Source organism: Acetobacterium malicum subsp. dehalogenans DSM 11527 (genome assembly GCF_000472665.1).
Classification (GTDB): Bacteria; Bacillota; Clostridia; order Eubacteriales; family Eubacteriaceae; genus Acetobacterium; species Acetobacterium malicum.
On record NZ_AXAC01000003.1, the window covers coordinates 1 to 57,671 of the forward strand.

Here is a 57,671-nt window from a genome sequence, read left to right on the forward strand (position 1 = left end):
AACAGCAATTCGAAAACTTGAGCAACTTTTATACCCTGTGCTTTACGGATCCCGGAATCTCTGAGTAATCCTGCCAGTTTCAATGCCTTAAAAGCTTTTAAAAATGCAATTTTTGTCTGTTCAGATGGGTTGTTTTGGTTTATCATAGTGGTATGCACCTTTCCTGTCTGATTTTTGTTAGTTTGCATTTTCATTATATCAGACGTTGGGTGCATTTTTCTGTCAACTTCTGTTTTTCAGAAGCTGCAGAGTGTGTTGTTGTAAAGTCTCAGCTGATTTTTAGAGCTGGGAAAGTTGAGTAACTAATTATAGCCTTAAAAAAATATTTGTCAAGAAAAGCTCAGCTATTAACGGTTTTCTTAGGGCTCATTAAGATTTGCCGGATCAATCAGCAGATCATGTACTTAAATATAATTCTTTGGTTAATTCATTCATTAAGGTTTCGACGGTTGTGATTTCATCGATCTTGTAGGCATTGGCTCCGGAAAAAACATAGCCATTTTCCAGATCACCTTCTTTTCCGGCAATCAGTGCCAGGCCGATACAATAGGGAGCGGTTTTGTACTCGCAGGATTTAATGCAATTAATGGGACAATTTTTGGGATGTCGCAGCCCGGCTTTAACTTCCTCCAGAAAACGGTTATGGATCGCCCGACCCGGCAAACCGGCAGGACTAACAATGATTTCGATATCGGTTTTTTGGGCATTGACGATGGCCTCTTTAAAGGCTTGGGAGGCATCACATTCTTCGGTGGCAACGAATCGGGAACCGATCTGCACCGCATCGGCACCAGCTGCCAGCGTTTCCCGGACATCGGCTGCTGTGGTAATCCCGCCGCCGGCGATTAAGGGAATATGTCGTCCGACCAGATCTTCATAGGGTTTGATTTCTTCCAGGACACCGGAAATCAGCGAGGGCAGCGTTTGTTCAGCCAGCCGTTCGGGGGTGAGATCCTCATTTTTAAAGCCTAAATGACCGCCAGCCAGGGGACCTTCCAGGACAATGGCATCCGGAGCGACTACGTAGTGACGCCACCAATGTTTTAAAATTAGTTTAGCCACCCGTTTAGAAGAAATAATCGGGGCGATCTTGGTTAAGGAATTACGGGTCAGTTCCGGAAGCGTTAAGGGCAGACCAGCGCCGGCAAAAATAATGTCGTAACCGGTTTGCACAGCATCCTTGACCAGTTGCTCATATTGGGTCAAAGCCACCATAATATTAAGCCCAATGGGACGATTGCCAGATATTTCTTTAGCACGTTTAAAGTGATCCGCCATGGCCTGTCGGTTGGCTTCTCGCGGATTTTTCTGGTAGTTCGGGTAATCAGAACCCATTTCTACAGCAGACAAGACCCCGAGGCCGCCAAATTTCGAGACGTTTCCGGCCAGGCGGGAAAGGGAAATGCCAATCCCCATGCCACCTTGGACGATGGGTTTGGAAAATTCCAGATTTCCAATATTAAATTGAGTTTTCAAAAAAAACCTCCTCTGCAATTATTCTTGCGATTGGAGGTTATCATAGCATATTGAGAATAAATCTGTAAAGAAAAAGCTAAATCTCGGTAATTTTTTCAGGATTTTCCGGTTTTGTTTTAAGAAATAACGGTTTAAGAAAAGACCACTTGGTTTCAGCAGTAAGGATCCCCATAAAAATGATCAGACAGCCCAAAAACATCAGGGAAGTAAAGTTATCACCAAGGATAAGAATTGATAATAGGCTTCCGAAAACGGCCTCCAGACTGAGGATAATGGCGGCATGGGTGGAATTGGTGTATCTTTGCGCTACCGTCTGTCCTAAAAATGCCAGGAAGGTGCAGAATATCCCCAGGTATAAGCCATTTAGGAGACCAGGCACCGGGATGGCCAGGGTAAATTCTCCGGAAATAAACACATAGGTCAGGGAGACCGCCGCCGCAAAGCCAAGTTGAATCACTGTCAGGGCAATGGGATCATGCTGTTTTGAGTAGATTCCCACCACCACAATGTGACAGGCATATAAAAAGGCACAAAGAACTGTCAAGGCATCCCCGGGATTAAAGGAAAAACCAACCGAAAAATCGATAGTCAGCAGGGCCAGTCCCAGCAACATAATAAAAGCAGCCACAAAATTATACTGATCCGGCCGCTGTTTTTTGACCGCCCAATAAATAAAGGGGACCATAATGACATTGGTGGCAGTTAAAAAGGCCTGCTTACCGGCCAGCATATATTGCAGGCCAATCATCTGGGCGGCAAAGGCGGTAAACAGAAAAAATCCGATCACACAACCGGCCTTAATGGTTTCTTTAGAGATGTTTGTTAAGCTTCTCCGGAAAATTAATCCGGATAACAGGGCGGCAACCGTAAATCTGACCGCCATCAGCATCATCGGCGACATCGAATCCAGGGCATTTTTTGAAGCAACAAAACCGCTGCCCCAGACAAAGGCCACTGCCACCAGTCCCAGATCAGCTAAAAGTGCTTGTTTTTTTGTTTTTTCCATGGTGACTTCCTTTCTAATGGTACTTTATTAATTATAACTAAAAAGATCAGGGTTGGCAAAAATATTTTGGTTTCCCTGATTAAAATGAGTTATAATAATAGAAAAGTTTAAAATCACATAAGGAAGAATATATGAAACTTGTACTGGTAAGACATGTCGAAACATATGGAAACGTGGAGCATCGCCTCAATGGCCACACCGAATCTGATTACACCCTGCGGGGCAAAGCGATGAAGGAAATACTCGTTAACGAATTGGTTGTTCTAAATGAAAAACTGTCGTTTAACAAAATTTATGCCAGCCCTACCACCCGAGCCTTTAAAATTGCCCAGGCCGTGGGGAATTCAACCGGAATGGAGATCCAGGTAGATCCGCGGCTACGGGAATTTAATTTTGGTATTTTCGAAGGTAAAACCCGGGACGAATGTATTGAAATTTTTGAGACAGAGTGGGATCACTGGATGGCCAACTATATTGATTATCCGGTCCCTGAAGGGCAGAGTCAGCGGGAGTATCATGACCTGTGCGCCGAATTTTTAACTGAATTGAATGATGACGAAACGGTTTTGATCGTTGCCCATGGTGGTACCATTCATGGGATGCTGACCAATATGCTGAATTTGCCCCTTGACTGTAAATGGCATTTTGACATCAAATTGGGGAGTATTACCATTATTGACTATAACCATGGCTTTGGGATGCTCTCGCACATGACAACCCCCCCCTATGATGAATTAATACCTTATGACACGCCTTTAACGGATGCTAAAAAATCGGCCATGCGAGCTGCTGCGCGAGTTGAAGCAAAAACTAAAGCTGCCAACAAAAAAAAGAAATAGAAAACCAGCACCAGAAAGGAAATAATATGCTCGTAGTCGCTTATGATAATCGCAGTGAAGTTGAAATAGCTGACTCCATCCTTGAAGAGCTCGAAGACGCCATGGTGCGGACCCTGCTCCACCAGGAAATTGAAGTGGAGTGTGAGGTGAGTTTTTCATTTGTCAGCGCCACTGAAATAAAAGATCTCAACAGGGCGTATCGGGATAAAGATACCGTTACTGATGTGCTGTCTTTTCCAATGTATGAGGCTTTTATCCTCAATCGGCAAACCATCATTAAAAATAATCCCTTTTTGCCCTTGCTGCTCGGGGATGTTGTCATCTGCATTGAGCAGGCCGAAACCCAGGCCCAAGAATACGGTAATACTCTGACCCGAGAGCTTTCTTATCTGTCGGTGCATAGTATCTTACATTTGTTGGGCTATGACCATATGGAAGACGATGAAAAATCCCGGATGCGACGGATCGAAAAAGAAATTATGGGAGACGACTAGAATTTCGTTAAACCTGAAAACAGACAACGACGCGATCCTAATCAGAACAGAATCAGGAGGTGGGAAAGATCAGACGAAAGTTAAAAAAGAGTTTTTCTTTTGCCATCGAAGGTATTTTATACACCCTTAAAACCCAGCCCAACATGCGGATTCACTTCGGCGTCGGGATCTTAGCTGTGGCTTTCGGTTTTGTTTTTAAAATCGAAAATTATGAATGGTTAGCCCTGGTGATTGTGATTGGCTTTGTTTTTATCCTGGAAATTATTAACACTGCCATCGAAACCCTGGTCGACCTTTATACTGAGGAATACCACCATCTGGCCAAGGTCGCCAAAGACACCGCTGCCGGCGCCGTTATGATAGCTGCGATCATGTCGGTTTGCGTGGGACTGATTATCTTTTTACCGAAAATTATCAATTGGTTTTTTTAACCAGAGAAAGAATGTGAATGATGAACGAAAACTTTAAATCCGGCTTTATCAGCATCGTCGGCCGCCCTAATGTGGGGAAATCGACTCTACTTAATAATATTATGGGGGAAAAACTGGTGATTACCTCAGCCAAACCTCAAACTACCCGCAATGCCATCCGCTGTATTTATACCGATGAGCAGGCGCAAATGGTCTTTATCGATACCCCGGGGATGCATCGCCCCAAAAACCGATTAGGCGACTACATGCAAAAAGCCGCTGAAAACACCGTGTCCGATGTCGATGTGGTCTTATATCTGGTCGAACCGGAAACAAAAATCGGACCGGGGGATCAGTATATTCTGGAAAAACTTAAGGCCAGCAAAACACCGGTTATTCTTGTCATCAATAAAATTGATCTGCTGCCCAAAGAAGATGTTTTAATTACCATTGCGGCCTATCAGAAATATGATTTTCTTAAAGCGATCATTCCTATTTCCGCCGTTCAAGGCGATGGGGTCAAAGAACTGCTGGACCTGATTACCGATCTGCTCAGTCCGGGACCGATGTTTTTCCCTGCCGATATGATCATTGATCAGTCGGAACGCTGGATCGTTTCGGAACTGATCCGGGAAAAACTCCTGAACCTTCTAAATGATGAGGTCCCCCATGGTATTGCCGTAGAAGTAACCGCCATGAAACCCCGTAAAGGGAAGGATATCATTGATATCGAGGCCACTATTTTCTGTGAGCGAAAAACCCACAAGGGCATTCTGATCGGCAAGGGCGGTTCGATGCTGACTAAGATTGGCACCCAGGCCCGGAAAGATATCGAGTTTTTCCTCAAATCCCAGATCAACCTGCAGCTCTGGGTGAAGGTTCGCTCCGATTGGCGGGATAAGAATTTTGATCTGAAAGATTTAGGCTATTTTGAATAAATCCTCTGGTTGGGAGAATTATGGCATTGATTAAAACAAAGGGCCTGGTCATCAAAGAACAGCCCTATAAGGAACAGGATAAAATTCTGACTATCTTTACCGAAGACGAAGGCAAGATTCAATGCATTGCCCGGGGCGTCCGCCGTCAGAAAAGCGGCCTGCTGGCCAGCACCCAGATCTTTGCCTACAGTGAATTTGTTTATTATCCCGGCAAAAACTTTGGCATCATCAATCAGTCCAATTTAATTGAGGCTTTTTATCCGTTGCGGAATGATTTGACCAAAATGGCATTGGCTTCGTATTTACTGGATCTGATGTATAATGCCTACGAATTTTTCCAGAAAAGCCCGGAAATTTTAAAACTACTGCTCCACGTATTATTTTATATGTCTGGCGGAAAAGCAAAAAACGACCTGATCTTAGTGGGTGCCTTTCAGATGAAACTGGTTAGTTATTTAGGCTATCGTCCGGGTCTGGAAAGATGTATGATTTGTCAGGATGATCAGGAGATTAGCCTCTTCAGCATTGAGAACAATGGCATTATCTGCAGCGGCTGTCGGGAACAAACCGAGGGATATCTCTATAAGCTGAACCCCGCGATGCTGGAATTGTTGCAGGATTTTCTAAGACAACCGATCAAACAGCTAAAAGATCGGGAAGTCAGCTCGGCCGAGGCAATAAAAATCAATGATCTGCTGGATCACTATATCGGCTATTGCATCGGAAAATCTTCCAAAGCCTACGCCTTTTACAAAACCATGCTGAATCCGCTGGGTTAACAGCAGGTTATAAACTTATCAAAAGATTGGAGACACTATGAAAATAGCAATGACAATGGATGGCACCGCGCTGGAGTCAGCGGTGTCTTCTGAATTTGATAGCAGCCCGTATTTATTGGTAGTCCGTCGTTCAGAAACCGCCATCGAGGCCATTGAAGAAATCGGGGACTTAACAGCTGAGCAGCTGGCTCAAAAAATAATCGATTTGAACTGTGAAGGCATCATTACCGGAAATTTTAAAAGTCAGCCGGCCTTTGATCTTTTGGCTGATGCCGGATTGACTCGTTTTCAGGGAGTGGGTCATTCCGGTCGGGAAGCGCTTGAATTGATGAAACAAAGAACCTTACCATTAATCAGAAATTTTGCAGGCACTGAAGGATGCTCAGACGACCACCACTAGAATTATTAAAGATTATATACACAAAAAGGAGATTAATATGGGAAATTACAAAATGGCACATACGATGATTCGGGTCCTGGATTTGGAACGGTCCCTGGCGTTTTACAAAGAAGCCTTGGGATTTGAGGAAGTGAAGCGACGGGACGAACCAACCTACGAATTTACCCTGGTATTTTTAGGTGATGGCAATCCCAACGGCCATCAATTGGAACTAACCTATAACTATGGCCAGGAGGTCCCTTATGATTTGGGAACGGCCTACGGTCATTTAGCAGTGCTTGTTGACGATCTTGAAGCATCCTGGGCTGACCATGAAGCTAAGGGGTATCAGCCTACCCAGCCAAAAGGGCTCAGCGGCGATGGCAAACCCCGTTATTATTTTATCACTGATCCTGATGGCTATAAAATTGAGATTATCCGAAATTAGAACAATCACATAAACGTTACGGTTGAAAGAGAGGAAGTTCCTCTCTTTTTTTGCAGGTGAAAATTATTCCGAGACAATTACGTTCGGACTTAACAAGACTTCGTGATTTAGAATGAGCCGATCCTGATCAAAAACTTGTTAGGGCTGACACTGTTGAAAATCGAATATTTTAGGTCCGCCGGGGTAAGAAGTTAATTGATACAATTAATCAAAAGTAGTCATTATTTTAGAAAAATGGAGTTACCATTGGAAAAAAAACAAATTAAACTGGCCATCTTATCAATCGCATCGCTTTTAATGATATCAATGACGGCATCTGCTATTTTAGCAGATATTGAGCTGCATTTTCCTGATCTGGAGGCATCTGTCATTCAAATGGTTTTAACCCTGCCAGCGTTATTGGGGTTGATTTTTGCTTTTGCAGCCGGTCCCTTATCGATGAGGATTTCCAAAAAAGTCTTGTCATTTTCAGCCTTGCCAGCGGTTTAGCCGGTGGGCTGATCGCCTTGATTCTGGGACCACTGGCTATCGGTTTTTTATTCCTTTCGAGCGTTTTAATTGGTGTTGCTCAAGGGATTAACGCAACAATGACGATGGCCTTAATCACCGATTATTTTACCGGCGATGAAAGCGGTGCAATGATGGGACTCCAGTCGGCTTTCCTAAATGGCGGTAGCATGATCCTTCTTTTCACCTCAGGCCTGCTGGCAAATGGCAAATGGAATCATGCCTATCTGGTTTACCTGGCTTTCATACCGGTTCTTTTAATTGTAATTAAAAACCTTCCTCACGATCGCCCGATCCGTCCTAATCGTCAGAATACTCCAGCTGATTCTGGAAAACTCAATGTCAGGGTCTATTTCATTGCCTTTTTCATCTTTTTGTTTGGCAGTTTCTTTTTCGTTTTCCAGACGAATATTGCCCTCCTGGTTGTCAGTAAGGGCTACGGTGATGCCACGCTCAGTGGCATGATCAATACCGCGGTAGCCGCTGCCGGTATGATTACCGGTCTGCAATATGGAAATTTGAAACGGCGATTAAAAACGATGACGATCCCCATTGGAATTGGAGCTGTGGGATTAGGAATGGGAGTAATATACATCCAGGGATCGCTGCCAAGTATTTTTGTGGCGGCTATTTTGGTTGGGTTTGGAATCGGCATTGTGATGCCGACCGGTATTTTTTTAGCTGCCAACGTTGTTCAAAAAGAAATGCAATCAACGGCCATCGCACTTGTTACAGCAGCCGTTAATTTAGGTATGTTTATTTCGCCCTTGCTTTTTAACACGGTAGCTTTCCAGACTGATGGGGAAAACCTCAGTATTAAGTTTATTATATCGTTTATTTGTTTATTGCTGTTGGCGGTATTATTTGTGATCTGTAATCAGATCATTCTAAAAAATTTCAATAGCAAATGAAAGCTCACAAACCTGGTCTTTAGTAAAGTTTTAAAACACGAGGAGAACGACCATGAAGATAAAAAAAAGTCACAAGATATTTCTGGTAATTTGGGGAATCATTGTCACGACGTTGATTTTTATGCTCGATTTTCCATTGGTCAGCCAGGCACTTAATGAAAATAGGCGGGTCTTGTTTATCAGCTCATATAGTGAGAGTTTTCCAACAGTACCGCAGCAAATAAAAGGGATCCAATCTGCCCTTGATAAAAACGTTTCTTTAGAAATAGAATATATGGATACAAAACGACTGGACACACCAGAGAACAAACAACTATTTTACAAAAATCTGGCCTATAAACTAACCAATTTACCACCTTATGATGCTGTGTTGGTGGGAGACGATAATGCCCTGCAATTCATGATGGACTATCACACTGAGCTATTCCCCGGAATACCAGTTGTATTCTTTGGAATCAATGACTTGGAACGGGGAAGGAAAGCGGCTGAGAATCCTTATTTTACCGGGATGATTGAGAAGTTTTCTATGGTAGAAACGATTGAGATCGCAAAAAAGTTTAATCCCCAAGCCACAAAAGTGGTGGGGATTGTCGATTCAACCCTTACTGGGCAAGGCGATCAGGGTCAATTTCTGGCAACACAAAGCGCATTTTCAGATCTGGAATTCAAGGTCCTAAATGTTTCGGATTATTCTTTTGAGGAATTTGGTCAAACCCTGGAAAGTCTTGACAACGATGTGATTCTTTTATTTCTCAGCATGAATCAAGATGATACCGGCATTTTTATGAGTTTAAACGACCAGTATCGATTCCTCAAAGAGCATACTGCAGTGCCAGTTTATCGTACCAGTATTGGAGGTATTGGCGAGGGTATCTTCGGGGGAAAGTTAATCGATTATGAAGCTTTTGGAAGAACGTCCGGGAATTTAGTGATGGAGATTTTAAACGGTAAGTCGGTGGAGACAATGAGTCTCATCGAAGAAACTCCCTACTATTATATTTTTGATTACGACCTTGTTAAGAAATTTAATATTCCAGTCAGTTTAATTCCCCAGAATGCCGTCTTGATTAATAAAGAAGTCTCACCTTTCGAAAAATATCGGGAAATCTTTATTGGTATCGGTGTGATCATGATTTTTCTCTTGATTGTATCAGTAATTCTTATCGTCGATAATATAAAGCGTCGGGCGATTCAAAGGGAACTCAGGGCGAGTTACGAAAAGCTTAAAACGACCAATGAGGATCTGGCTAAAACAGAAGACAAATTAAGAGATCAGTATGAAGTGATTGAAAAAAGTTTAATGGAAGTTGGGATATTAAACCAGAAATATGCCATTGCTACGGAAATAACGAATAGTGCAGTCTGGGAACTGGATTTAGAGACAAAAGATGTTCAGCTTGCTGAAAATTTTTCATTGATTGCCAATCGACTCATCAATAAAAAAGAAAATATCGACGATTTATTAAATCTGTTGACGGATACTGAACATAAAAACCAATTGAAGTCTGAAATAAACGCATATCTGGAAGGCCGCAAACAGGAAATAAACATTCAGATTCCTATTGAAGATGAGCATCATGAGATAAAATGGATCTTAATCAGGGGCAGAGGCCTATCCCGAGGAGACGGAAACATTAATCGAATTTATGGAATCCTGATGGATACAACAAAAATGAAGGAGCAGGAAGACTACATAGAATATTTGGCTACCCACGACTATTTGACGATGCTTCCAAATCGGATGAGCTTTTTAGAAAAGCTTGCTTCAGTAATGGCGGCAGATAAACCCGGTGCTGTTTTATTGTTTGACATTGACAATTTTAAAGGGATTAACGATACCCAGGGACATGTGTATGGCGATGAGATCCTTAAAAAAATAGCGGGTCGGTTAAGCAGAATATCCAATGAAAAGATGTTTGTTTCGCGTTTAGGTGGGGATGAATTCTTAATCCTAATCGAAAATGTAAGTAGTAGGCAAGAAATAGCAGAAATTGCGCAATTAATCAAAACCGCCTTTGACGAATCCTTCATCCTCGATGGTAAAGCTAATTTTATTAATATCAGTATGGGCATTACCTGTTTTCCAGATGATAGCAACGATATCAATCAAATCATTATGAATGCTGATACAGCCATGTACCATGTCAAACACAGTGGCAAAAATAATTATATTTTCTATCAGAATAAAATGAAAGATGTTATGAATACGAAAATTGAAATTGAAGCGATCTTAAGAGAGGCATTAAAAACAGATGGCTTCAAACTGCTTTACCAGCCTCAGGTCGATTTGTGTTCGGCTGAAATTTATGGGTTTGAAGCATTGCTGCGATTGAAAGATCATAATATCCGACCAGATCAATTTATCCCGGTAGCTGAGGATACCGGTTTGATAATTAACATTGGCCGTTGGGTAGCTAAGACAGCTATTGAACAATTTGCCAGATGGCGAGAAAAAGGCCTCGGGGAAAAAACAATCGCCATTAATTATTCCAGCAAACAATTAAGAGATAAAGACTTCATTATTTATCTGACGCAATTGACAAAAGCAAATAAGGTCAAACCCGAACTTATCGAAATAGAAATAACTGAGAGTATTTTACTTGAGAATAACAATGAAACTATGACTTTTCTGGCAGAACTAAAAGAAGTTGGTTTTAAAATAGCTTTGGATGATTTTGGAACCGGGTATTCCTCTTTAAATTATTTGACCTACATTCCAGTCGATAAAGTCAAATTGGATAAATCCATCAATGACAAATTTCTCAATCTTAAAAACAATCGTGTCATGGACAGCCTGATTTTATTGGCACATAGTCTGAACTTGAAAATAACAGCAGAAGGAATTGAAGAGTGGGAACAGTATTTGCAATTAAAACGCGCTGGTTGCGACTATATTCAGGGTTATCTTTTCAGCAAGCCGTTAGAATCGACAGAAGCAGAGGAAATATTCAATCACATTTTTGCGATGGCCGAGGATTAAATAAAACGTTGCAAAGATTAAATCAGGAAAATTCTCTTGGGGGTCATCCGAATATGTATGCAAAAATCGGATGACCTTAAAAATTGACTTGCAATGCACTGTTCACTAAAGAGACTAAATGTCTTCAAAATTAAGCTGCAACTGTTAGTCTGAGAATAGAAGATCCATCGAGCAAACGTTGATAATATGTTTCAGTGCATTTTTTATACTTGTTGAACAGTTTGATTTTTTCATTCTTATCACAATATACTTTCCAGTATCCACAATGTTTACAGTTTTTTCCTTCGTGGCTGATAAAACCCTGAACATCTTCCAGAGGGTAACTCAGGAATAAGCCAACCTCATGAGGAAAGTTACTTGAATTTTCAATACGTTTTGACAAAAAATCCAAGCATGACTCTAGTCGTTTAGTTGGGTAACCTATTTCGGTTAAAAAACTCTCTGCCCTTGGACATGAAAGGTCCCTAAGTAAGCGGTTTTTTCGGTAAACATAAATAAGAACCCGACTGGCATTTGTCTTTAGTATTTTAAAATAAACCCCGCGAGAATTCAGTGAATTATTCCAATCATTAATTTGATCGACTAGTTGATGATAGTCAGAAAAAGGATAGCTGAATAAATTACCAGTTTTGATTCCAGCCAATGTTGGAGAACAATGCCGGATTATTTCTTTTTCAAAAGCATTCATAATTATGCTTTCTGAGTGGCTGGTTTCAGGGTACATCGATCACAATTTTTACATTGAGAACAATGCTCTTCAAGAATATTTCTTAGTGCAGCCAGACTGCTTGTATGTGATCGGGCTAGAGGTAATTTCAGCCTTTTCGCCTCAAATGTTGCGCAATTTACCATTTTGTGAGAAACGGTACCTGTGAATAATACAATTAAATCTGGAACGCCAATTTTCTTTTTCATCGCTCCCTGCATTTGTGTGAAAACCTTCGCCTGGCAATCATACTCTTTACATAGATCTTTATATTGATAAATCATCCGATCATTTCCACCAATGATTACAATACTCATAAATAGCCTCCATTAATTATTATTGTTAGCTTTTGCTAACATAATCAAATTTAGCACAATATGCTTTGTATGTCAATAATTTAATCTTTTATTAAGGATTTTTTTCAGTGCAACTTGAAGACCATATAATAGTGAAATTATATTTATATAATATAATAAAATGCATACGTGCATTTTAGGGATAATCTATTTGATATTTAGATCTCTAAAGGAAAGTAGACAAGAAACGGCTACAATATTAGATTATTATAATACAATGGATAATTGATAATAAAATAACAAATATATACAACATAAGTAATTAATAAGCGATTGAAAAACAGGAAACATCGACGCTTAAAATGAATTCAAGGTTTTGAAGATTATAAAGTACAAAATTAAAATCGAACAAGATATTACTGATAAAATTGATAAAAAAGAAAATATCACAAATATATCACTTGACATTAGTAAAATAATACCTTATCATGATGCCAATAGAATATTTAGCAAACTTATCGAAAGGTAAGGACGCAAAGCTTTAGGGTCTAAGTAATTTTTTATATGACAGCCAGTTGCAAAAAATCATCATCACAAGATGATATTAGTGCAACGTGTCAGAGCGTTGTTTTTTATTCTATATCATTCTCCGGTTGGATAATTTAATATTCGGCAAACTTACCGAAAGGTGAGGACGCAAAGCTATAGGGTCTAAATAATTTTTTATATGACAGCCAGTTGCAGATTTTAGGTGTATTTAATTCGCCTTTAGTGCAACGCGTAAACGTTGCTTTTTTATTACCAAAAATTGATGGAGGTGTGCCAATGAATCAATTTACAACAACAGTACTGATTATGATAATTGGAGCAGTCGTTGGAGTGTTGATGGAGAAATCAGCTGTGTACTTGATCAAGCAGAGAGTTAAGACCCTGACGCACCATCAGTTTTCAGGAAGCCTTGCTAAAACCATGTTTTGGGCCGTAATGAATGCAACCATTTGGCTGATCTTTATAAAAATCAACGGGCTTGAATCAAAAACTTTGGAATGTATGATGCTCTTTTCTATTTGTCTCATCCTTTCAGCGGTAGACATCAGCATAAAGAAAATCCCCAATGAGTTGGTATTGATGACGATCTTCGTTGGCGGGGCATTCATAATTACAGGTCAACCCATTACAAGTATTGGTATGAATGTTTTTGGTTTATTGATTGGTTTTGTTATTTTTTTCTTACCGGCAATGATAGGAAAGGGCGCTGGTTGGGGAGACGTGAAATATGCAGCAGCAGTTGGTTTTTGTTTAGGAGCATATGGCATTATATCAGCAATTATGATCATGACCTTCTTTCTGATGATCTATGCATGTTATTTGATTATCAGAGGAAAAGGCAATTTAAAATCAAAAGTTGCGTTGGGACCGTTTATGGCATCAGGTTTTGTATCAGTTTTAGTTTTAAATCTTATAAATGCAAACTATCATCTATTCGAATTAGGTATGTTATTTTAAAGATTAAAAATATATGTTAACGATTACGAAATTAAATTAACAATGTAAAAGGAGAAGAAAGAGATGAAAAACGTATTTACACGAATGATGAGAGAAGAAGATGGACAGGGTATGGTTGAATATGGATTAATTATCGCTGGGATTGCCTTGGCAGCTATTGCCGCCATCTGGTTGTTAGGTCCGCAAATTGGTCAGATGTTCACAGACATTGGTACTCAGTTAGCAGCATAGCAGCACTGATTAGTTAGACTAATAAACGATATTTAATAATATAAGGAGAAAATGAGATGAAAAACGTATTTACACGGATGATCAGAGAAGAAGATGGACAGGGCATGGTTGAATATGGATTAATTATCGCCGGGATTGCTTTAGCAGCCATTGCTGCCATCTGGTTACTGGGACCACAAATTGGCCAATTCTTTACCGATATCGGAACTCAGTTAGCGGCATAAAACGCAAAGAATATTTACAGATAACATTCAAATCAAAAAATAAATTTCAAAAAAATAAAGGAGAAGAAAGAAATGAAAAACGTATTTACACGAATGATCAGAGAAGAAGATGGACAGGGTATGGTTGAGTATGGATTAATTATTGCCGGAATTGCTTTAGCAGCCATTGCTGCCATCTGGTTACTGGGACCACAAATTGGTCAATTCTTTACCGATATCGGAACCCAATTAGCAGCATAAAAATCCAAGCAATTTACTAATAACACTTAAAGCAACCGAATTAATTATAAAAATAAAGGAGAAGAAAGAAATGAAAAACGTATTTACACGAATGATGAGAGAAGAAGATGGACAGGGTATGGTTGAATATGGATTAATTATTGCCGGGATTGCCTTAGCAGCCATTGCTGCCATCTGGTTACTGGGACCACAAATTGGTCAATTCTTTACCGATATCGGAACCCAATTAGCAGCATAAAGTCTATAGGTAGTTATTGTGTTTACTGTGAAGAAACCAGTGGCATATTGGCAACGTCAGAGTAGAAATTTCTGCCAGACGTAATCAATATGCCTTTTTTAATGGACTGAGCGACGGATACCGAGAGCTTTTATAAGGACAAAATAAGATCTTCAAATGGAACGATCGGGGAGGAAAGATGTTTGCAAACATAATCAAAAGAATAAAAAAAGAAGACGGACAAGCTATTGTTGAGCTTGCATTAACCCTGCCAATTTTGATTATGATTTTGTGTGGAATCATCGATTTTGGTTGGTTGTTCATGAACCAGAATAGTATTGATTATGCCTCCAGAGAAGGCGCACGGTATGCAATCGTTCATTCAACCAGCAAAACAGCAATTGAGGATCATATCCGGGCTATAGCGCCGGAAAATATTTCCGATACGGTAGATATCGATATTACTTTTACAAACGCCTCTAATCCTCGTCTGGGTGATGTAATTATTGTAATCAGTGATGATGTCGATATACTAACACCGATTGTGGATGTTTTTGTTCAGGGTGAAACCATGAATCTTTCTTCATCCTGTACCATGAAGGTGGAATAATGAAAAAGCTGATTAAGTTATTAAAAAAACTACCTATTATATATATAAGACGCGAGGAACATGGTGATGCATTAATTATTGTAGCTGTCTCAATGGTCTTTATAATGGGTATTTTAGCATTGGTCATCGATCTGGGACTGGCTTATTTAAGCACCGGTGAGCAGCAAAAAGCTGCAGATTCAGCCGTGTATTCTGCAGGGCGGTTGCTACCCATTGAAACAGGCAATACGGCAAAGGTCAATCAAATTAAAAATAGTGCGATTAATTATGCTAGCCTGAATGGATTTGAAGATTTAACGCAAGATGATATTATTTTAGGTAAAATCAGCAATGGCCAATACACTGAAATCCGGGTAATTGTCGATAAATCCGTACCCATGAATTTTGCAAAAATTTTTGGGATTGATTATCTCGATTTATCAAGAAGCGCTGTTGCAAAACTTTCGCCAGTTATCCGAACCAGCGGGGTTGCCCCGATTGGCTTAACTAAAGATGAAATGGATGCCCGAATTGCCAGCAACAACCTGACCCATGTCACCTTAAAATATGGGGTACAAGGTGGTTCAACGTCATTCTTTGGGGCCCTGGATCTCGATGGACAGGGCGGTGGAGCTAGCGATTATCGGATTTGGATTACTCAGGGTTATGCCGGCGAAATCAGCGTGGGCGATGTGCTTCTGGAAGAAAGCGGAAATATGGTGGGTCCTACTTATCAGGGTTTTGAAGAACGTTATGCCGCCTGTACCCATTTTGGCGCCCTTAGCGGTGGTGATGGTTGTACCACTGAAAATTTTGAATCGTCCTGCCCGAGAATTGTCAAAGTACCCATCTATTCCTTTGGCGTCGATAAAAAAACAGTGGTGGTAGAAGGCTTTGCTGCATTTCTACTGGAGAACCAGACAAATGATGGATACATCACGGGTTCATTTTTAAATATGGTATCAAATGGAGCATCATCAGGAAGCAATGTTGGCGAAGGTACAGAAGGGGATTTTGGATTATATAATTTGATCCTGTCAGAATAATTAATAATTGATTGAATTCTGGGTAGATATCAAGCATAAACCCATTAATCAGTCGAATGGAGAAATTTATGAAAAAACTCATAATAATCGCATTGATTGTATCATTGATTACCGGATTTGCCATCTTTCAGTTTGCATCATCATTGGAAAAAGGTAAAAATCTAGAAACACAACCGGTTGTATTAGCGGCCCAGGCAATTCCCAAGGGTACGGTTATTGAAAAAGAAATGCTTAAAATGGCAGATATTCCTATTGAAATGGTACACCCGTTGTCAATTGCCAATCAGGATGATGTTCTAGGCCGGATTACGAAAGAAAACATTGAAGCCGATGAACAGATTCTGACAAGTCGATTAAGTGATACCAATCAGGAAAACAATAATTTATCTTATGCCATTGAACCGAATTATCGGGGGGTAACCATCCTTGTTGATGAAGACAGAGGTGTGGGAGGGTTTTTAACAAAGGGTGACCGGGTCGATCTTGTCGCGCAAGTATTGGATAATGGCGTGATCAGTTCTCGGTATGTCGTTGAAGACATTGAAATTTTAGAAATTGGGCCCAAAAGTAGTGGAGACAAAGGTGGAGAATATACCTCGGTGACACTATTAGTTCCTGCTTCACAGGTTGAAAAAGTACATGCGGCAGTTTTGACTGGCATGGAGATGAAATATCGCCTGGTACTCCGTTCACCTGTGGATCACGCCATTTTAGCTACGACACCCAATCCGACTTAGGCTTTCTGATAAACAATAAAGTTCTGCAATCGATAAAAAACGAAATGGGGTGAACCGATGGAAAAGATAAAAGTAATGATCGTCGGAAACAATGACAATCGGATCTATGAAATTAAGAGCTTACTGCGGAATGACAAGGTTGCATTTATCGGATTTTCAAAACATGATGAAAATGTTTTGGATAAGTCGATCAGTTTAAAACCCCATGTGATGATTATCCAATGCGAGGATGAGTACATAGCCGCTATCGATTTGGCTGAAAAGATCTATATTAAGATACCTGGTTGCGCAGTGATCCTTTTATGTGACAGTTTTGATGTAAGCATGATTGAAAAAGTTATGTTGGCCGGGGTGCGAAAAGTTTTGCAGTTCCCGATTGATGCGGAAACATTGACAGAAAATATCGAATTAGCCCATTATATGGAAAAATCCCGGATGGAAAATTCTGATATGGCCGGATCAAATAATATGCAATCCCGAATCGTCACGGTATTTGGCGCAAAAGGCGGGATTGGGAAGACGACCATCACGGTAAATTTAGCCGTGTCACTGGCAAAAATGGGAAAAAAAGTGGCTGTTATCGATGCTGATCTTCAGTTTGGAGATGTCAATGTCTATTTCGACATTGATCCCAAGGATACCATCTCTGAACTATCCCAGGGTAATGACGCTGGCGACATTGATGCCATCAAAAGAATGATGGCTTTGCACTTTTCGGGAGTCAGTATTGTTTGTGCTCCCAAAAGTCCGGAATATGCCGAATATGTTTCGCCCAAAAACATCGAAACGATGATCACTACCATGCGACCTTTTTATGATTATATAATAATCGATACGGCTCCAGTATTTAATGATATTACCATGGCGGCTATCGAAAATTCTAACCTGGTCCTGTTAATTTCAGTTCAAGATATTTCAACTTTGCGTAATACAAAAATAACCCTTAATATTCTCGAGTCCCTGCAGCAGAAAGAGAAAACTGAATTAGTCATTAACCGTTTAACAAAGGGACTTGTCAGTCTAAAAGACATGCAACGGGTTTTAAATGAAGCAGTTAAAAACACGATTACTTTTGACTTTAAGACGGCGACAACCGCTCACAATAAGGGTATTCCCATTGTGTTGGACGCGCCAAAATCGGAAATCGGTAAGGATCTAAAAAAGCTTGCCAATTATGTAGTGAATACAATCGACCATCGGGTCAGTTGAATAGAATCAATAGGTGAGGTATAAAAATGGGACTTCTGGAAAGAATGGAACAACAGCGGCTGGGACAAAAAGACAGTGCCCAGGAGGAAGGGAAAAAAGAAGTTTTTCATGTTGACATCCACCAGGATCTGAAGAACAGAGTCCATCAGGAAGTTATTAATGAAATTAACAGTAACAAGGTTGAAAAGGTCGGCAAAGAAAATACCATTGAAATATTAAGAATATTAGAAAATGTCATGACTGTTGAAGCCGAAAATATCAACCGGTTGGACCGCAGTCGTATTACGGAAGAATTACTCAATGAGATTATCGGTTATGGACCACTTGAAGTTCTTTTGAATGATCCGGATATTTCCGAAATCATGGTAAATGGATATAATCGGGTGTATATTGAAAAAAATGGCAAGATTCAATTATCACCGGTTGTTTTTAAAGATAACCAGCACGTAATGAATGTTATCGATCGGATCGTCTCGTCGGTAGGGCGGCATATTGATGAATCAAGTCCGATGGTGGATGCCCGTCTCCAGGACGGATCCCGGGTGAATGTTGTGATACCGCCACTTTCCCTGGTAGGACCAGTCATTACAATTCGAAAATTCTCAAAAAAACCGATTACGACAGATCAGTTACTGGGTTATGGTTCCATCTCCAAAAAAATGTTGTCTTTTTTGGAAGCCTGCGTCAAAGGTAAACTGAATATCATTGTTTCGGGGGGGACCGGTAGTGGCAAAACGACCATGCTCAACGTTCTTTCCAGTTTTATTCCTGATAACGAGCGGATCATCACCATTGAAGACTCGGCCGAACTGCGGTTACTGCAGGATCATGTCATTACTTTGGAAAGTCGTCCATCCAACCTGGAAGGAAGAGGTAAGGTATCGATTCGGGAACTGGTTGTCAATGCACTCCGAATGCGGCCGGACCGAATCATTGTCGGCGAAGTCCGATCGGCTGAAACCATCGATATGCTTCAGGCTATGAATACCGGCCATGATGGTTCCCTGACCACGATTCATGCGAATACCCCACGAGATTCGCTGTCGCGGATTGAGACCATGGTTTTAATGTCAGGCATGGATTTACCCTTGCGGGCAATCCGGGATCAGACGACTTCTGCTATTGACATCATCATCCAGCAATCCCGGCTCCGGGATGGAACCAGAAAGGTGGTTAATATTACCGAGGTCACTGGACTGGAGGGAGATGTTATCGTTATGCAGGATATTTTCAGCTATGAAATGACGGGACAATTGGATACCGATGGAAAATTCAAGGGGCGGTTTAAAAGTATGGGCATAAAACCCCGGTGTTTAGAAAAAATTGCCCACAATGGGATTATGATCAACGATGATTGGTTTATTGAATAAATAACGTAAATGGGGTAATACAATGAACGCGATAATGGTCACCTTGCTAATGATGATCTCGGTTTTCTTTTTGGTGTTGCTGTTGCTGTATGCTATTTCTGCCGATCAGCGGCAAATGCAAAAACGATTTGACGCAATGACAAATCTGAGAAGTTCGGATTTGGCAACATTGAAAAAGGTCAAAAGCAATCGCGACAAATCCAAGCATAAGGTTCTAAAAAAACTGGAGAATGACTTGTCGATGTCCGGAATTCTGATCAGGCCATCAGAATTTCTGCTTTTCTGGTTTGTCTTGGCCATTGTTCCCTCAACCCTGTTGTTTATGCTGGGTAGCAATATTATCTTTTCAATTATCTTATTGATTTTTGGATTATTAACCCCGCCATTATATGTGAATAAAAAAAGAGCGAAACGGGTTGAATTGTTTGAACAACAGCTGATTGACGCCATCAGCATTATGAGCAGCTGTTTAAAGGCGGGACTCACCTTTCAACAGGCGTTGGTCAGTATTTCAGCGGAAATGCCAAATCCGATTTCAGAAGAATTTGGACGGGTTGTCAAAGAATTAAAATTAGGAAGCTCGATTGAGACCTCCTTAACCCGATTGTCAGAAAAAATAGGTAGCCAAAACTTTATGATGATTGTTTCAGCGATTCTGATTCAGCGTCAAACCGGGGGCAATCTCTCCGAAATTTTGACAAATATTTCAGGAACCATCAAGGAACGCTTTAAAATAAAAAACGAAATAAAAGTACTGACCGCCACTGCCAGAACCTCAGGACTTGTGGTTGGTTTAATGCCCGTGGCAATAATTCTGGTATTTATGCTTTTTAATCCCGATTATGTGACGATTTTCTTTGAATCTAATCTAGGCATTGCGATGATTGTCATTGCCATTGTTATGGAAGTGATTGGATACCTGGTGATTCGAAGAATTGTCAATATAAAATTCTAATTGTGGTGACTATTTTATTCAGTTTGAAACGAGGTGGAGTTCAATGATGTTTTTAGCAATAAGTGTTTCAGCTCTGCTTTTTGTCCTGCTCCTAATTATTTTTTATAATAAGGCAAGAGTCGCTGATACTAAAAAGAAAAGACTTGATTCGATTAAAAAAAGAAATAAAAGCGATCTGGGAGATGAGTTTGAAAAACCGTTTTTTCAAAGGGTTATTCTACCGATCTATCAATCATTAATCAAGAAAATTTCCTCCCTGTTCCCCAAGAATAGTGGCGTGCAAAATAAAAAAACCGAAACCAATCTGAGGCTTGCCGGGTTGCAGCTTGCTGTCAATGAATATAATGCCATTCGGATTGTAGTTTTTGGTGGCTTTTTCATGGGGGCGTTCGTGATGACTTTATTTACACGCTGGAACATTTTAAATGAATTATTATTCATGTTTGTTAGTATGTTATTGGGGGTTGTTTTCCCGGTAATCTTTTTAAAACTTAAGATTAATAAGCGCCAGGGTGCCATTTCAAATGAATTGCCGGATATTATGGATATTTTATGTGTTACCATGGAAGCGGGGTTGGGTTTTGATTCAGCCCTAATTAAAATCGGCGAGCGCTTAAGTGGGGTATTGGTGGCGGAGCTGAATATTGTCCATTCGGAAATCAACTTTGGAAAACCAAGAAAAGATGCGCTAAAGAGTTTGGCTGATCGTAATTCGGTCGAAGAATTAAAAACCTTCGTTGGCTCAATTATTCAGGCTGAACAATTGGGGATCCCCATCAATCATGTGCTCAAAGCGCAGTCGGAAGAATTGCGGATAAAAAGAAGGCAACGGGCCGAAGAAAAAGCAATGAAAGCACCGGTAAAAATGATGATTCCGCTGGTTTTTTTCGTACTCCCGGTGTTATTTATCGTTCTTTTGGGACCGACGATTTTACAGCTTGTTAAACAGTTTGGTTAAGGGGTATAATAAATGAAGAATTGTATCATCCTAAAAAATGACATCGTATTATTCAGTGAGGTAAAAGTAGCTGATCGTTTTGGAACCCGACTGGTTGGTTTATTGAGAACCGCTGGATTGGCTGAGAATCAGGGGCTGCTGCTGAAAAAATGTAACCAGGTCCATACCTTTGGGATGAAATTTTTTATCGATGCGATATTTTTATCAAAAGACGGGGATATATTGTACATAGAACATGAAATGGGACCAGGAAAAGTTAGTCCACATATCAAAAGAGCATACTGGGTATTGGAGCTAAAGTCCGGTTCCGGTCGACAATATCATTTGGAAATCAATCAACGTCTTGTTGTCAGGCAGAACAATTAGAAAGGTATGAGTAATTATGGCAAAAAAATCTGAACAGTTAACCTTAGATGAACTCAGGGATAAGTCTGTCAAGTCAAAAACAAAACTATCTTTTGGAAAAGAAATGGGCGGATACAATAAAAAACAAGTAACGGATTATATCGACAATTTAACTGAGAATTTACGCAGTGCCGAGGAATCCTTTAATAACCGGCTTGAAGAATATGCAGCCATGATAACAATGTTAAAACAGGAGCGGGATCAATATGGGGAAATGTATAATTTGTGTAAAAGTTCAAAAATTGAAATGTCAAATCAAATTGACGAACTGAAAAATGAAAATGAAGAGCTGAGTCAATTAATCAAGGAACTGAGCATCAATCAAAATCCACTGCATTCCGAATCTGTCCATACGGATCCCAGAGAAGATAGTGTTGAATCACAAAAAAAACTCGAGGAATATCTGGGCTTTGAACAGGAAAGCAAGGAAATGAAAGCTCAACTGGATCTGCTTAAGTCAATGGTGCGAGAATTGAACAGTGAACTTGAAACCTATGCCAAAGAAAATATAACCGGGTATGATTCAGGGAACACTTTTGTTGAAAAAAAGCCAGAAGCGAACGACATCTTAAAAAGTCAATACGACGATATCCTTAAAGAAAGAAGTGCGCTATTGGCAGAAAAAAATCGCCTCAACGATGAGAACCATAAACTAACGGGTGAGGTATCGATCTTAAACGAGCAATTAAAAACCATCAATGCAAGATGTAATGAAAGGATTCAGGCGCTACTAACTGATTATGAGACAAATGCCCAGGAGTTCATTAAGAATCATCAGGAAAGAATGGTTCAGCTCGCCGAAAATATGAATAGTTCATTGAATCTGATCAAAACAGAGGAAGACAGGCTGGCGGATTTAAAGATGAAAATGTTCTTAAGTGAGCATAATCAGGAGTGATAAAACCAAAAATGGGAATTCGGCGAATGTGCCGCGATCCCAAATAAAATTAGCCAATTTAAGAATATAAATACTGCTTCTGCTTGATTTGTCAATGATTCTGTATTAGTATGGTATCAACGCTAAAAAAAGGAGTGGAAGTAATGAGCTATGAAATTGTAACGGACTCTTCTGCTAATTTGCCAGATGAATTAATTAATCAATATAACCTGCACATATTATCACTTTTATATCGCATCGGTGAAGAAGAATATGAGAGTTATATCAAGGGACAGCAAACGGATTTAACTGATTTTTATAAACGGATGCGAAATAAAGAAGCTATCACCACCTCTTGTATGAGTTCAGGAACCTGTCGTGATTTGTTTGAGAGTATTCTCAGTCAGGGGAAAGACCTTCTCTATATTGGCTTTTCATCTGCGCTCAGTGCAACTTATCAAACCGGTATTCAGGTGCTGGAGGAAATGAAAGCTGAGTATCCTAATGCTAAAATTATGTCGGTAGATACCCTGGGGGCATCACTTGGTGAAGGTCTTCTGGTAACCCACGCGGCTAAACTTCGAGAAGAGGGGCGGTCCATTGAATCAGTTTATGATTGGTTGATCAAGAATCGATTGCATCTTTGTCACTGGTTTACGGTTGACGATTTATTTTTTTTGATGCGCGGGGGCAGAGTCTCAGCGTCAAGTGCGATCATGGGGACGGTATTTAGCATTAAGCCGGTCATGCATATGGATGATTCCGGTCGTCTGATTCCGGTATCTAAGGTACGGGGGCGAAAAAATTCGCTCCGTGTTCTTTTGGAACAAATGGAACAAACAGCCGTTGATCCCAAAAACCAGACCATTTACATTTCTCATGGTGATTGTTTGGAAGATGCTCTTTATCTGGCTGATAAAATAAAACAGAAATTCGGTACTACGGATATTCTCGTTCATCTGATTGAACCAGTCATAGGTGCTCATTGTGGCCCGGGAACAGTGGCATTGTTCTTTATTGGCACCGAAAGATAAGATTATTTACCAGTTAAAATAAACGCCTGATGATTTCGTCAGGTTTTTTTATTTTTTAATTTAATAAGCTTTGATTAATTTGACTTAGCGCTTAACAAAGGTGGAAGTCGAAGTAGAATACATAACTCTAGTTTAAACAGATTGCGATAACAGCGTTTAATCAACTTCAAAAAGGTTATAAATAAAACAAAGCCATTTATGTGGCAGATTATTCTATACTCATGGAGGATTGAGATGTTTGATAAAATAATTGTTGTTTCTGAGGTTTCAAATGCATCTTCTGAGATGGTGAAATGCGTCAAGAGTCTGAGGTCTCTGGGTGCCGAGGAATGTTTGCTTATCCAATGTTTTAATCCCCAGGATATTGATGCCGGAGTTTCGTCTTATTTAACGTCTGTATTTAATGAGAATTTAAAAAATCAGTCCGCGATGTTGGCTGAGCAGGGGTTTAAAGTCAAAACGCAAATCATTTCTGGTAATATCAAAAATGAAATTAATCGGATTGCCCAGGAGGATCAATACTCATTAATTGTTGTCGGTGCTGAAAACCATTCGATTGTCGGGTCTTTGTTCTTAGGCGGGATTGCTTATGATATTTTATATGGTTCCACAAAGCCAATTTTACTAATCAAAGATACGAATCAGGATCAATCGATCGATGATACAAAGGATTTGATGCGGCATATATTGTTTCCTACAGATTTTTCTGAGAATGCTGATATCGCATTTGAAAAAGTTAAGGAGATGGTGAAAAATGGCGTGAAGAAGGTGACGATTTTTCATATTCAGGATGAATCCAAAATTAATCCCTACCTCTTGCATCGATTGGTAGAGTTTAATGAAGTTGACAATGGCCGGCTTCAAAAACTTAAGGACGAATTGATATCACTAAATGAGGTCGAAGTTGAAATCCAGATACGTTACGGAGCCCCAACCGCAGAGATCATTAAACTCGTTGATAAAGAAAAAATTCCTTTGATTGTGATGGGAACCCAGGGGCGCGGTTTTATCAAAGAGATTTTTTTAGGTAGTGTCAGCCATAATATTGTCCGTCATGCTTCGGCATCCGTTCTGTTGATACCGGGAAACCGCGAATGATAAAAAGAAAATATCACGAAAACTAATAAACAGTTGGAATCCGCTGATAAATGGAATTCCAGCTGTTTATTCTATTCAGGCAAATAAAACTTGAATTTTTATGCATTGCAAAATATAATGAAAGACAAAGTTTATATTACAGGAGGAAGAAATGAAAAGAAAAAGTTATCTACTGATTACAATTGTATTGGGAATGGCCTTGTTTTTAACAGGGTGCGGCAGTAAAACTGCAAACAGCGAAGATCCTCTGGCTGATGGTGTCTTAACCGCCGGAACTAATGATATGTATCTGCCGCTGGAATTCCGGGATGAAAACAATGAGCTTGTCGGTTTTGATATTGATCTGGGGCAGGCTCTGGCAGATGAACTCGGTGTCGAAATCAAATGGGTACCGACTGCTTGGGACGGTATCTTTAATGGGCTTAATGCCAACCAGTATGACATTGTCTTATCTGGAACAAGCATTACTGAAGAACGGTTAACTGGATTTAATATGACGGATCCATATCTTGCCAATGGGATCGTAATCGTGTCTCGTAAAGATGCAACTCCAGCTAAAACACCAAAGGATCTGGCTGGAAAAACGGTTGGTGTACAAATTGAAACCACCGCAGATTATGCGGCAGAAGCTTTGAAAACTCAGGAAAATGTAGAGTACACCGTGAATAAATATGATGCGATGTTGGACGCCTTTGCTGCTCTGGAAGGAAAACAGATCGATAATATCATGACCGACATCAGTGTTGCTCAGTTTTATACAACTTTAAAACCAGACGTCTATGCTGTTTCTTCAGACGTATTATCAAACGAACCAATCGGTATCACCGTTCGAAAAGCTGATACGGCCTTCAACGAACAATTAAATACAGCCTTGGACGCTTTGCGCGAAAATGGAAAATTAACAGAATTGTCAATGAAGTGGTTTGGCCAGGATGTTACCCAGAACATTGATACGAATTTAAAAGTCATTGAATAGTCAGAATAATTAAACTTCCCGACCCGGTGCTGAGATTTCATTCTCGGTCGGGTCTTTTTTTATAGTGAAAGGCTTTTAATTGCCAATATGATTGTGATATTATAAAGAATATGGATAAGAAGGGAAAACAAAGCGGTGAAAGATTTAATTTATTGGATATGGTTTATGCGTCTTGAAAAAATATCAATCAAGCATAAAAACATATTACTTGAACAATTTGTATCCCCTGAAGTGATTTTTTCACTAAGTTCTGAAGATCTTGTAAAAACAAAAATATTCGATCAAAATGCAGCGGATTATATTTGCCAGACCAAATCAATCGACCAGGCCAAACATGATTTGTCTTATATGGAGAAAAATAATATCCGGCTGATCCCTCGCTGTGATCCTGAATTTCCGGAATCGCTTACTAATCTTTACACGCCACCGCTGGGCTTGTATGCAAAAGGCAATTTATCACTACTGCATGCTCCGCTCGCCATCGGGATTATTGGTTCCCGTAATCCCACTGTAGCAGGAGAAAAACATGCCAGACTATTTTCTCAGTCACTTTCATCCATCGGGGTTACAATCGTCAGTGGTTTGGCTGATGGCATTGATGGTAAAAGTCATTGGGCCAGTGTGAATGAACTGGGCAGCACCATCGGTGTTTTAGGTACTGGGATTGATATTTGCTATCCCCGGGTTAATAAAAAACTGTTTGATTTGATGTCAGAAAAGGCTCTAATTATTACCGAATTCAATTTGGGTGAGAAGCCGCTGCCCTACCACTTTCCTCAGCGAAATCGAATTATTAGCGGACTTTCCCAGGGTGTTCTGGTTATCGAAGCCCGGAAAAAAAGCGGCTCACTAATTACTGTCAATCATGCCTTAGAACAAGGTAAGAATATTTACGTGATTCCTGGCGATATCAGCAGTTCTAACTGGGCCGGTGGAAACCAGCTGCTCAAGGAGGGTGCCAAACTTGTTACGGATCCCAGAGATATTTTAGAGGATTATGTCATTTTTGATCAGACCGCGAAAAGCGGCGACGCAAGTAATAAGCAATCCATCATAAAGATGGCAACGGTTGAAGAACAGCTGCTGTTTGATCTGATCAAGAAAGGTTATCGTTCCATCGATGAGCTGGTTGCCTGTTCAGGTTTACCGATCAGTCGGATTAACAGTTTGCTGACGATGTTGGAAATAGAAGAAATTATTATGATTAAATACGGAAACATTGTTTTAATTTAAGGACAATGGGTTATATTCGACGGCATAAGTTTGTATTTTGTGGAAATGTTTGCTATAATGTGGCTATTTTAAGAGAGAAAACGTCATTACTATTAAGAAAGAAGGAGGTATTCAATGAGTAAAACCTTGGTTATCGTTGAATCACCGGCAAAAGCAAAAACAATAAAAAAGTATTTACCAAAAGGCTATGAAGTTGAAGCAACTATGGGACATGTGATTGATCTGCCCAAAAGTCGGATTGGTATTAATATAGAAGAAGATTTTAAACCGGATTATATTAAAATTCGTGGTAAGGCTGAGTTGCTTAAAAAATTGAAAAATGCCGCCAAAAAAGCCGATCAAGTTTATCTCGCCACTGACCCTGACCGCGAAGGGGAAGCCATATCCTGGCATATGGCAAATTTTCTGGAGATTGATTTAGCGACAAAATGCCGGATTGAATTTCATGAAATTACAAAAAAAGCGGTAAATGCCGCCATAGAAAACAAAAGAATGATTGATATTGACTTAGTCAATTCACAGCAGGCGCGACGTATTCTGGATCGACTGGTTGGGTATTCGCTGAGTCCTTTTTTGTGGAAGAAAGTCAAGAAGGGTCTCAGTGGCGGCCGGGTCCAATCGGTTGTGACACGCATTATTGTCGATCGGGAAGAGGAGATTGCTGCATTTATTCCAGAAGAATATTGGAATTTGGAACTGCTCTTAAAAAAACATGATGATGATAAATCATTTGTATCAAAGTTCTATTCTGAGGATGGCAAGAAAAAAACCATCACCAATGCTGAAGAGGCCGTCCGGTTGGAAAAAGTAGTGGAAGCAAATACGATTGTGGTCGAAAATGTCAAAAAGCGAACGCGATATCAGAAACCGCCCTTGCCATTTACGACCAGTACTCTCCAACAGGAAGCCTATAAATCACTTGGCTTCACGACTCAACGGACCATGCGTCTGGCCCAGCAACTATATGAAGGGGTGGATATTAAAGGTGTTGGCTTGACTGGCTTAATTACTTATTTGAGAACCGATTCAACCCGGATTGCCGACGAAGCAGTACAAGAGAGTAAAGAATATATCAAGCAGCATTTTGGTGAAGATTATCTGGGCACCGAAAAAAAAGTCGGCAAAAAGAAAAATGTTCAGGATGCCCATGAAGCCATTCGTCCTTCGTCGGTTATGCTGACTCCAGATGAAGCCCGAAATTCGTTGGAACCGGATCAGTATCGCTTGTATAAACTCATTTGGGAAAGACTGCTCTGCAGTCAGATGGCTGACGCCCAGTATTACGTTACCGATGTTGATATCGCCTGCAGTAATCTGATTTTTAAAACCAAGGGTGAAACCCAAAAATTTGATGGATTTACCCGGGTAGGTAAAAGTGCCGGAAAAAATGATGATAGTATCCTGCCTGAATTAGCCATTGGAGACGACCTGGTCCGGCTTAAAACGACGAAAGAACAAAAATTTACCAAGCCCCCGGCTCGTTATACTGAAGCATCACTGGTTAAAATCCTGGAAGAAAAAGGTATTGGCCGACCCAGTACCTATGCGCCAACCATCGCGACTATCAAGAATCGCGACTATGTTGAAGTGGAGGATAAACATTTTAAACCCACCGAGCTCGGCGTCACGGTTACCCATTTGATGAAGGAGTACTTTAGCGATGTGGTTAATATTTCGTTCACTGCCGAAATGGAAGATCGTTTGGATTCAGTTTCAGAGGGCGAAACAGATTGGATTGAACTGCTGAAGAATTTTTATAAGGGCTTTGAAAAGGAACTGACCAATGCCCAAGAAAAGGCGGAATCAGTGACAATTGCCGATCCTGAATCTGATGTGGATTGTGAATTGTGTGGCCGGCGGATGGTCATAAAAAAAGGGAAGTTCGGTCGTTTCCTGGCCTGTCCAGGCTTTCCGGAATGCAAAAACACGAAGCCTTTTTTTGAAAAAACCGGGGGAATCTGCTCCGTTTGCGGCGGAGACATCGTCAAACGAACCTCCAAAACGGGTCGGACCTTTTATTCGTGCAGTAATTACCCGGCCTGTGACTATATGAACTGGGATTTGCCAATCCCTGACCAATGCCCGGTCTGTGGTTCAACACTCTTTCAAAAAGGTCTAGGCAAACGAAAATCAATCTATTGCGATAAAAAAGATTGTGGTTATAAAGCCCCAACGGCAGAATAAATCACAGTACATTTTGATAAGAAAGCGAGAAAAAATATGTTTCATGCAACAACCATTGTAGGAATACGCCATAACGGTCAGGTCGCCATTGCCGGAGATGGGCAGGTAACCATGGGCGAAAAGACGATCATGAAAAATAAGGCCACAAAAATCAGAAGAATCTATCATGATAAAATTTTAGTGGGTTTTGCGGGTTCGGTTGCCGATGCCTTTACCCTCTGCGAAAAGTTCGAACACAAGGTCGAACAGTACAATGGCAATTTAAAACGTTCGGCAGTGGAACTGGCCAAAGAATGGCGTTCAGACAAAATCCTCAGAAAGCTTGAAGCACTGCTGATAGTTATGGATGAATCGGAAACCCTGGTTTTATCGGGAAATGGTGAAGTCATCGAACCCGATGACGATGTGGCCGCCATCGGTTCCGGTGGATCCTATGCCTTGGCGGCAGCCAGAGCGCTAAAAAGTCACTCAACCCTCAGTGCTGAAGAAATGGTCTATGAATCGTTGAAAATTGCCTCAGAAATATGCGTGTTTACAAACAATAATATTTCTGTAGAAGTATTATAGAAACGGAAGTATGGTTATGAAAGAATTAACACCCAAAAAAATCGTTACTGAATTAAACCGTTATATTATTGGTCAGGAGTCGGCTAAGAAAGCCGTTGCCGTCGCCATTAGAAACCGCTATCGCCGATCACTGTTGCCGGCTGATTTAATTGATGAGTTTACACCTAAGAACATCATTTTAATCGGACCAACCGGGGTGGGTAAAACAGAAATTGCCAGAAGAATAGCAAAACTGGTAAAAGCACCATTTATAAAAGTAGAAGCGACAAAATTTACCGAAGTCGGTTATGTTGGCAGAGATGTGGAATCGATGGTTCGTGATCTGGTCAACACATCGATTCGTAATGTCCAGCAGGAAAAAATGAAAGAGGTTTATGCCGAAGCCGAAAAGAATGCCAATAAAATCATTCTGGACACCTTGGTGCCCTCAAAAAAAGTGAAAGAAACCCTAAAAACGCCCTTTGATATCTTTATGAAACCGACTCCGCCGACAACTCCAACCCAATATGAATTGGAAGGGGATGCTGAAAAGGAAAAATCAAAAAAAGAAAAAAGGGAAGCTTTATCAAAGGAACTGGAAGCTGGTCTGCTGGAAGACACGATTATCGAAATTGAAGTCGATGATGATGGCTCGAAGACCATTGGCGTTATGCAAGGCATGAACAATGACAGCATGTCCTTTAATATGAATGACATCCTGGGCGATTTTCTGCCACAAAAGAAAAAAAAGAAGAGTGTTAAAATTTCCGAGGCCAGGAAAATCCTGATCAATCAGGAAGCCCAAAAACTGATTGATCAGGATCAGGTAAACGAGCAGGGCGTCAAAGATGCCGAGCAAAACGGCATTATCTTTATTGATGAAATCGACAAAATTATTGGAAATGGTAACAATCACGGCCCGGATGTTTCACGGGAAGGTGTCCAGCGGGATATCTTACCAATCGTCGAGGGTAGTACCGTTAATACAAAATATGGCCCGATCAAAACGGATTTTATTTTATTTATAGGTGCCGGAGCCTTCCATGTTTCGAAAATATCAGACATGATTCCTGAGCTGCAGGGACGTTTTCCGATCAGTGTTCATTTGGATAGTTTAACGGAGGAAGACTTTATTCAGATTTTGACCCATACGGAAAATTCGGTGATCAAACAATACCAGGAGCTGATTCGAACTGAGGATGTCAATCTCATTTTTGCGGAGGACGCTGTTAAGTACATTGCTAAAATTGCCTATCTCCAGAATGAAGAAGATGAAAATATCGGCGCTCGGCGGCTGCACACGGTGATGGAAAAACTACTGGAAGAAATATCCTTTTATGCTTCGGATTATGAACAGGATGATTTTACAATTGATATGAATTATGTCGAGCGAGTCTTCAATATATCTGATAAACGGGATAATTATCAAAAATATTTGCTGTAATTAAAAAAATGCTTGTACAAATGAAGTGACTATGCTAGTATATGAAGGTATGTATTACACACATTCTCTGAGAGGCATCAGGTGCCTGTTTTCAGGTCGATGTTCTTGATTGATGAGAGTGGAGGAAAAACCAAGGAGGAACGAATTATGGCATGTGTTTCAATGAAACAATTATTAGAAGCAGGGGTGCATTTTGGGCACCAGACTCGACGATGGAATCCGAAAATGGCTCCATATATTTTCACAGAAAGAAATGGTATTTACATCATTGATTTACAACAAACTGTGAAGAGAATTGAAAAAGCTTATAGTTTTGTCAAAGAACTGGCAGAAAACGGCGAAGAAATTCTTTTTGTCGGGACAAAAAAACAAGCTCAAACAAGCATCGAGAGAGAAGCAAAACGTAGTGGTAGCTACTGCGTCAATCATCGTTGGTTAGGTGGAACCTTAACAAACTTCGGGACCATTAGCAAACGAATTGACCGATTAAATGAACTGGAACAAATGGAAGAAGACGGAACCTTTGCGCTTCTGCCTAAAAAAGAAGTTATTAAACTGAAACGTCAACGAGAAAAACTACAAAAATTCCTGGGCGGCATCAAAGATATGAAGGGTGTTCCCGGCGCAATTTTTGTTATTGATACTAAAAAAGAACGAATTGCCATTGCCGAAGCTAAAAAACTGGGTATTCCAATTATCGGTATTGTTGATACTAACTGTGACCCAGACGAAATTGACTATATCATTCCTGGTAATGATGATGCGATTCGTGCTGTTGCTTTAATCCTTTCTGTTATTTCAGATGCTATCATTGAAGGACGTCAGGGCGAGCAAGTTGAAGAAGAAATTGAAGTAGCTCCTGTAGTAGCACCAGCCGTCGAAGAAGTTATTGTCGAAGTTGAAGTTGTTGAAGAAACTGCAGAAGTTACTGAAGCAGAATAATTTATAATTACTATCAGGAGGAGAAAAGTGGACGCAAAATTAGTAAAAGAATTAAGAGCTAAAAGTGGTGCCGGTATGATGGACTGCAAAAAAGCCTTAGTCGAAACAGATGGAAATATCGAAGATGCAATGATCTTTTTAAGAGAAAAAGGATTGGCTGCAACCAACAAAAAAGCTGGTCGTGTTGCTGCTGAAGGCATCGTTGAATCATATATTCACATGGGTGGAAAAATTGGTGTTCTTGTCGAAGTCAACTGCGAAACTGATTTCGTAGCAAAAAATGAAGGATTTAAAAACTTTGTTAAAGACGTAGCTATGCATATTGCAGCAGCAAACCCTTTATATGTGACTAAAGAAGAAGTGCCGATGGACGAAATTGAAAAAGAAAAAGAAATTCTTCGGGCTCAAGCAATTAATGAAGGCAAACCTGAAAAAATCATCGATAAAATGGTTGAAGGCCGGGTTAGTAAGTTCTATAAAGAAATCTGTTTACTGGAACAGCCTTTTGTAAAAAATCCAGATCTGACAATTGAGGATCTGGTCAAAGAACAAATCATGACCATTGGCGAAAATGTCAAAATCAGACGATTTGCACGATTCCAAATGGGCGAAGGATTAGAGAAAAAAGAAGAAAACTTTGCCGAAGAAGTAGCGAAGCAATTAAACGCATAAACGCTGAAAAAGAACACATTCGTGTTCTTTTTTTACCGTTGATAAGATTGTAAATTGTTTCTGCTTACGATATAATATAGAAAATGAAAGGGGGAATCTTTTTGGAACCGAAATATAAACGTGTCATCATAAAATTAAGCGGTGAAGCATTATCCGGCAGTGCCGGTCATGGCATCGATACCCCAACGGTGCAATCAATCTGCAGCCAGATCAAAGAAGTTTTTGAATTGGGTGTTGAAATTGCCATTGTTGTGGGTGGCGGTAATTTTTGGCGGGGACGAAGTGGCGAAGGAATGGATAAATCCACAGCCGACTATATGGGAATGCTCGCTACCTGCATTAACGCTCTTGGTTTACAGGATGTTCTGGAAGAAATGGATGTACCAGTGCGGGTTCAAACAGCAATCGAAATGAAACAAATTGCCGAGCCTTATATCCGCAGAAAAGCAATTCGCCATCTCGAAAAAAGAAGAGTTGTCATTTTTGCCTGTGGTACCGGAAATCCCTTTTTCACAACCGATACAACGGCAGCACTGCGAGCTGCTGAAATTGATGCTGAAATTATTCTTTTAGCAAAAAGTATTGATGCGGTATATGATTCAGATCCGCTGGTTAACCCAGATGCAATACGCTATTCCGAATTATCATACATCGATGTATTGAATCAAGGCCTAAAGGTCATGGATTCAACGGCAACGTCGCTATGTATGGATAATCACATTCCAATTCTAGTGTTTGGCTTAAATGAACCGGAGAATATTTTACGTGCGATCATGGGCGAAAAAATCGGAACAATTATTCAGGAGGTATAGAAGATGGTAAATGAGATTAAAGCGACAGCTAATGAAAAAATGGAAAAAGCACTCAGAAATCTAAATGAGAGTTTGGGCAGCTTACGGGCAGGAAGAGCTAATCCACGCATTCTCGATAAGGTAATGGTTGATTATTACGGGTCACCGACAAGCTTGAATCAGTTGGCAAACATCAGCACTCCTGAAGCAAGAATGATTGTCGTGCAACCTTATGATGCTACGGCTATCCCCGCCATTGAAAAAGGTATTTTGAAATCAGACCTGGGTTTTAATCCTTCTAACGACGGAAAAATCATTCGTTTATTAATCCCTCAATTAACCGAGGAACGACGAAAAGAACTGGTTAAACTCGTTAAGAAATATGGCGAAGAGTGTAAGGTCGCAATGCGTAATATTCGTCGACATGCCATTCAGGAACTGAAAGACGGTCAAAAAGAAGGACTGATCACCGAAGATGATTTGAAACAAGGTGAAAAAGAAATTCAGAAAGTTACGGACGAAGAGATTAAAAACATTGAAACGATTCTAAAAGAAAAAGAAGCTGAAATTTTAGAAGTTTAATTGTTTTTTCGGGATATGATTTCTTTAATTGTTCATTCAATTATATAGTATTTCATTAAGAGTGGGGAGACCCACTCTTAACTATTTTTCGAGTAGGTATCAAGATGATAACTGCTGTGAAAAAGTCCCCGCGATTTTAGATAAATAATGAATTAAAAAAGGAAAAAGTATGAAAAAAGTATCGAAAGAATTCTTTTTAGAAGAATTAACTGCGCCAGTGGTGGAATCACTTGGCTATGAATTAACCGATTTGACCTTTGAAAAACAGGGCAAAGATTGGTGCCTGACCCTGTTTATCGATTCGGAAAGTGGGATTTCATTGGACGATTGTGAAATCGTCAGCCGACAGATCAGCGAATTGCTTGACGAAAAGGATCCCATCGAACAGAGCTATTTTTTAGAAGTCTCTTCACCTGGTATGGATCGGCCACTAAAAAAAGAAAAGCATTTTCTCTCAAATATTGATAAGAAAATTGCTGTTCATCTTTTCGCACCGTTAGATGGGAAAAAGGATATTGAAGGGGTATTAAAATCATATACCGCAGCAGAATTAACCCTTGAGTTAGAAACAGGTGAAATGCTGACACTGGAAAATAGTAAAATCGCAAAAGCAAATCGGTTGGATGAGTTGAATTTCAAACCTCTTCCATCAGCTGAATAAAACGGAAGGCGGAGAAAACGAATATGAATCAGGAGTTTATACGCGCTCTGGATGTAATTCAAGAAGAAAAATCAATTGATAAAGAAGAATTGATTCAAGCAATTGAAGCGGCCATTACTACAGCATATAAAAAGAATTATGGCAACTCTCATAATGTTGAGATTAACATTGATCGGGAAAATGGCGATATTCAAGTATTTGCATTAAAAGAAATTGTCGAAGTTCCCGAAAATGATCACAGTCAGATTTCGCTGGAAAAAGCCCGGGAAGTCGATAGCAACTATGCTGTTGGCGATTTCTTCAGAAAAGAAGTCCGCCCCAGAGATTTCGGACGAATTGCGGCACAAAATGCCAAACAACTGATCATCCAGCGGATTAAAGAAGCGGAACGCAATATCATCTACGATGATTACCTCAAGCGCCAGGATGAAGTATTAACGGGTATTATCAAGCGGATTGAAAAAGGTGTTGTCTATGTTGAGGTTGGAAAACTTGAGGCGGTAATGTTGCCTTCGGAACAAACAACAGGTGAGTCTTATACATTGAATCAGCGATTAAAAGTTTATCTGTTGATGGTTAAAAAAACAACCAAAGGACCACAGGTTAATGTATCGCGAACACATCCAGGGCTGGTAAAACGCTTATTCGAGTCTGAAGTGCCTGAAATCTTTGACGGGATAGTAGACATCGTCTCCATTTCCAGAGAAGCCGGTTCGCGGACCAAGGTAGCTGTAAAAGCCAATGATCCAAGCATTGATCCAGTAGGTGCTTGTGTCGGCCAAAAAGGCGTTCGGGTGCAAAACATCATCAATGAACTGCAAGGCGAAAAAATCGATGTGATTAAGTGGAGTGATAATATTGAAGAATACTTATCCAATGCTTTGAGTCCGGCGAAGGTGGTTGAAATTATCCCAAATAAAGATGATAAAACTGCGATTGCCATTGTCGATGATTACCAGTTATCTCTGGCTATTGGAAAAGAAGGTCAGAATGTCCGATTGGCGGCAAAATTAACCGGTTGGAAGATTGATATTAAGAGTAAAATTGATTATGTAAATCAGCATCGAATCACCGATGAAAGCACAAGTGTTTTTACCGACGATATTTTACTGGAACTAAAAGAAGAACTGGAATCAGCGGAAGCATTGGAAATTCTGGATGCGTCAATACCTGATGATGATTCGGTATTTGAAGACATTTCAGATCTTGAAAATTAAAGGTTTAATCAATAATATAGCTTTTTATGCTATAATACTTAGATAAAACAATGTCAGGGAGGTACAATGAAAAAAATTCCACAGAGAACCTGTGTTATATGCCATTCGAAATTTGATAAGCGCGACTTATTTAGGATTGTATCAGATAAATCTGGTGAAATTTTTTTTGATCCCACTGGAAAAGCAAATGGACGCGGTGCCTATGTATGCACGTCTGATGCCTGTGTGGATCAATTCCTGAGTAAAAATTACCTGGAACGGGCATTTAAAAGAAAAGTAGAAAGTGATGTTGTCGAAATTGTTCGTCAGCAACTGTCAGAGAAAAAACAAATGAAATAATAAATATTGAAGGGAGGAATAATATGTCAAAATTAAGAGTTTACGATTTAGCTAAAAAATATAATATTCCCAGTAAAGAATTCGTAGCCATTCTAAATAAGTACAATATTCCTGTAAAAAACCATATGAGCGCCCTGACTGATCAACAAATTGCGGAGTTTGAAGAAAAATTCGATAAAGATAAGTATCAAGCAGAGCTGGTAGCAGAAAAGAAAAAAGAACCGGTCAAGGAAAGTGTCAAAATCAGTTCTAATAATGTTGCCCCGAAAGTGAGTTCAGATACAAAAAAAACAACCAGACCACCACAAAAAAATCAACAAAATACAGGGGGCAATGTGCCGAAAAAAGCAGATGATAAAAAACGACCCGTTTCCAGCAATCAGGGTCAGCAACCAAAGGTTAGAGATCATAGTAAAAAAGAAAAAACAGCACGAAGTGTTTATAAACGAATAAAAGATGAAAAAAAGAAATCTGTTCAATTAAACCAGATATTTGAAATTCCCGAGTTTTTAACCGTTGGCGAGTTAGCTGACATTCTTGAAATAAGTGCCACCGAAGTTATTAAAACCCTGATGCTTTCAGGTACTATGGTGAGTATTAACCAGGAGATCGATTTCGAAACGGCAGCCATCGTTGCAGCTGAGTTAGGTTTTGAAGTCGAAGCGATTAAAATTGAAGATGTTGTTTCAAAAATTCTCGAAGAATATGATGAAGAAGAAAGCGAAAACGAAATTCCCCGCCCTCCGGTTGTTACGGTTATGGGACATGTCGATCATGGTAAAACGTCACTTCTGGATCGAATTCGTAAAGCAAATGTTATTGCCGGCGAAGCTGGTGGTATCACCCAACATATTGGTGCCTATACCGTTAATATCAAAAACCATGCGATTACAGTGATCGATACTCCAGGCCATGAGGCGTTTACAGCGATGCGTTCCCGGGGTGCTCAAATCACCGATATTGCGGTCCTGGTTGTGGCCGCGGATGATGGTGTTATGCCACAAACCGTCGAAGCCATTAATCATGCCAAAGCGGCCGGTGTTCCAATTCTGGTTGCCATCAATAAAATTGATAAGCCAGGAGCAGATCCGGAACGGGTTAAACAGGAATTGACTAAATATAACCTGGTTGTTGAAGAATGGGGCGGCGAAACGATTGCTGTTAACGTCTCAGCAAAAACCGGTGAGGGGATCGAATCGCTGCTGGAAATGATCATCATGATGTCTGAAATGGAAGAATTGACTGCAGATCCAAGCCGTGAAGCCCGAGGAAGTGTCATTGAATCGCAAATTAAACGTGGTAAAGGATCGGTTGCAACCTTATTGGTTCAGCAGGGTACCTTGCATGTTGGGGATTCTATTATTTCAGGAACGACCTACGGTAAGATCCGGACAATGATTGACGATAAAGGCAAGCGACTGAAGAAGGCTGGCCCATCGACCCCGGTAGAAATTTCAGGTCTCTCTGATATTCCCGCGGCAGGGGACGATTTCATCGTGCTTGAAAATGAAAAAGAAGCTCGTCAGTTGGCTGAAAAACGAAAAGAAATGCAAAAAGGCGAACGTCAACGGCGGTCCAACATTTCCCTCGATGATCTATTTAGTCAGATTCAGGATGGTAACATTCAGGATGTCAACATTATCATAAAGGCTGATGTTCAGGGTTCTATTGAGGCAATTAAGCAATCCCTTGAAAAACTGGATAATGAAGCAGTACGGATTAATATTATTCACGGTGCAGTTGGCGCCATCAATGAAACGGATGTAATGCTGGCTGCCACCTCAAATGCCATTGTGATTGGTTTTAATGTCAGACCGGACAAAAATGCTGTCAAGCTGGCTGAAACCGAAGAAGTGGATATTCGACTCTATCGGGTTATTTACGATGCGGTTGAAGATATTAAAAAAGCCATGGAAGGAATGCTGGCACCAGAGTTCCGGGAAAAAGTCATGGGTAATGCAGAAATACGTGAAGTATTTAAAATTCCCAGTATTGGTACTATCGCAGGCTGCTATATTACCGAAGGAAAAATCAACCGAAATGATGATGTTCGTATTATTCGCGATGGCATCGTAATTTTGGAAGGTAAAATCGCCTCTTTACGTCGTTTTAAAGATGACGTCAAAGAAGTAAACACCGGCTATGAATGTGGAATCGGGATCGAAAAATACAATGATTTAAAAGTTGGCGATAACATCGAAGCATTTACCATGGAAAAAATCGAAAGATAAGCGCAAGCCTATCTTTCCGACGAAGGAGATAAACAAAATGGCATCTCATCGAAATGAAAAAATTAACGGCTTAATTCAAAGAGAATTAAGTTTAATCATTATTCACAAAATGAAAGACAGCCGGATTAAAGACAGCAATGTCAGTATTACCAGGGTCAAAGCGGCTCCGGACCTAAAGACAGCGACCGTCTATGTCAGTATTTTTGGTGATGATCATCAGAAAAAAGTTGTTCTTGAATTATTGAATAATGCCAAAAGCTTCTTAAGATCCAGCCTTGGTCAGGTAATTACAGTCCATTCTGTACCAGCGCTGATCTTTGAAATTGATAATTCGATTGAATATGGTATGCACATTGAATCAATTTTAAAAAGTTTAAAGGACGATAAAGAATTGAAGGATCAGAATGAAGAAGATTCCTGATGAAATATTAAATTGTTTTCATAATAATCAACGGTTTTTAATTCTGCTTCATCAAAAACCCGATGGCGACGCAATTGGATCAGCAGTGGCTTTGGGTAAGGGTTTGAAGCAACTGAACAAAACCGTTGATTATTATATTGACCTGCCGCTTGAGGACAAACTGGTTTTCTTTGATGAAATTCAGTACTTTAATCAATCGTTGCAGGACAGCTACGACGTCATCGTTTTTTTAGACTGCTCCAGCAGCAGTTTTGCCTATTCACCGGCCGAAATGCCCGCGGCCAAAACCAAACTGGTTATTGATCATCATAAAAGCAATGCTCATTATGGTGATCTTAACTTTGTCGAAATTACCGGAGCAACTGCTGAAATCGTCTTTCGCATTTTAAAAGGTCTGCAGGTGGAATTTGACGAAGAAATGGCTGATGCTGTTTTCACCGGAATCACCACCGATACCGGTAGTTTTCAATTTTCCAATGTGACGGTTGACACGCATTTAATTGCCAGTGAATTGTATGCCATCAAAACTAACTACGCCCATCTTTCCAAAAGACTGCATACGCAAAAGAATATTGATCAGATGAAAATGACCGGAGCAGCCATCCATTCGCTGGAAATACTCGATAGTATGCCCATTGCGATGATGATCCTGGACCATGAAACGATCATCAAATTTGGCGGTACCATCAACATCACTGACGATGTAGCCAATCTGGGTCAAAATACGATCGGGGTTTCAATCACGGCACTGTTAAAAGAAATCGACGGTGGCGAATACCGGGTCTCTTTGCGGGCAAAATTCCCCTATGATATTCATGAAATTGCTTTAAAATATGGCGGCGGAGGACATGAACGGGCGGCAGGCTTTAATTTCAGTGGTGATATTAATGAACTGAAACGTGACCTGATGGAGGTTTATGAGAGTCAAAATGGAGAAAATTAACAGTTTCAATGGCTATCTCAATGTTTACAAAGAAAAAGGCATGACATCTCACGATGTGGTGTTTAAGGCCCGAAAAATTCTGAAAACAAAAAAAATTGGTCATACCGGAACGCTGGATCCCGATGCCCAGGGCGTTCTTGTTTTATGCGTTGGGCAGGCGACAAAAATGGTTGAATATATCACTGACCACGAAAAGGTTTATCAAGCAGAAGTCATCCTCGGGCGGGAAACCGACACCTGTGATTTATCAGGGACTATTATTAATGAAAGCGATCAGCGGATCAGCCGGGACGCTTTTGAAAGTATCCTCCCCCAGTTTATGGGTGATATCCAGCAGCGACCACCGATCTATTCAGCTATTCGGGTGAAGGGAAAAAAACTGTATCACTACGCCAGGAACGGCGAAACAGTGGAGATACCAGAACGGGACGTTCATGTTGCCGGGATCAGTCTGCTGGAGTTTTGTGAAGCGTCCCAAAAAGCTAAAATCAGGGTAACCTGTTCTAAGGGAACCTATATTCGCTCACTGTGTCGTGATATCGGAAGTGCCCTGGGGACGTTGGGATGCATGGGAAACCTGATCCGACATCGCGTTGGCAGCTTCAGCATTGACGACGCTTTAACCCTGACTGAGATTGATGCAATCGTCAACCACAACCCGAGTACACCGCTTTTTTTCCCATTGGAGTATTCACTTGAACGTTATCCCTGCGTCCGGGCAACCGAGCAGGGTCGTAAGTTTTTACTCAATGGAAATAAGCTGTTTCAATGGAATATCCATGAATCGCTGGAAAATTTTCAGCTGGGAGAAACCCTGCGCTTATACGATGGCGATCAGCTTATCGGGATGGGCAGATATGTCCAGAACGAAGAAGGTAACTATATTAAACCGACAAAACTACTGTGAGGTGAACAATGACAACAAATACTTATCGCGGAGAAAAAATTGTTTTAGCCCTCGGCTTTTTTGATGGGGTTCATCTGGGACACCAGGCATTACTCGAAGAAACAAAAAAAATCGGCCAACGATTAGGCTGTAAAACAGGGGTTATGACCTTTAAAGAACACCCGCTGGAATTGATTTTTCCTAATTATACGCCCTGGCTAATTACCTCCAATGCTGAAAAAGAAGCGATGATTCGGGCGTATGGTGTTGATTTTGTTTTTTTGAATCCGTTCACCGAAAAGCTGATGAAATTAACTCCAGAGAAATTCATCACTGACTATCTTTTAAAAAAATACAATGTCAAAGTAGTTGTTGTCGGTTTCAATTACAATTTTGGTTATAAAGGAGCCGGAACAACAGCCACACTAAAAGAACTGGGAAAAAAGTATGGTTTCGAAGTTGAAATTCTACCGCCATTTATCATTAACACGCACTCGGTCAGCTCAACCTTTATACGCGAACTGATTAGCTGCGGTCAGGTGGATGAGGTTAAGACTTTTCTGGGCCGGGATTATGCCTTAAGCGGCGTTGTTGTTCAAGGGAAGGGACTGGGTCACCAGTTTGGCATTCCCACTGCCAATATAAAACTAGATAAAAAAATCATCCTGCCGAGTACCGGCGTTTACTATACCCACGTTCATTATCAGGGAAAATGTTTAAATGGACTGACGAATTTGGGATTCAACCCAACTTTTGAAAAACATCCTTTCAGTATCGAGACCTATATCTACGATTTTGATGAGGATATTTATAATCAGGAAATCACCATTGAATTTAAGAAAAAAATCAGAGATGAAATAAAATTTGACTCGATCGATGATTTAATTAGTCAAATTAAAATGGATATTGACCAGATCAGAAAAGATTTTATTGAATAATACATTTACAACGATAAATGTTTATGATATACTCATTAAGTTATTACCATTCACTTAGTTTTTTGACACTCCAACAGAATACTCGGTCTATGGCTAAATTAAAAAACAAGGAGATTTTAAATGATCAGTAAAGAATTAAAAGCACAGGTAGTTGAAGACTACAAAACACACGAAGGTGACACTGGGTCACCAGAAGTACAAATTGCCTTATTAACAGCACGAATTAATGATCTTAACGGACATCTTCAAATCCACAAAAAAGATCATCACTCACGACGCGGCCTGCTCAAACTGGTAGGACAGCGAAGAAGATTATTAACTTATCTGAAAAACAAAGATATCAATCGATATCGTGAACTAATCCAAAGATTAGGTTTAAGAAAATAATTTGGGGCGGAGTATTCCGCCCTTTTTTTTTACCTGAAGGTCATCAATCAAAATGCGGTAACTAACCCTGATGATTGCAGTCTTCAACCCAGACGGAGTCTTAAAGCACCGCTTCTGGTGAATTATAATAGAAAGCGAGAAAAGAATGAATATTTTTGAAACTCAAATTGCGGGACGTCCTTTCCGGGTGGAAATTGGCGAAGTTGCACAACTTGCAAAAGGTGCGGCGATGATCAGATATGGCAAAACAGAAATTTTAGCAGTCGCTTCAGCTTCTAAAAAGCCTCGCGAAGGCATGGATTTTTTTCCATTAAGCTGTGACTATGAAGAAAAACAATACTCTGTCGGAAAATTCCCCGGCGGTTTTATTAAGCGAGAAGGCCGCCCGACTGAACGGGCAATCCTGAACTCCCGACTGATGGATCGACCGATCCGACCTCTTTTTCCCAAAGGCTTCCGAAATGACGTTCAGGTTGTTGCCACCGTGATGTCCGTTGACCAGGATAATGCTCCAGAAATTGCGGCGATGATCGGTTCATCGATTGCCCTGTCTATTTCAGACATTCCTTTCAATGGCCCCACCGGGGCTGTCGCCGTTGGTTATGTTGATGGCAACTATGTCATCAATCCCAATGAAGCTGAACGCGAAATCAGTGATCTGAACCTGGTTGTCTCCGGAACAAAAGATGCCATTATGATGGTGGAAGCCGGTGCCAATGAAGTTTCTGAAGAACTGATGCTGGAAGCGATCCTGCTGGCGCATGAAGAAATTAAAAAAATTGTCGCTTTCCAGGAAGAAATCATCGCAGTTGTCGGCAAAGAAAAACAGGTTTATACGCTGTTCACCCCAGCCGAAGAAATCAAAGCCGAAATTGTCGCTTTCTTAGGCGATCAATTATCAACCGCCGTAAAAACAGCTGATAAACTGGAACGACTGGACAATATTGAAGCAACGAAAAACTTAGTAAAAGAACATTTCTCTGAAACATATCCCAACCAGGGCAACGAAATCGACGAAGTCCTTAATTCGTTGGTCAAAAAAGAAATTCGTCGCATGATTCTTGAAGATCGCATTCGTCCGGATAATCGAAAAATGGATGAAATCCGTCAGATTACCGCTAAAATCGACTTTTTAGAAAGACCCCATGGTTCAGGATTGTTCACCCGAGGTGAAACTCAGGTACTTTCGGTTGTAACTCTGGGTGTTCTTGGTGACGTGCAAAAACTGGATGGCTTATCGAATGAAGACTCCAAACGTTATATTCACCATTATAACTTCCCATCATACAGTGTCGGCGAAGCCCGACCATCACGTGGTCCCGGCCGTCGTGAAATCGGACATGGTGCTTTGGCTGAACGCGCGCTGATTCCGGTACTGCCATCTGAAGACGTATTTCCATATGCAATCCGAGTTGTTTCTGAAGTATTAAGCTCAAATGGTTCTACCTCTCAAGCCAGTGTTTGTGGCAGCTCGCTTTCACTTATGGCAGCCGGGGTACCTCTGAAGGCACCTGTTGCTGGTATTGCTATGGGACTGATCAAAGAAGATGATAAACTGGCGATCCTTTCCGATATTCAGGGGATGGAAGATTTCCTTGGTGACATGGACTTCAAGGTGGCCGGAACCGCTGACGGTATCACTGCCATCCAGATGGATATTAAAATCGATGGTATCAACAAGCAGATCCTTACCGAAGCACTGGAACAAGCCCGCATTGGTCGACTGCATATTCTTGGCATTATGAATGAAGAAATTGCCGAGTCGCGTAAAGATTTATCACCTTATGCCCCACGAATCATTATTTTCCAGATCAAACCTGATAAAATCCGCGACGTCATCGGTTCTGGCGGCAAGGTCATTAACAAGATTATTGATGATACCGGGGTTAAAATTGATATTGAAGATGATGGCCGAATTTTCATTGCTTCAGTGGATACCGAATCCGGTAACCGGGCCAAGGAAATTATCGAGAACATCGTCAGAGAAGTTGAAGTTGGCGAAGTATTAACCGGTAAGGTTGTTCGAATCATGAATTTTGGCGCCTTTGTTTCCCTGCCAGGGGGTAAAGATGGTTTAGTTCATATTTCTAAATTAGCCAATGAACGCGTCAACGCCGTTGAAGACGTGGTTAAAATCGGCGATGAAGTGACTGTTAAGGTTATGGAAATTGACGCTCAGGGCCGTATCAATCTTTCCCGAAAAGCAATGCTACCAAAGGAATAATAATGATCAAGAATTATTCAATAAAAATACTTAACCAGTCGCAGTTTCCGTTGCCGGAATATCAAACCATTGGTTCTTCAGGCGTGGATTTACGAGCAAATCTTGAAGCAAAAATGATCATCATGCCTCATAAGGTTTACCAGATCCCCACCGGTATTTTTTTAGAAATGCCGATTGGTGTTGAAGCCCAAATTCGTGCCCGCAGCGGATTGGCGCTAAAACATGGGTTATCGCTGGTCAACGGGGTTGGTACCATTGATGCCGATTATCGTGGCGAAATTAAGATAATTTTGATAAACTTATTAGATAAACCGTATCAGCTGGAGCCGGGTGAGCGGATTGCTCAAATGGTTTTTGCTGAGTATGTCAAAGCCGATTTTATAGAAGTGTTCAGCACGGAAGAATTGGCTAGCAGCGAACGTGGCGATGGCGGCTTTGGTCATTCTGGAAAATAATCCGCTGCAAATAATTAAAAGTAAGCTAAAGTCATGAACCTTCATTGATTGCTGCACCGCTTTCCAATCCTATCTTTATAACACAATCTCAAGGTGCAGGTTTACCTGCACCTTTTATCATATCTTTTATTACGATCGTATAATTTAAATTTGACTCATATAAATTCGTGTAACCTAAATTCGAGGAGTATAATGGCAACAAATAAAAACACTACAAAAAAAACAAATCAGAATAAATCAAATAAAAGTAAAGCTAAAAAGAAATCTGCCCCCAAAACGGTGAAGCGATTTTCGATCAGCAATATGGCAATCGGGATCTTCTTAATTATTTTGGGAATCTTTTCGATTTATGCCTATATCGACTTTAATGCCGGGATGGTGGGTAACTTTGTCAGCCTGGCCTTCAGCTATTGTTTCGGTGCGCTCACTATTTTCATGTCACTTTTCATTGTTACCCTTGGGGTGGTGCTGTGTCTGAATAAAATTGAGGATTGGGCAACAACATTTGTGTTAGTCTTTTTATTGTTTGTCAACACGATGATCGGCTTTACAGTTAACGCCCCCAATCTGATGGACTATAGTATTCCTGAGCTGTTCAGCTTAGCTCAGTACGGCCAATATGGTGGTATTATCGGGATTTTGTTGGCAGTGCTATTTATTAAACTGTTTGCTGTCAAAGGCACGCTGCTGCTGGTTATTATAAGTTCGGCAATTATCTTAATTTTCATTTTCCGAAACAGGCTAAAAAAATATTTGAATCAAATCAAGGATAAAAGTCAAAACGCACCGCCACTTAAAGATCGCCTGAAAGATCGGATTGATGTAATCCGGGACAAACAACGAATCAAACAAGAGGTTAAAGCCACTAAGGAACGAACCTCGGAAACCACATTGATCCCAATGGTCGGTGATTATGATGACAATGCACCATTGTTTGAGCCCTATCAGATCAATGAGTCTAATCAGCCTCATCAGAGCGCTGAGAAACCTTTATTTGAACCGGTAACGGGGGTCATCCCACCGGCAAAAAAGAAAACCAAACAAGATCCTTTTGGTTTTATCGAAGAAGATGCGGATGAACCGGAAACGCCCATGAAAATTCATGAAAACTTCTTAAAGCCACCTAACTTTGACGATTTCGGATCCCCTAAAAAGGATTCTGATAAAGCATTAGAAAAAGAAAAAAAAGCTGATGATGAAACAAAGGTATTAGACTTATCAGCCGTCAGTTTCGAAACAGCCGTTGCGGAATATACCTTTCCATCCTTAGATCTTTTAAACCCGCCGGCCATTAAAAAGAAATCAAAAAAAGATGATGTCATTAAAAAAGCGAAGATCATCGAGGAGACCTTGAAGAATTTTGGGGTAAAAGCTAAGATCGTCGAGGTCAATGTCGGTCCCAGTATTACCCGGTTTGAATTACAACTTGATCCGGGGGTCAAGGTCAATAAATTTGTTAATCTGTCCAGCGATTTAGCCCTTAGTCTGGCCACCTCCGATATCCGCATTGAAGCCCCGATTCCCGGGAAAGCGGCGGTTGGCATTGAAGTACCGAACGATATTTCGGAAATTGTCGGCCTGCGGGAAATTATTGAGACCCCGCAATTTATCAATAGCAAAAGTCCCTTGACCTTCGCCCTGGGTAAAACCCTTTCAGGCGAAAATGTCATTGGCGACATCGGTAAGATGCCCCATGTGCTGATTGCCGGGTCGACCGGATCCGGTAAAAGTGTCTGCATCAACAGCATCATTGTCAGTCTGATCTTTAAATCATCGCCGGAAGAGTTGCGTTTTATTATGATCGATCCCAAAATGGTGGAACTGAATCAATACAACGCCATTCCGCATCTGCTGATACCGGTGGTGACTGATCCTAAAAAAGCATCCTATGCCCTTAACTGGGGGCTGAAAGAAATGACCGATCGTTATATGCTCTTTAAAGAAGCCGGCGTCCGGGATATTGAGGGCTATAACGAACAGATGACCCAAGCGGGCGCAAAAAAACTGCCGCGGATTGTGATTGTCATCGATGAGTTGGCCGACCTGATGATCACCTCACCAAAAGAATGTGAGAATGCCATCTGCCGGATCGCCCAGTTGGCAAGAGCCTGCGGGATCCATCTGATCATCGCCACCCAACGTCCTTCGGTGGACGTTATCACTGGCTTAATTAAAGCCAATATCCCCTCGCGGATTGCCTTTTCAGTGGCCTCAAACACCGATTCCCGGACCATTCTTGATACCGGCGGGGCTGAAAAACTGCTTGGAAAAGGGGATATGCTGTACTATCCGGTTGGACAATCGAAACCGACTCGGGTACAATGTACCTACGTATCCGATGCGGAGATCAATGCCGTTATTGATGCCGTGAAGATTAAAAAGGGGATGCAATATGATGCTGCCATCGAAGAAGCCATTTCCCAGGAACCTGAAGAAAAACCGCAAAGTCGGGAAGGGGACGTTCTGCTGGAAGATGCCCTCAATATCGCCTTTGAATACAATCAATTGTCAACCTCGATGCTCCAGCGAAAATTACAGGTTGGTTATGCTCGAGCGGGACGAATTATTGATGATCTCGAAGAACGGGGCATTATTTCCGGTCCCAACGGCAGCAAACCCCGGCAAATTTTAATTACGGAAGATGAATTTAAGAAAAGAGAGTAGGTAAATATGAAGACACTTCACATGACGACTTTGGGATGTGATAAAAATACCATTGACTCAGAAATGATGCTGGGTTTAATTGAAGAAAAAAATTATGATATTATTGATGATCCCCAAGCGGCCGAAATTATTATTGTCAATACCTGTTGTTTTATCCAATCGGCAAAAGAGCAATCGATCGATTACATCCTGGAATACGTTGAGTATAAAAATTCGGGGTCATGTCAACTGCTGATTGTGGCCGGCTGCATGGCCGAGCGATACCATCAGGAGCTGGCAGCGGAAATACCCGAAGTCGACGGATTTTTGGGAGTTGGTCATTTCGACAATATTCTCGATTTAATCACTGCTCTGGAAACCAAGTCTGATTCGGATCAGCCGGATCAGATCGGTGACGATGAAAAAAGGAATGCGCAGCAGTTTTTCGGCGACATTGATAAAACCATCATCGAAGCCCGGCGCTATATCCCGGCCGGCACGGTGTCGACCTTCGTCCGCATCAGTGAGGGTTGCGATCACGGCTGTACCTATTGCGTGATTCCCAAGATCCGGGGCAAATACCGCAGTCGCCACAGCCAGGAGATTTTTAATGAACTGCGCGTCCTCCAGGAAAAAGGGATCAAAGAAATTATTCTGATTGGACAGGACATTGCGCCCTATGGCAGCGATCTGGATGAAGGTTTAGACCTGCCCGCACTGCTGGAAAAAATTGCCACGGAGTTTAATTTCACCTGGATCCGGATGATGTATCTCTACCCGGAAGGCATCACCGACAAATTGCTGGCCGTTGTCAAACAATATCCGGCGATCTGCCAATACTTCGACATTCCGCTGCAGCATCTGAATGATACGGTTTTAAAACGGATGGGCCGAAAGATGAGCTTTGCGCAAATCAGCGATCTGATTCACAAAATCCGAACGAATCTGCCGGACGCGGTGCTGCGAACCTCAATCATCACCGGCTTTCCGGGTGAGACCGCGGAGCAGCATGGCGACCTGATTAAAAAAATTAAACTGTTGCCTTTTGATCATTTAGGGGTATTTAAATATTCACAGGAAGAAAATACCCCGGCCGCTGAATTTGACAATCAAATTTCCGAAGATGAAAAAGAAAAACGCTACAATGAAATTATGATCACCCAGCAAACTATTTCACATGCCAATAAACAGCGTTTTATCGGTAAAACCCTGCCAGTGCTGATCGAAGGCGTGGAAGAAGAGTCATGCTTTGGCCGTTTTTATGGTGATGCCCCGGAAATCGACGGAACTGTTTTTGTCGACAGCAACGATACCCCCTTAACAATCGGAAACTTTTATTCCGTTAAGATAGTCAATGCCTTAGAATATGATTTGATAGGAGATATTGAAAATGAATTTACCAAATAAGATTACCGTTGTCAGAATGGTCATGATTCCTTTCTTCATCGCAGCGTTACTGATCGATTTTCCCTACCATCAGCCCCTTGCCGCCGCCTTGTTTATTATCGCCTCGTTAACCGACAGTCTCGATGGTTATCTGGCGAGAAGTCGAAACCTGGTTACTGATTTTGGCAAATTCATGGATCCGCTGGCAGATAAATTACTGGTTTGCTCAGCCCTGATCTGTTTTGTCCAGTTAGGTTCGGTTCCAGCCTGGATGGTTATTATCATCATTGCCCGAGAATTTGCCATCACCGGCTTACGTTCATTGGCTGCCGCCGATGGGATTATCATTGCCGCCAGTAAATGGGGGAAAGCCAAAACGATTTCCCAAATGATTGCCATCATCCTGATTCTTTTTGGCAACTGGCCATTCTCACTGATCAATATCCCGGCGGCGACGATTATGATGTATGTTGCTACCATTCTGACCTTGTATTCCGGAATTGATTACATTATCCTGAATAAAAAAGTATTCCGTTCTATGTAAGGGATCGAGCAATAATTAATTGTGCATAAAACCGTTAACACTTTGAAAGGAAACAAATAATGAAATGTGAATTGATTTCTGTCGGCACTGAGCTGTTAGTGGGGGATACTCTTAACACCAATGTCCAGTTTTTATCCCGGGAGTTGTCCCTCTTAGGTATTCCAGTGTATTTTCACACAACCGTTGGCGATAACCCAAAACGTTTGGAAGAAGCGGTCAGAATTGCCTTTAACCGTAGTGATCTGATTATCACAACCGGTGGGCTGGGACCTACCCAGGATGATTTAACCAAAGAAGTTATCGCGGAACTTTTTAAAAAAAAGCTGATTCAGGATGAGAAGACTAAAGAAGATCTGCTGCAATATTTTGTCAACCGTGAGTTTACCATGACCCCTAATAATCTTAAACAGACTTTCATCCCGGAAAGTGCCGAGATCTTATTTAATCCTTGCGGCACCGCTCCGGGGATTCTATTAAAAGAACAGGGCCGGATGATTATCATGCTTCCGGGACCACCACGAGAAATGACCCGGGTTTTTGAAGAAGCGGTCTTACCGATCTTAAAACATGACAATAATCAGCTGGTGATCTCCCGTTATTATAATTTATCGGACATTGGCGAATCAGCAGCTGAAGATCGCCTGTTGGACCTGATCGATACCCAGGTCAATCCAACCATTGCCACCTACGCCAAGATGGGCGAAGTGCTGATCCGAATTACTGCCAACGGCAATGATGAAAATGAAATGAACGCCTTACTTGATCACTATGAAGAGATTATGCTATCTCGATTTGAAGATAATATCTTTTCATTTTCTAAAGATTCGCTCCAGATCACTGTGTGTAAACTATTATTGGAAAGAAATATCACCCTGGCTACCGCCGAATCCTGTACCGGCGGTTTGATAGCCTCCCAAGTGACCGAATACCCGGGTATCTCCAAAATTTTCGGAACCGGTTTGGTGACCTATTCAAATGAAGCGAAAATCAATCTGTTAGGGATAAAAAAAGAAACGCTTGATACATATGGCGCGGTCAGTAATGAAACTGCCATAGAAATGTGTGAAAACCTGCAAAAGATTTCGCAAGCGATGCTGTGTGTTTCGGTAACCGGAATTGCCGGCCCAGATGGAGGCAGTGCCGAAAAGCCGGTGGGACTTGTCTATATCGGGGTTTGCTTTGACGGAAAAACCGACGTTTATCACTATCACTTTAATGGTGACCGAAAAATTGTCCAACAAAAAACTGCCAATAAAGTCTTTCATCTGATTCGAAAAACCATAGTTGACAAATCCAAATAAAATAGATATAATAAAAAAAGAGCAAGAACGAATGTTCTAATAAAGAATAGGATGGTTACAAATGGCTGAAAAAACGAAAACAAATAATAATGAAGAATTAACAGATAAACAAAAAGCTCTGGACGCGGCTCTGAAAAATATTGAAAGAAGTTTTGGCAAAGGTGCCGTAATGCGTCTGGGTGATGATGCGGCCAAATTAAATGTGGAAGTCATTTCAACCTCTTCCATCGGTTTGGATATGGCACTGGGTGTCGGCGGTGTCCCCCGGGGACGCGTTGTCGAAATCTATGGTCCGGAATCTTCAGGTAAAACGACGATCGCTCTGCATATCATTGCCGAAGCCCAAAAAGCTGGCGGAAATGCCGCCTTTGTTGATGCCGAACATGCGCTGGATCCCACCTATGCAAAAGCATTGGGGGTTGACATTGACAATTTGCTGGTGGCCCAACCGGATACCGGTGAACAGGCCATGGAAATTGTTGAAGCCCTGGTCAGAAGTAACGCCATTGACGTTGTGGTTATTGACTCCGTTGCGGCTTTGGTGCCCCGGGCTGAAATTGACGGTGAAATGGGCGATTCCCACATGGGACTCCAGGCTCGTTTGATGTCTCAGGCTTTGAGAAAACTGACCGGGGTAATAAAAAAATCGAACACGACAACGATCTTCATTAATCAGTTGCGAGAAAAAATCGGAGTCATGTTTGGTAATCCAGAAACAACAACTGGCGGAAAGGCACTTAAATTTTATGCTTCAGTGCGAATCGATGTCCGTCGGATTGAATCCCTGAAAAAGGGTACTGAAATTGTTGGTAACCGGACCCGGGCTAAAATTGTCAAGAACAAAATTGCACCGCCGTTTAAGCAGGCAGAGTTTGACATCATGTATGGCAAAGGAATCTCCAAAGAAGGTGATCTACTCGATGTCGGTGTCGATTTCGGAATTGTTGATAAGTCGGGATCCTGGTTTTCTTATAATGAACAACGCTTGGGACAAGGCCGGGATAATTCAAAAGAATATCTGATGGCTAATCCAGAAGTTGCCAATGCCATCGAAAAAGAAATACGTGAAAAGAATGCCGCGAGTAAGATTGTTGCTGAACCTGAAGACATCGAAGAAAACTTGATGGATGATGAAGATATTGAATAATAAATGAATTAAGCGGGAAATCTATTCAAAAAAGAACCTTTTAGAGGTTCTTTTTTTGAATTCTTAAAAATAACCCCTTTGAGTGATCTTTGTTTCTTGACACTATTTTCAAAAGAGTATAAAATATAGATCATGATGAGTAGATTAAAAACATAGCAAATAGTTTATAAGGAGGTGAAAATTATAGACATACTAACAATTATTTTATTCATTGGTATCATCGCAGCTTTTGTGATTGGTTATTTTGTACGCAAGAATATTGCCGAAGGCAAGATCAAGAATGCTGAATTGACCGCTACAACAATTGTGAATGATGCCGTTAAAGAAGGCGAAACTTTAAAAAAGGAAATTCTGTTTGATGCCAAGGAAGAATCCCTGAAATTAAAAGAATCCCTTGAAAAAGATAACCGCGAACGTCGAGCCGAGCTTCAAAAACTTGAAAATCGATTGATTCAAAAAGAAGAAAATCTTGAGAAGAAACTAACCAATTTAGAACGCAACGAAGAAGCCCTTACTAAAAGAGGGAAAGAAGTTGAAAAGAAAAAAGAAAAAGTGGATAGCTTGTATGACGAACAGGTAAAGGAACTTGAACGGATATCCGGTCTTACTTATGACGAAGCAAAAGAAATTCTGCTTGAAGACATCAGTAAGGATACCCGACGAGAAGCGGCTATCATGATCCGCCAAATCGAGGTTGAATCAAAAGCTGTTGCTGATAAAAAAGCAAAAGAACTGATTGCCCAATCCATTCAACGTTGTGCTGCCGATCACGTGGCAGAGCAAACCATTACCGTCGTCAACTTACCAAATGACGAAATGAAGGGCCGTATTATCGGTCGAGAAGGTCGAAATATCCGTACATTGGAAACATTAACGGGGATTGACCTGATCATTGATGACACCCCAGAAGCAGTTATTCTTTCCGGTTTTGATCCCATTCGCCGGGAAGTCGCCAGACTATCCTTAGAAAAACTTATCATTGATGGTCGCATCCATCCGGCCAGAATTGAAGAGATGGTTAAGAAATCACAAAAAGAAGTCGAAAACCATATCAAAGAAGTTGGGGAACAAGCTTGTTTTGATACTGGAATTCATGGCCTGCATCCTGAGATTGTACGACTGTTGGGACGGCTGAAATACCGGACCAGTTATGGTCAAAATGTATTAAAGCATTCGATTGAGGTTTCCCATCTGGCTGGTATTATGGCAGCGGAATTGGATGGTAACATTAAGGTCGCTAAACGAGCAGGATTATTACATGATATTGGAAAAGCTATTGATCATGAGGTCGAAGGTCCCCATGTTGAAATCGGAGTCAATGTACTAAAGAAATACAAAGAAAATAAGAACGTTATTCACGCTGTCGAAGCTCATCATGGTGATGTTGAAGCGCGAACAATGGAAGCAGTTCTGGTTCAATCAGCAGATGCCATTTCAGCAGCACGACCTGGCGCCAGAAGAGAAACCCTGGTTTCCTATATCCAACGATTACAGGAATTGGAAACCATTGCCATGTCGTTTGAAGGCGTTGAGAAATCGTATGCGATTCAAGCTGGACGTGAAGTGAGAATTATGGTTAAACCAAACGAAGTTGATGATGATGAAATGATTTTATTGTCACGTGATATTGCCAAGAAGATTGAAGCAGAAATGGAATATCCCGGAAACATTAAGGTTAATCTGATTCGTGAAACTAGAGCAAGTGACTACGCTAAATAGTCTGAAGTTGTCGATAAACTACCGTACCGACCAATTGTTAATCTGTTGTTCGCCGCGGAATCGGACAGGCTTTGCCGTGTCCGCTCCGATGCGTACAACATGATGTAACAATTGTCGGTACTGCTTTATCGGTATAGTCGACAGCATCAAGAGTAAGGGGAGATAATCTCCCCTTTTTTTAAGCCGTTTTCTTAAGCAGGTAGAAGGATAAATTATGAATATATTAATACTGGGTGATGTCTATGGCCGACCCGGACGAAGAATTTTAAAGGACCAACTAACCCATTTAATTTCGGAGCATCAAATTGATTTTACCATCGTCAATGGTGAAAATGCTTCCGCCGGAAATGGACTCTCGACCAAAAATGCCAGGGAATTGTTGAATTTACCAATCGATGTCATTACCATGGGGAACCATGTCTGGCAGCAAAAAGAATTATTGGAAACAATCGCGGACTTTCCTCAAATTATCCGGCCCCTGAATTATCCGGAGCCATGTCCCGGTAAGGGCTATGATTTTTTTAGCTGTGAATTAAAAAATGGTGTTACAAAAAAAATCGGTGTTGTCAATTTATCCGGTCAGATTTTTATGCCCAACCTGAGTTGCCCTTTTAATACAATGGCGCCGCTGATGGATACATTAAAAAAATCGGCGGATCTGGTGATCATTGATTTTCACGCCGAAGCAACCTCAGAAAAAATTGCCTTTGGTTATTTTATGGATGGCTGGGCCACCGCAGTTTACGGAACCCATACTCATGTTCAAACCGCCGATGAGCGAATTTTGGAAGGTGGAACCGCCTATATTACCGATATCGGTATGACTGGACCTATCGATGGGGTGATCGGTGTTGATCGCCAGATTATTATCGATACGATGCTGACCAAAAGACCCAATCGCTTTGTGACTGCCACCGGCAACGTTCAAATCAATGGGATCATCCTGGCAATCGATGAAATTGAAAATAAGGTGAGTAAAATCACTCGATTATATGAAACCTACGAAGTCGAAAAGTAAGTGACTGATTCATCGAATCCTGACCTTATCGAAGCTGTGATTTAACTGTGAAAGGAATAAACGAAAATTATTATGAAAGAATATTATGAAAACCCCTTAATCGAACGTTATTCATCAAAGGAAATACTCCATATTTTCTCTGCGGACAACAAATTTCAAAACTGGCGAAAGTTATGGGTGGCCCTGGCCGAAGCCGAACGCGAACTGGGTCTTAATATTACCGAAGAGCAGATTGCTGAGCTTAAAGCAAACATCACCAACATTGATTATGAACTGGCTGCAAAAAAAGAAAAAGAACTGCGCCATGATGTCATGGCTCATGTTCACACCTATGGCGCCCAATGTCCTAAAGCTAAAGGCATTATCCATCTTGGCGCGACCAGTGCCTATGTCGGTGATAATACTGATGTCATTGTCTACACTGAAGGATTGCTGCATGTTCGTAAGCAACTGATTAATCTGATTAACCATCTTTCCCACTTTGCAAATACACACAAAGATTTACCAACATTAGGCTTCACCCATTTTCAACCAGCCCAATTAACCACTATCGGCAAACGGGCGTGTTTGTGGATTCAGGATTTATTAATGGATTTAGCCGATCTTGATCACGTCATCAGCAATGTTAAACTGCTAGGGGTTAAAGGAACCACTGGTACCCAGGCAAGTTTTATGGAACTTTTTGATAATGATCATCAAAAAGTGAAGCGCCTGGATGATCTGGTCGCCGAAAAAATGGGGTTCAAAAAATCATATGCAGTCAGTGGACAGACCTATTCAAGAAAATTTGATTCCCAGGTGCTGAACGTCCTAAGTGGCATTGCTCAAACGCTGACTAAATTTGCCACCGACATCCGCCTGCTTCAGAATTTAAAAGAGGTCGAAGAACCGTTCGAAAAAAATCAGATCGGTTCATCAGCAATGGCATACAAACGTAACCCGATGCGATCAGAACGGATCTGTTCGCTGGCCCGTTATGTGATTGTCAATTCTCTTAATCCGGCCTTAACGGCCTCGGCACAGTGGTTTGAGCGGACTCTGGACGATTCAGCCAACAAGCGGATCAGTATTCCCGAAGGATTTTTAGCTACTGATGCGATTCTAATGATTGCTATGAATATATCGGAAAACCTAGTTGTTTATCCCAAAGTCATCCTTCAGCACATCAACGCCGAGCTTCCGTTTATGGTCACCGAAAATATTATCATGGAAGGTGTCAAACGGGGTGGGGATCGTCAAGATCTTCATGAAAAAATCAGAGTCCTCTCCATGGAAGCAGGTCATACCGTTAAAGTCGAAGGGAAGCCCAATGATTTAATCGACAGAATCCTTAAGGATCCATCGTTTAATCTCAAAGCTGAAGATGTTGATGCCCTTCTGGATCCCATCCTTTACGTTGGCAGAGCACCCCAGCAGGTTGATGATTTTATTAGCGAAGAAGTTAATCCAATCCTGGATGCTAACCAGGAATTGCTTGATTTAAACAGAATTGACTTAAAAGTCTAAGTGATGCAGCGTTGTATTAACAAATAAGTAAAAAAATAAATATAGCTATTGACAAGTACCGCGCCAGCAATTATAATATAGTAGTTGCTGTTGTAGGGGTATAGCTCAGCTGGTAGAGCAGTGGTCTCCAAAACCACGTGCCGAGGGTTCAAATCCTTCTGCCCCTGCCATTTTAATGAAATTTAACTTCGACTCGTTTGAGTCGAAGTTTTTTTTAGTTGCGAAACAACCAACGTCGCTTAGAATTAATTAAGTGGTAAAGAATAAAAATAATTCAAATAATGAAAGAAATATAATTAAACTTTCATATTTTCGAAAATATTCATATTATTTACGGGAACTAAAGAAAAAAAAGGGATTATTTCTGATTGTCTTTCAAAAATGCAAAAAATAGTTATAAATTAACTTTATCTGGATCCTGTTTTAAGGTATAATTATAGAAAATAAGTGAGATAGAGGAGATTGATGATGAATCGTATTTTTTCGGAAATTACCCCTGAAATTATAGAGTATAGTGAATTATGTGTAAAAAATAGCTACATCGAACCTGAATTATATAAAAAATATCAAGTGAACCGTGGTTTGAGAGATTTAGACGGAAACGGTGTCTTAACTGGCTTGACTGAAATATCAGAAATCCAGGCTTATGTCTTTGAAGAAGGCAAGAAAATTGGGACTGAAGGGAAATTGTTTTATCGCGGTGTCGACGTTGAAGAAATGGTCGATGGCTTTGTTAAAGAAAAACGTTTTGGCTTTGAAGAAGTTGTCTATCTGTTGCTATTTGGTGATCAGCCAAGTCGGGAGGAACTGGGTAGTTTTACCAAAGTTCTCGGTAATTATCGGAGCTTACCAACCAGCTTTGTTCGTGACATCATTATGAAGGCGCCAAGTTCTGATATGATGAACACCCTGGCGAGAAGTGTGCTGACACTTTTTTCTTATGATGACAACGCCAGTGATGTGTCAATTCCCAATGTTTTGAGACAATCGCTGGAGCTGATTGCCTTATTTCCATTATTGGCAGTCTATGGTTATCAGACCTATAAACATTATCATGATGATCAGAGTCTATTTATTCATCAACCCCAACCAGAGCTGTCAACCGCCGAGAATATTCTTTATATTCTGAGACCAGATAGCCAGTATACGGAGCTGGAAGCACGAATACTGGATATCGCGCTGGTCCTCCATGCCGAACATGGCGGTGGGAATAACTCGACCTTTACTACCCATGTGGTTTCATCTTCCGGCACCGATACCTATTCGGTTATTGCCGCCTCGCTGGGTTCATTAAAAGGACCGAAACATGGTGGTGCCAACATTAAAGTAGTCGAAATGTTTGCTGATATGAAGAAAACCTTAGACGATTGGACCGACGAAAAACAGGTGCGTCAATATCTGGTCGATCTACTCCACAAACGAGCCTTTGACAATGCCGGTCTGATTTACGGTATGGGTCATGCCATCTAT

General features: G+C 40.9%; 59 protein-coding genes, 1 tRNA gene and 2 riboswitches (1 of these 62 running past the window's edge). Of the genes, 56 read left to right on the forward strand and 4 right to left on the reverse strand.

Going from position 1 to position 57,671, the window contains the following annotated elements; all coding sequences use genetic code 11:
* Positions 1–396 precede the first annotated feature (396 nt).
* Positions 397–1,476 (reverse strand): NAD(P)H-dependent flavin oxidoreductase, encoded by a 1,080-nt coding sequence (locus A3KS_RS0100010; protein WP_051355551.1) that lies wholly within the window; start codon positions 1,474–1,476, stop codon positions 397–399.
* 76 nt (positions 1,477–1,552) lie between these two features.
* Positions 1,553–2,482, reverse strand: a complete 930-nt coding sequence (locus tag A3KS_RS0100015; RefSeq protein WP_026393130.1) for a DMT family transporter — start codon at positions 2,480–2,482, stop codon at positions 1,553–1,555.
* A gap of 131 nt (positions 2,483–2,613) precedes the next feature.
* Here A3KS_RS0100015 and A3KS_RS0100020 point away from each other — a divergent pair, with 131 nt between their 5' ends.
* From A3KS_RS0100020 to A3KS_RS0100065, 10 genes are all read left to right on the forward strand, one after another.
* A complete protein-coding gene (locus A3KS_RS0100020) occupies positions 2,614–3,321 on the forward strand; it encodes a histidine phosphatase family protein (protein ID WP_026393131.1) in 708 nt (235 codons plus the stop codon).
* A gap of 26 nt (positions 3,322–3,347) precedes the next feature.
* The gene (gene ybeY / locus A3KS_RS0100025; protein WP_026393132.1) at positions 3,348–3,815 is read left to right on the forward strand and encodes an rRNA maturation RNase YbeY; all 468 of its coding nucleotides are present in this window, start codon (positions 3,348–3,350) and stop codon (positions 3,813–3,815) included.
* 59 nt (positions 3,816–3,874) lie between these two features.
* Positions 3,875–4,246, forward strand: coding sequence for a diacylglycerol kinase family protein (locus tag A3KS_RS0100030; RefSeq protein ID WP_035354724.1), 372 nt, complete (start codon positions 3,875–3,877; stop codon positions 4,244–4,246).
* Between the two features lie 20 nt (positions 4,247–4,266).
* Entirely contained in the window at positions 4,267–5,163 is an 897-nt protein-coding gene (gene era / locus A3KS_RS0100035) for a GTPase Era (RefSeq protein WP_026393134.1), read from the forward strand.
* A gap of 20 nt (positions 5,164–5,183) precedes the next feature.
* On the forward strand, positions 5,184–5,942 hold the full coding sequence (recO, locus tag A3KS_RS0100040; protein WP_026393135.1) for a DNA repair protein RecO: 759 nt from the start codon (positions 5,184–5,186) through the stop codon (positions 5,940–5,942).
* A 37-nt stretch (positions 5,943–5,979) separates the two neighbouring features.
* Positions 5,980–6,342, forward strand: coding sequence for a NifB/NifX family molybdenum-iron cluster-binding protein (locus A3KS_RS0100045; RefSeq protein WP_026393136.1), 363 nt, complete (start codon positions 5,980–5,982; stop codon positions 6,340–6,342).
* 37 nt (positions 6,343–6,379) lie between these two features.
* Positions 6,380–6,769, forward strand: coding sequence for a VOC family protein (locus A3KS_RS0100050; RefSeq protein WP_026393137.1), 390 nt, complete (start codon positions 6,380–6,382; stop codon positions 6,767–6,769).
* 246 nt (positions 6,770–7,015) lie between these two features.
* Positions 7,016–7,258, forward strand: coding sequence for a hypothetical protein (locus tag A3KS_RS23965; protein ID WP_026393138.1), 243 nt, complete (start codon positions 7,016–7,018; stop codon positions 7,256–7,258).
* A gap of 17 nt (positions 7,259–7,275) precedes the next feature.
* Positions 7,276–8,187, forward strand: coding sequence for an MFS transporter (locus A3KS_RS0100060; RefSeq protein WP_026393139.1), 912 nt, complete (start codon positions 7,276–7,278; stop codon positions 8,185–8,187).
* A gap of 52 nt (positions 8,188–8,239) precedes the next feature.
* Entirely contained in the window at positions 8,240–11,167 is a 2,928-nt protein-coding gene (locus A3KS_RS0100065; protein ID WP_026393140.1) for an EAL domain-containing protein, read from the forward strand.
* A 130-nt stretch (positions 11,168–11,297) separates the two neighbouring features.
* Here A3KS_RS0100065 and A3KS_RS0100070 read toward each other — a convergent pair whose 3' ends face one another.
* A complete protein-coding gene (locus A3KS_RS0100070; protein ID WP_026393141.1) occupies positions 11,298–11,855 on the reverse strand; it encodes a DUF3793 family protein in 558 nt (185 codons plus the stop codon).
* A gap of 2 nt (positions 11,856–11,857) precedes the next feature.
* Entirely contained in the window at positions 11,858–12,190 is a 333-nt protein-coding gene (locus A3KS_RS0100075; protein WP_026393142.1) for a DUF2325 domain-containing protein, read from the reverse strand.
* A gap of 477 nt (positions 12,191–12,667) precedes the next feature.
* A riboswitch (cyclic di-GMP riboswitch) is annotated at positions 12,668–12,752 on the forward strand.
* Positions 12,753–12,830: 78 nt separating this feature from the next.
* Positions 12,831–12,915, forward strand: a riboswitch (cyclic di-GMP riboswitch).
* 79 nt (positions 12,916–12,994) lie between these two features.
* Here A3KS_RS0100075 and A3KS_RS0100080 point away from each other — a divergent pair.
* The 46 genes from A3KS_RS0100080 to A3KS_RS0100305 form a co-directional block, all read left to right on the forward strand.
* Entirely contained in the window at positions 12,995–13,675 is a 681-nt protein-coding gene (locus tag A3KS_RS0100080) for a prepilin peptidase (RefSeq protein WP_026393143.1), read from the forward strand.
* A 63-nt stretch (positions 13,676–13,738) separates the two neighbouring features.
* Positions 13,739–13,906: a Flp family type IVb pilin gene (locus A3KS_RS23015; RefSeq protein WP_084504822.1), complete on the forward strand. Its 168-nt coding sequence runs from the start codon at positions 13,739–13,741 to the stop codon at positions 13,904–13,906.
* Positions 13,907–13,962: 56 nt separating this feature from the next.
* Entirely contained in the window at positions 13,963–14,130 is a 168-nt protein-coding gene (locus A3KS_RS23020; RefSeq protein ID WP_084504823.1) for a Flp family type IVb pilin, read from the forward strand.
* A gap of 72 nt (positions 14,131–14,202) precedes the next feature.
* On the forward strand, positions 14,203–14,370 hold the full coding sequence (locus A3KS_RS23025; protein ID WP_084504823.1) for a Flp family type IVb pilin: 168 nt from the start codon (positions 14,203–14,205) through the stop codon (positions 14,368–14,370).
* A gap of 70 nt (positions 14,371–14,440) precedes the next feature.
* Positions 14,441–14,608 carry a Flp family type IVb pilin gene (locus tag A3KS_RS23030; protein ID WP_084504824.1) on the forward strand — a complete coding sequence of 56 codons (168 nt, stop codon included), beginning with the start codon at positions 14,441–14,443 and terminating at the stop codon, positions 14,606–14,608.
* A 178-nt stretch (positions 14,609–14,786) separates the two neighbouring features.
* Positions 14,787–15,197, forward strand: coding sequence for a TadE/TadG family type IV pilus assembly protein (locus A3KS_RS0100105; protein ID WP_026393144.1), 411 nt, complete (start codon positions 14,787–14,789; stop codon positions 15,195–15,197).
* Positions 15,197–16,222: a pilus assembly protein TadG-related protein gene (locus A3KS_RS0100110; protein ID WP_026393145.1), complete on the forward strand. Its 1,026-nt coding sequence runs from the start codon at positions 15,197–15,199 to the stop codon at positions 16,220–16,222. Before A3KS_RS0100105 ends, A3KS_RS0100110 begins: the two co-directional genes overlap by 1 nt.
* 68 nt (positions 16,223–16,290) lie before the next feature.
* Positions 16,291–16,959, forward strand: coding sequence for a Flp pilus assembly protein CpaB (cpaB, locus tag A3KS_RS0100115; RefSeq protein ID WP_026393146.1), 669 nt, complete (start codon positions 16,291–16,293; stop codon positions 16,957–16,959).
* Positions 16,960–17,016: 57 nt separating this feature from the next.
* On the forward strand, positions 17,017–18,168 hold the full coding sequence (locus A3KS_RS24105; protein WP_026393147.1) for a CpaE/TadZ family protein: 1,152 nt from the start codon (positions 17,017–17,019) through the stop codon (positions 18,166–18,168).
* Between the two features lie 26 nt (positions 18,169–18,194).
* Positions 18,195–19,538 (forward strand): TadA family conjugal transfer-associated ATPase, encoded by a 1,344-nt coding sequence (locus tag A3KS_RS0100125; protein ID WP_026393148.1) that lies wholly within the window; start codon positions 18,195–18,197, stop codon positions 19,536–19,538.
* A 22-nt stretch (positions 19,539–19,560) separates the two neighbouring features.
* Positions 19,561–20,493, forward strand: coding sequence for a type II secretion system F family protein (locus tag A3KS_RS19550; RefSeq protein ID WP_051355552.1), 933 nt, complete (start codon positions 19,561–19,563; stop codon positions 20,491–20,493).
* Positions 20,494–20,536: 43 nt separating this feature from the next.
* Positions 20,537–21,451 carry a type II secretion system F family protein gene (locus tag A3KS_RS19555; protein WP_051355553.1) on the forward strand — a complete coding sequence of 305 codons (915 nt, stop codon included), beginning with the start codon at positions 20,537–20,539 and terminating at the stop codon, positions 21,449–21,451.
* 12 nt (positions 21,452–21,463) lie between these two features.
* Positions 21,464–21,817, forward strand: a complete 354-nt coding sequence (locus A3KS_RS19560) for a DUF192 domain-containing protein (RefSeq protein WP_051355554.1) — start codon at positions 21,464–21,466, stop codon at positions 21,815–21,817.
* A gap of 16 nt (positions 21,818–21,833) precedes the next feature.
* Entirely contained in the window at positions 21,834–22,754 is a 921-nt protein-coding gene (locus A3KS_RS0100145; protein WP_026393149.1) for a coiled-coil domain-containing protein, read from the forward strand.
* A 143-nt stretch (positions 22,755–22,897) separates the two neighbouring features.
* On the forward strand, positions 22,898–23,767 hold the full coding sequence (locus tag A3KS_RS0100150) for a DegV family protein (protein WP_026393150.1): 870 nt from the start codon (positions 22,898–22,900) through the stop codon (positions 23,765–23,767).
* Between the two features lie 234 nt (positions 23,768–24,001).
* Complete coding sequence (locus A3KS_RS0100155) at positions 24,002–24,865, forward strand: universal stress protein (protein WP_026393151.1); 864 nt, start codon at positions 24,002–24,004, stop codon at positions 24,863–24,865.
* 151 nt (positions 24,866–25,016) lie between these two features.
* Entirely contained in the window at positions 25,017–25,841 is an 825-nt protein-coding gene (locus A3KS_RS0100160; protein ID WP_026393152.1) for a substrate-binding periplasmic protein, read from the forward strand.
* Positions 25,842–25,976: 135 nt separating this feature from the next.
* A complete protein-coding gene (dprA, locus tag A3KS_RS0100165) occupies positions 25,977–27,074 on the forward strand; it encodes a DNA-processing protein DprA (protein WP_026393153.1) in 1,098 nt (365 codons plus the stop codon).
* A 114-nt stretch (positions 27,075–27,188) separates the two neighbouring features.
* Positions 27,189–29,258, forward strand: coding sequence for a type I DNA topoisomerase (gene topA, locus A3KS_RS0100170; protein ID WP_026393154.1), 2,070 nt, complete (start codon positions 27,189–27,191; stop codon positions 29,256–29,258).
* A gap of 36 nt (positions 29,259–29,294) precedes the next feature.
* Entirely contained in the window at positions 29,295–29,825 is a 531-nt protein-coding gene (gene hslV, locus A3KS_RS0100175; RefSeq protein WP_026393155.1) for an ATP-dependent protease subunit HslV, read from the forward strand.
* 16 nt (positions 29,826–29,841) lie between these two features.
* Positions 29,842–31,248, forward strand: a complete 1,407-nt coding sequence (hslU, locus tag A3KS_RS0100180) for an ATP-dependent protease ATPase subunit HslU (RefSeq protein WP_035354728.1) — start codon at positions 29,842–29,844, stop codon at positions 31,246–31,248.
* Positions 31,249–31,395: 147 nt separating this feature from the next.
* Positions 31,396–32,190: a 30S ribosomal protein S2 gene (gene rpsB, locus A3KS_RS0100185; RefSeq protein ID WP_026393157.1), complete on the forward strand. Its 795-nt coding sequence runs from the start codon at positions 31,396–31,398 to the stop codon at positions 32,188–32,190.
* 27 nt (positions 32,191–32,217) lie between these two features.
* Positions 32,218–32,862: a translation elongation factor Ts gene (tsf, locus tag A3KS_RS0100190; protein ID WP_026393158.1), complete on the forward strand. Its 645-nt coding sequence runs from the start codon at positions 32,218–32,220 to the stop codon at positions 32,860–32,862.
* An 83-nt stretch (positions 32,863–32,945) separates the two neighbouring features.
* A complete protein-coding gene (gene pyrH / locus A3KS_RS0100195; RefSeq protein ID WP_035354731.1) occupies positions 32,946–33,674 on the forward strand; it encodes a UMP kinase in 729 nt (242 codons plus the stop codon).
* Between the two features lie 3 nt (positions 33,675–33,677).
* A complete protein-coding gene (frr, locus tag A3KS_RS0100200; RefSeq protein ID WP_026393160.1) occupies positions 33,678–34,235 on the forward strand; it encodes a ribosome recycling factor in 558 nt (185 codons plus the stop codon).
* Between the two features lie 169 nt (positions 34,236–34,404).
* Complete coding sequence (locus A3KS_RS0100205; protein WP_026393161.1) at positions 34,405–34,896, forward strand: ribosome maturation factor RimP; 492 nt, start codon at positions 34,405–34,407, stop codon at positions 34,894–34,896.
* Between the two features lie 23 nt (positions 34,897–34,919).
* A complete protein-coding gene (gene nusA, locus A3KS_RS19565) occupies positions 34,920–36,113 on the forward strand; it encodes a transcription termination factor NusA (RefSeq protein ID WP_035354733.1) in 1,194 nt (397 codons plus the stop codon).
* Positions 36,114–36,179: 66 nt separating this feature from the next.
* Complete coding sequence (rnpM, locus tag A3KS_RS0100215) at positions 36,180–36,452, forward strand: RNase P modulator RnpM (RefSeq protein WP_026393162.1); 273 nt, start codon at positions 36,180–36,182, stop codon at positions 36,450–36,452.
* Between the two features lie 23 nt (positions 36,453–36,475).
* Positions 36,476–38,683, forward strand: a complete 2,208-nt coding sequence (gene infB / locus A3KS_RS0100220; RefSeq protein ID WP_026393163.1) for a translation initiation factor IF-2 — start codon at positions 36,476–36,478, stop codon at positions 38,681–38,683.
* Between the two features lie 37 nt (positions 38,684–38,720).
* The gene (gene rbfA / locus A3KS_RS0100225) at positions 38,721–39,104 is read left to right on the forward strand and encodes a 30S ribosome-binding factor RbfA (RefSeq protein ID WP_026393164.1); all 384 of its coding nucleotides are present in this window, start codon (positions 38,721–38,723) and stop codon (positions 39,102–39,104) included.
* Positions 39,088–40,047, forward strand: coding sequence for a DHH family phosphoesterase (locus tag A3KS_RS0100230; RefSeq protein ID WP_026393165.1), 960 nt, complete (start codon positions 39,088–39,090; stop codon positions 40,045–40,047). Before rbfA ends, A3KS_RS0100230 begins: the two co-directional genes overlap by 17 nt.
* Positions 40,034–40,954, forward strand: coding sequence for a tRNA pseudouridine(55) synthase TruB (gene truB / locus A3KS_RS0100235; RefSeq protein WP_035354787.1), 921 nt, complete (start codon positions 40,034–40,036; stop codon positions 40,952–40,954). Before A3KS_RS0100230 ends, truB begins: the two co-directional genes overlap by 14 nt.
* An 8-nt stretch (positions 40,955–40,962) precedes the next feature.
* The gene (locus tag A3KS_RS0100240) at positions 40,963–41,871 is read left to right on the forward strand and encodes a bifunctional riboflavin kinase/FAD synthetase (protein WP_026393167.1); all 909 of its coding nucleotides are present in this window, start codon (positions 40,963–40,965) and stop codon (positions 41,869–41,871) included.
* Positions 41,872–41,991: 120 nt separating this feature from the next.
* Entirely contained in the window at positions 41,992–42,258 is a 267-nt protein-coding gene (gene rpsO, locus A3KS_RS0100245) for a 30S ribosomal protein S15 (protein WP_026393168.1), read from the forward strand.
* 145 nt (positions 42,259–42,403) lie between these two features.
* Positions 42,404–44,482, forward strand: a complete 2,079-nt coding sequence (locus A3KS_RS0100250; RefSeq protein ID WP_026393169.1) for a polyribonucleotide nucleotidyltransferase — start codon at positions 42,404–42,406, stop codon at positions 44,480–44,482.
* A gap of 2 nt (positions 44,483–44,484) precedes the next feature.
* Positions 44,485–44,937, forward strand: a complete 453-nt coding sequence (dut, locus tag A3KS_RS0100255) for a dUTP diphosphatase (protein ID WP_035354734.1) — start codon at positions 44,485–44,487, stop codon at positions 44,935–44,937.
* Between the two features lie 192 nt (positions 44,938–45,129).
* Entirely contained in the window at positions 45,130–47,601 is a 2,472-nt protein-coding gene (locus A3KS_RS0100260) for a DNA translocase FtsK (protein WP_026393171.1), read from the forward strand.
* Between the two features lie 6 nt (positions 47,602–47,607).
* Complete coding sequence (rimO, locus tag A3KS_RS0100265) at positions 47,608–48,987, forward strand: 30S ribosomal protein S12 methylthiotransferase RimO (protein ID WP_026393172.1); 1,380 nt, start codon at positions 47,608–47,610, stop codon at positions 48,985–48,987.
* The gene (gene pgsA / locus A3KS_RS0100270; protein WP_026393173.1) at positions 48,971–49,510 is read left to right on the forward strand and encodes a CDP-diacylglycerol--glycerol-3-phosphate 3-phosphatidyltransferase; all 540 of its coding nucleotides are present in this window, start codon (positions 48,971–48,973) and stop codon (positions 49,508–49,510) included. Before rimO ends, pgsA begins: the two co-directional genes overlap by 17 nt.
* 59 nt (positions 49,511–49,569) lie before the next feature.
* Positions 49,570–50,811, forward strand: a complete 1,242-nt coding sequence (locus A3KS_RS0100275; protein ID WP_026393174.1) for a competence/damage-inducible protein A — start codon at positions 49,570–49,572, stop codon at positions 50,809–50,811.
* A 61-nt stretch (positions 50,812–50,872) separates the two neighbouring features.
* Positions 50,873–51,958 carry a recombinase RecA gene (gene recA / locus A3KS_RS0100280; protein WP_051355556.1) on the forward strand — a complete coding sequence of 362 codons (1,086 nt, stop codon included), beginning with the start codon at positions 50,873–50,875 and terminating at the stop codon, positions 51,956–51,958.
* 174 nt (positions 51,959–52,132) lie between these two features.
* Positions 52,133–53,677: a ribonuclease Y gene (rny, locus tag A3KS_RS0100285; RefSeq protein WP_026393176.1), complete on the forward strand. Its 1,545-nt coding sequence runs from the start codon at positions 52,133–52,135 to the stop codon at positions 53,675–53,677.
* A 214-nt stretch (positions 53,678–53,891) separates the two neighbouring features.
* A complete protein-coding gene (locus A3KS_RS0100290; protein ID WP_026393177.1) occupies positions 53,892–54,695 on the forward strand; it encodes a TIGR00282 family metallophosphoesterase in 804 nt (267 codons plus the stop codon).
* A gap of 72 nt (positions 54,696–54,767) precedes the next feature.
* Positions 54,768–56,201 carry an adenylosuccinate lyase gene (purB, locus tag A3KS_RS0100295; protein WP_026393178.1) on the forward strand — a complete coding sequence of 478 codons (1,434 nt, stop codon included), beginning with the start codon at positions 54,768–54,770 and terminating at the stop codon, positions 56,199–56,201.
* Between the two features lie 94 nt (positions 56,202–56,295).
* Positions 56,296–56,371, forward strand: a tRNA-Trp gene (locus tag A3KS_RS0100300).
* Positions 56,372–56,666: 295 nt separating this feature from the next.
* A protein-coding gene (locus tag A3KS_RS0100305; RefSeq protein WP_026393179.1) for a citrate/2-methylcitrate synthase crosses the window boundary here: on the forward strand, positions 56,667–57,671 show its 5' portion. It continues 363 nt past the right edge of the window; 1,005 of the gene's 1,368 nt are visible here — the first part of the coding sequence; its start codon is at positions 56,667–56,669; its stop codon lies beyond the right edge, outside the window.

Bases quoted from the DNA above. Each gene is read 5' to 3' on its own strand.
- A3KS_RS0100015 (WP_026393130.1), bottom strand. From the start codon at position 2,482: ATGGAAAAAACAAAAAAACAAGCACTTTTAGCTGATCTGGGACTGGTG.
- A3KS_RS0100020 (WP_026393131.1), top strand. From the start codon at position 2,614: ATGAAACTTGTACTGGTAAGACATGTCGAAACATATGGAAACGTGGAG.
- ybeY (WP_026393132.1), top strand. From the start codon at position 3,348: ATGCTCGTAGTCGCTTATGATAATCGCAGTGAAGTTGAAATAGCTGAC.
- era (WP_026393134.1), top strand. From the start codon at position 4,267: ATGAACGAAAACTTTAAATCCGGCTTTATCAGCATCGTCGGCCGCCCT.
- recO (WP_026393135.1), top strand. From the start codon at position 5,184: ATGGCATTGATTAAAACAAAGGGCCTGGTCATCAAAGAACAGCCCTAT.
- A3KS_RS0100045 (WP_026393136.1), top strand. From the start codon at position 5,980: ATGAAAATAGCAATGACAATGGATGGCACCGCGCTGGAGTCAGCGGTG.
- A3KS_RS0100050 (WP_026393137.1), top strand. From the start codon at position 6,380: ATGGGAAATTACAAAATGGCACATACGATGATTCGGGTCCTGGATTTG.
- A3KS_RS0100065 (WP_026393140.1), top strand. From the start codon at position 8,240: ATGAAGATAAAAAAAAGTCACAAGATATTTCTGGTAATTTGGGGAATC.
- A3KS_RS0100070 (WP_026393141.1), bottom strand. From the start codon at position 11,855: ATGAATGCTTTTGAAAAAGAAATAATCCGGCATTGTTCTCCAACATTG.
- A3KS_RS0100075 (WP_026393142.1), bottom strand. From the start codon at position 12,190: ATGAGTATTGTAATCATTGGTGGAAATGATCGGATGATTTATCAATAT.
- A3KS_RS0100080 (WP_026393143.1), top strand. From the start codon at position 12,995: ATGAATCAATTTACAACAACAGTACTGATTATGATAATTGGAGCAGTC.
- A3KS_RS23015 (WP_084504822.1), top strand. From the start codon at position 13,739: ATGAAAAACGTATTTACACGAATGATGAGAGAAGAAGATGGACAGGGT.
- A3KS_RS23020 (WP_084504823.1), top strand. From the start codon at position 13,963: ATGAAAAACGTATTTACACGGATGATCAGAGAAGAAGATGGACAGGGC.
- A3KS_RS23025 (WP_084504823.1), top strand. From the start codon at position 14,203: ATGAAAAACGTATTTACACGAATGATCAGAGAAGAAGATGGACAGGGT.
- A3KS_RS23030 (WP_084504824.1), top strand. From the start codon at position 14,441: ATGAAAAACGTATTTACACGAATGATGAGAGAAGAAGATGGACAGGGT.
- A3KS_RS0100105 (WP_026393144.1), top strand. From the start codon at position 14,787: ATGTTTGCAAACATAATCAAAAGAATAAAAAAAGAAGACGGACAAGCT.
- A3KS_RS0100110 (WP_026393145.1), top strand. From the start codon at position 15,197: ATGAAAAAGCTGATTAAGTTATTAAAAAAACTACCTATTATATATATA.
- cpaB (WP_026393146.1), top strand. From the start codon at position 16,291: ATGAAAAAACTCATAATAATCGCATTGATTGTATCATTGATTACCGGA.
- A3KS_RS24105 (WP_026393147.1), top strand. From the start codon at position 17,017: ATGGAAAAGATAAAAGTAATGATCGTCGGAAACAATGACAATCGGATC.
- A3KS_RS0100125 (WP_026393148.1), top strand. From the start codon at position 18,195: ATGGGACTTCTGGAAAGAATGGAACAACAGCGGCTGGGACAAAAAGAC.
- A3KS_RS19550 (WP_051355552.1), top strand. From the start codon at position 19,561: ATGAACGCGATAATGGTCACCTTGCTAATGATGATCTCGGTTTTCTTT.
- A3KS_RS19555 (WP_051355553.1), top strand. From the start codon at position 20,537: ATGATGTTTTTAGCAATAAGTGTTTCAGCTCTGCTTTTTGTCCTGCTC.
- A3KS_RS19560 (WP_051355554.1), top strand. From the start codon at position 21,464: ATGAAGAATTGTATCATCCTAAAAAATGACATCGTATTATTCAGTGAG.
- A3KS_RS0100145 (WP_026393149.1), top strand. From the start codon at position 21,834: ATGGCAAAAAAATCTGAACAGTTAACCTTAGATGAACTCAGGGATAAG.
- A3KS_RS0100150 (WP_026393150.1), top strand. From the start codon at position 22,898: ATGAGCTATGAAATTGTAACGGACTCTTCTGCTAATTTGCCAGATGAA.
- A3KS_RS0100155 (WP_026393151.1), top strand. From the start codon at position 24,002: ATGTTTGATAAAATAATTGTTGTTTCTGAGGTTTCAAATGCATCTTCT.
- A3KS_RS0100160 (WP_026393152.1), top strand. From the start codon at position 25,017: ATGAAAAGAAAAAGTTATCTACTGATTACAATTGTATTGGGAATGGCC.
- topA (WP_026393154.1), top strand. From the start codon at position 27,189: ATGAGTAAAACCTTGGTTATCGTTGAATCACCGGCAAAAGCAAAAACA.
- hslV (WP_026393155.1), top strand. From the start codon at position 29,295: ATGTTTCATGCAACAACCATTGTAGGAATACGCCATAACGGTCAGGTC.
- hslU (WP_035354728.1), top strand. From the start codon at position 29,842: ATGAAAGAATTAACACCCAAAAAAATCGTTACTGAATTAAACCGTTAT.
- rpsB (WP_026393157.1), top strand. From the start codon at position 31,396: ATGGCATGTGTTTCAATGAAACAATTATTAGAAGCAGGGGTGCATTTT.
- pyrH (WP_035354731.1), top strand. From the start codon at position 32,946: ATGAAAGGGGGAATCTTTTTGGAACCGAAATATAAACGTGTCATCATA.
- frr (WP_026393160.1), top strand. From the start codon at position 33,678: ATGGTAAATGAGATTAAAGCGACAGCTAATGAAAAAATGGAAAAAGCA.
- A3KS_RS0100205 (WP_026393161.1), top strand. From the start codon at position 34,405: ATGAAAAAAGTATCGAAAGAATTCTTTTTAGAAGAATTAACTGCGCCA.
- nusA (WP_035354733.1), top strand. From the start codon at position 34,920: ATGAATCAGGAGTTTATACGCGCTCTGGATGTAATTCAAGAAGAAAAA.
- rnpM (WP_026393162.1), top strand. From the start codon at position 36,180: ATGAAAAAAATTCCACAGAGAACCTGTGTTATATGCCATTCGAAATTT.
- infB (WP_026393163.1), top strand. From the start codon at position 36,476: ATGTCAAAATTAAGAGTTTACGATTTAGCTAAAAAATATAATATTCCC.
- rbfA (WP_026393164.1), top strand. From the start codon at position 38,721: ATGGCATCTCATCGAAATGAAAAAATTAACGGCTTAATTCAAAGAGAA.
- A3KS_RS0100230 (WP_026393165.1), top strand. From the start codon at position 39,088: ATGAAGAAGATTCCTGATGAAATATTAAATTGTTTTCATAATAATCAA.
- truB (WP_035354787.1), top strand. From the start codon at position 40,034: ATGGAGAAAATTAACAGTTTCAATGGCTATCTCAATGTTTACAAAGAA.
- A3KS_RS0100240 (WP_026393167.1), top strand. From the start codon at position 40,963: ATGACAACAAATACTTATCGCGGAGAAAAAATTGTTTTAGCCCTCGGC.
- rpsO (WP_026393168.1), top strand. From the start codon at position 41,992: ATGATCAGTAAAGAATTAAAAGCACAGGTAGTTGAAGACTACAAAACA.
- A3KS_RS0100250 (WP_026393169.1), top strand. From the start codon at position 42,404: ATGAATATTTTTGAAACTCAAATTGCGGGACGTCCTTTCCGGGTGGAA.
- dut (WP_035354734.1), top strand. From the start codon at position 44,485: ATGATCAAGAATTATTCAATAAAAATACTTAACCAGTCGCAGTTTCCG.
- A3KS_RS0100260 (WP_026393171.1), top strand. From the start codon at position 45,130: ATGGCAACAAATAAAAACACTACAAAAAAAACAAATCAGAATAAATCA.
- rimO (WP_026393172.1), top strand. From the start codon at position 47,608: ATGAAGACACTTCACATGACGACTTTGGGATGTGATAAAAATACCATT.
- pgsA (WP_026393173.1), top strand. From the start codon at position 48,971: ATGAATTTACCAAATAAGATTACCGTTGTCAGAATGGTCATGATTCCT.
- A3KS_RS0100275 (WP_026393174.1), top strand. From the start codon at position 49,570: ATGAAATGTGAATTGATTTCTGTCGGCACTGAGCTGTTAGTGGGGGAT.
- recA (WP_051355556.1), top strand. From the start codon at position 50,873: ATGGCTGAAAAAACGAAAACAAATAATAATGAAGAATTAACAGATAAA.
- A3KS_RS0100290 (WP_026393177.1), top strand. From the start codon at position 53,892: ATGAATATATTAATACTGGGTGATGTCTATGGCCGACCCGGACGAAGA.
- purB (WP_026393178.1), top strand. From the start codon at position 54,768: ATGAAAGAATATTATGAAAACCCCTTAATCGAACGTTATTCATCAAAG.